Genomic DNA, 56,672 nt, shown 5'->3' with positions numbered 1-56,672 from the left:
CGGCCACCGTCCACCGCCGGGGCCCCAGTGCCTGCGCCTTGGCCGCCGTGTCGACCACGAGGTCGGTCAGGCTGGTCCGGCAGGGCGCGAGGAAGTCGGGGCGCTCGGCCCGCGCCAGGAGCAGCAGGTCGTCCACGATCCGCCGCATCCGGTCCAGTTCGTCGAAGAGCAGGGTGCGGGTCTGCTCGCGCGGGCTGTCGGGCGTCTCCTCCATCAGCTCCAGATGCCCCCTCAGAACGGTGATGGGGGTGCGCAGTTCGTGTGCCACCTCGTCCAGGAACCGGCGTTGCGCGGTGAAGGCGCCCGACAGCCGGTCGAGCATGTGGTTGAAGGTTTCCGCGAGGGCCGCCACGTCGTCGCTCCCCCGCACCGGCAGCCGCTGGCTGAGGTCCGTCTCGCTGATCCGCTCGGCCGTCTGCCGGACCAGCCGGATGGGCGCCAGGACCCGGCCCGCGACCAGCCAGCTCGCCAGCCCCGCCACCACCAGCGCGAAGCAGCCCGAGAGCAGCAGCAGCCGGGCCATGTGGCGCTCCTGGCGCAGCTCCTGGTCCCGGAAGGACAGCAGGACGAGCCGGGTGTCGGCGTGGTCACCCGCCATCTGCACCGGAACGACCCCGTAGCGGACCTTGCCGGCCGGGGAGTCCAGCCACCGGAGGCGGGTGTCGGAGGTACGCGCCATCAGGGCCACGACCTCCGGGTCCCGGTCCAGGCGGGCCGGGGCGGGGCCCGGGCTGCGCCGGTCCGCCCGCCCGTCGACGACGCTGAAGAAGGCGGCGTTGCGCTCGGGGCGGTGGACCGCCATGAACGTGGTCAGCAGCGCGGCGCCGGAGGTGAAGCGCTCACCGGTGTACGGGTCCCGGGAGTTGCGGGCGAACGCGCGCAGCTTGTCGGCCTCGGACAGGAGTTTCGCGTCGATCTGACGGTCCAGCTCCGCCTGCCAGACGATGGTGATGCCGAACGTGGGCACGGCCAGAGCCGCACCGAGCAGCAGGAGCATCCACCCGACGATGCGGGAGCGCGCGCTGGTGGTCCGCCCGGTCATCAGTCGTCCCACTCGTCACCCGCATCTCCCTCAAGACCACCTGATGACTCCGCCTCCCCGCCGTCCACCTCGCCCCGGGGCGCCCGCGACGCCTTCTCGTCGTCGCCGGCGACGTGTGACGTCCGCTCACCTTCACCGCTCCCCGGGCCGTCCGGGGAGCCGTGCGTCCCTCTCCGGGCGGCGGGCGGCGGCGAAGGGGGCACGGGCCGGCCTCCCGAGCAGGTGCGGGACGCGCCGGGCACGGCCGGCACCGCGACGGGGCGGCCGGAGCCGGAGGGAGAGGCGGCCGAAGGCGCGGGGCCGTGCAGAACGGGCACGACCACGACCGGGCCCATGGAAGGCGGCACGCGCTCTCCGGGCCATAACCAGACTCCCAGTAACACCACTGCGCCCGCGCCGCATCCCGCTAATACCGACCTCACCCCTTGCCACTCCATCGAACCATTCTCCCTTCGCGGGACCCGGCAAACGGACTTGAGGAGAGCATTCTCATCTTCGCGGCGCACGACCCCGCCCATCACGCCGTGACATCGCCGTCGGGCGCGCGGTCCGGGAGTCTCCGGACACCGCGGTCCACCCGCCCCATCAGGGGCTTCGTGGCTGACGCGGCGCCGCGGACCATGACGGCGGCAGCACGGGAGGGCACGGCACTGAATCGCGCCAGATCTGCCCCGCCGCGGCTGTTTACCGTCGTTCGACATTACCTTTCGTTGACAGTTACTAGACCTCGCTTTTACATTCGGCGAGCGGGTCGAGGGCGATTCCTTCGACCGTCGACCCCATGACCGGGAGCACCTTCCGCCATGTCATCGGAGGACCTCATGGAACAGCTCATCAAGAAGATGGCCGAGGACGGCGTCTGGCAGAACTGGATCGCCGCGAACTCGGCCCAGGAGGCCGCGAAGAACGGCTGTATCAGCGCAGCGCCCAAGAACGGCTGCATCAGTGCGGCGCCGAAGGCCGGCTGCATTTCCTGACCGGCCGCGGGGCGCCCCGGACCGGCTCCGCGGGAAGTCCTTCCCCACCGCGAAACGTTCCGCGGCGCCCCTGTCCCGGATCCCCCAGCCCCTCTTTCCTCAGCTGTGCGAGACATGAGAAGGAATGAATGAAGGGCCAGCCGACCGACGAGGTCATCGAGCATATTAGCGACATACCGATCTACCAGAAGTCCCTGGCGAACGGTCACTTCCCCGTGCTCGACAAGACGGAGATCGCCCGCGGGTTCCCCGACAACTGGATGACGCCCCGGCTGGCCGCGGCGCTGGAGAGCGGCGAGGCGGAGTTCGTCCTGTCCACCGGCACGAACCACGCCCGGATGCGGCTCATCCGGCCTCCGTACTTCCTGCTCCGCTCCTACTACGACCTGTGGCGCGACCACCCCGACATCGGCGGGACCTGGGCATCGGGCTGCCCCCGCGTCTCCCTGACCACGGTCCTCGCTACCGAGCACGTGGCGCGGGTCAACGCCGCCCGGCGCGGCGCAGAACCGGATCGGACTCCGGCCCCGGCCGACCGCCGGCTGGACGAACGCACCTGCTACCTCAACCTCAGACTGGACCCGGCGCGCTGGGATCGCGAGGACGTGCTGCGGATGCTCCGCGAGATCGATCAGGCCCGGTCCTCACACCCGCAGGGCCACTACCATCTCGACTGCTCCGGCTACCATTTGGCACATCTGGTGCGGAAGGCCGAGGCCTGGGGCCTGCGAGAGGCGTTGCCCGAGCCGGCCAGCATCATCCACGCCTACGAGTACACACCGGAGAACGTACGGCGCTTCCTCCGCCGGCACTTCGACTGCCCGGTCATCGACCTCTTCGGCAGTACGGAGTTGGGCTATCTCTACTACAGCGACCGGGAGGGAAAGTACTGGCCGCATCTCGACGGGATGAGTGTCGAACTCCTGCCGGTGGCCCCCGGAAGCACGATGCACCACCTTGTCGTCACCAGTGTGCGCAATCCCCACATGCCGCTCGTCCGCTACCGTTCGGGCGATTGCGTGCGCACCCTGGACGGCACGCCGGACCCCACGGGTATCGTCCAATTCTGCGGCAGGCTCGCGGAATTGCTCCCCGCACCCAGGGGTCCGGTCGCCCAGGGCGACCTCGACCGGCTTATCGCGGCCACTTCCCCCCGGATCTTCCTGCACCAACTCCGCCTCCACGGTGATACGGAGGCCACCCTGCTGTACACCACGTTCACCGGCGAACCGCTCGGGGAGTCCGAGACCCGGTCGCTGCGGCGGAGCACCGGCGAACTGACCGGACGCACCTGCCGGGTCGAGCACCGCACCCACATTCCGATCGGCCCCTCCGGCAAGTACACCTGGCTGACCGGTTCACGTACCTGACGCAGCGCCCCCTCCAGGAAGAACTGCCCCCGCAGGAAGAGGAGCCATGACCAGCGGACAGATGATCTCCGCCGACGACCTCACGCAACTGCTCGGCGAGGACCTCCATACCGAAGTGGTACGGCATTTCCGGGACAAGGCGCCACAGGCACCACCAGGATTCGTCGAACGACAGGTGACCGAATGCCTGCGGTACCTCTATCTCGTCTCCCGTCACCGAGACAGGCTGAGTGGCCTTTTCCTGCCGGTCGAACAGGACATCGACGAGATATGGCACTACCTCATCCTGCAGACCCGTGAATACCGTGCACTGTGCGAGGAGCGGCTCCCCGGGCGCTTCTTCATCGACCATCGCAGCATCGCCTACGAGAACTACCAGGAAGAGCCGGGGCGGGAAAAGGCGCTGGAGGAGGCGTTGCGCTGGATTCCGCTGTACTGCCGGGAATTCGGGCCGTTCGACGAGGGCGCACTGCCGCACTGGACCATGGTGAGATTCCTCCACGAGCACATGCTCTTCTCCCTCGCGGACATCGCGGCGCTCGAACCCGTCCCCGTGGCCTGAGCGCCCCGCCGCCCGGACGGCGACCGGAAGCGCCTCGGGCACTCCGCGACGCCACCCCGGGGCGGCCCGCCCAGGCCGACCGCCCTGCGGATGTCCCCGACGCGGCGCGGCGGCGATCAGGGCAAGCGCGGGGACGGGCGGGGTCCGCGCCGGGACGCCTGCACCCAGCGGGTGTCGCGATGGCGCTCGCCCGCCGGCCGCCGACGTCGGCGGCCGGCGGGAGGCCGGCGCCTCCGAGCCGCCGTCGGCATCGAGGCCCGTTCCCTCGCCCGGCAGACGGCCCCGTGCCGCCGGGCCGGTCGGCGCCGCCCCAGGGACAAACGCTATTCGCTTCCGTGCCGCGCGTGTCCGCGCCGTCGCCGATCAAGATCGGCAGCCCGCCTCCGAAGCCACCACCCAGCGGCGGAAAGACCCTTGCCGTTAACGAAATCTTTAACGCCGTTTCGGCAGCCCGGCCGCACAGAACCCGCGTAAAACGGATAACCCAAAGATTGGGGCTCCCCATCCGGCACATCGTGGGCTTAACTTAGGTGGCATGACGTCCCCCCGCTCCCCCTTCGGCGGCGGCTACTACGCCGCGTCGTTCCCCGACACTCCGATCTACGACTCCCTGGTCGCGGAGCGGGGAACCCCGCAGATCGCCCCCATCCGTGTGCCGGCCGCGTACGACACCGGTAACAGCTACCTGCCGGCCCTGCCGTCGGCCCTGCCGGCCCTGCCCGCGGCCCCGTCGCAGCAGACCGGCTCCTACGGCTACCCGCAGCAGCAGCCGGCGCCGCAGTACCAACCGGCTCCGGCACAGCAGGCGCCCCTGCAGCACGCCCAGCTCCAGCACGCACCGGCGCCCTACATCCCGCAGCAGCCCTCGGCGGTCCGCGGCTACCCCCAGCAGCCCCAGCCGCAGCGCCCCGCGCCCGCCACCGGGTACGAGTCGATGCGTCCGGCCTCGCCGCGCCCCGTACCGGCCCAGTCGCCGTACGAGGACCCGTACAACCGGCCGTACCAGAGCCGGGGGTACTGAAGACCGCGACTCCACCGTGCGGCCCGGTGCGCAGGGGGGCGCACGGGCAACCTCTGACGGCTGAGCGCGGTCCTACGGACGGAGGCCGGGCCCGGCGTCGCGATGATCCACCGCACCACGGGCCCGCCGAGGCCGGCCGCGGAGCATCGACCGACAGGGACAGGGGCACGGAGTGAGCGGGCAGTGGGCACTGCTGCGGGGGCTGTTGCGCGGGCGGGACAATCCGCTGCGCCGGGCCACCGACCGCCGTGAGGCCCAGGTGGCGCTCGGAGCGCTGCTGCTCCTCGTGTTCGGAGCCCCGGCCGCGGGCTGGGCCGGCGGTGCGGTCGCCGACGCCGCGCTTCAGCGGTCGGTACGGGCCCAGCATCAGGAGCGCCACCCCGTCGACGCGGTCGTGGTGGGCCGGGCTCCGGGACGGGAGCGGTACGCGGGAGATCCCGAGGGCGGCTTCGAACGCGCCGCGCGCATCCGGGTGGTGGCGTCCTGGCAGGCGCCGGACGGCAGCCCGCGCACCGGAGAGGTGGCCACCGTGTCGAGACCCGGCGCACCGGGGTCCCCCCTGCGGATCTGGACGGACGCGGCGGGCCTCCCGGTGCCTCCGCCGATGGACGAGGACACCGCCCGCAGCCACGCGGTGCTCGGCGGCATCGGTACGTTCCTGCTCGCCGCCGGATGTGTCGAGGCGGGCCGCAGGGCGGTCGTAGGACGCATGGTGCGGCAGCGGTACGCGCGTCTCGACCGGGAGTGGGCCGCGGCGGGCGCGGGCTGGGGCCGGGCCGGCGCGGGCGGCTGACCCCGCACTCCCCCGGCCGGACGCGTCCGGCGGCGACATCGCCCCGCGGGGCCGACTCGTCAACCCGGAGCCCTCACGCGCGCTACGGTGGTCCGACCCCGTCCGCCTCCCCGGCGACGGACGGGCCCGAGGCAGCGCACAGCACGAGGTGGGGGCACAGCAACGCCATGGCACAGGGCACGGTCCAGGTGACGCACACCGGCACATCGCGATGGCGGCGCCGCACCGGCGAGTACGCCTCCCTCTCCGCGGCTCTGGAGGCGGCGGCCGAGGGCGACGTCCTCACCGTCGCGCCCGGGACCTACCGGGAGAACCTCGTCGTACCGCGTGCGGTGACGCTGCGCGGACCGGAGGGGTCGGCCGGATCCGTGCGGATCGCGCCCCTGGACGGTGTGCCGCTGTCCGTCCGGGCGTCCGCCGTGGTCCAGGGGCTGCACATCGAGGGCCAGGACACGACGGCCCCGGCGCTGCTGGTCGAGGACGGCACGGCGGAGCTGACGGACCTGCGGATCGTGACCCGGTCGGCCGCGGGCATCGAGGTACGCGGCACGGCCCGGCCCACCGTGCGGCGCTGCACGGTCGACAATCCGGCCGGGGTCGGCATCGCCGTACTGGACGGCGCTGGCGGGGTGTTCGAGGAGTGCGAGATCGTCTCGGCGGGCCAGTCCGGGGTGTCGGTCCGCGACGGCGGGCGCCCGCGCCTGGACCGCTGCCGGATCCACCACGCGTCCGGGGCGGGCATCGGCGTCACCGGCGACGCCAGCGGTCTCGAGGCGTTCGGATGCGAGGTGTACGAGATCAAGGGCAGCGGTGTCCAGGTCACCGCCCGCGCCTCGGCCCACCTCACGGACTGCACCGTGCACCGTACGTCGGCGGACGGCGTCACGCTGGACACGGACGCGGTGCTGACGCTCGCCGACTGCGACATCCACGACGTCCCGGAGAACGCCGTCGACCTGCGGTCGCGTTCGGTGCTCACGCTGACCCGCTCCACGGTCCGCCGGTTCGGCCGCAACGGGCTCTCGGTCTGGGACCCGGGGACCCGGGTCGACGCCAACCAGTGCGAGATCCACGACAGTACGGGCGACTATCCGGCGGTGTGGGTCAGCGACGGCGCCGCGGTGGTTCTGGACGCCTGCCGGGTGCACGACGTGCCCGACGCGCTGTTCGTCCTCGACCGGGGGTCGCGCGCCGACGTGGTGGACAGCGACCTCTCCCAGATCCGCAACACCGCCGTGTCGGTGAGCGACGGGGCGACCGCGCAGCTGGACGACTGCCGGATCCGGGAGGCGTCCACGGGCGCCTGGTTCCGTGACCACGGCAGCGGCGGCACGCTCAACAACTGCACCATCGACGCGGCGCAGACCGGGGTCATCGTCACCAAGGGCGCGGACCCCACCATCGAGCGCTGCACGGTCACCTCGCCCGCCGAGGCCGGGTTCTACGTCTCGGCCGAGGGCCGGGGCACCTTCGACGGCTGCCGGGTGACGGGCAGCGAGGGATACGGCTTCCATGTCATGGAGGGCTGCCGCACGACCCTGACCCGGTGCCGTACGGAGCGGTGCGCGCGGGGCGGTTACGAGTTCCCGGAGGGGGACGGCGGGTCCGCGGCCGGACCGGTGACGCGGGACTGCACGAGTGACGAGAGCGGTCTGCGGACGGCTGCGCCGCCGCCCCCGGTCCTGACGGCCACGCAGTCGACGCCGGGGCTGCTGGGCGCGCTGCCCGGACAGCGCCCGGTCGAGCCCGCTCCGGAGCCGGCGGCCCCGGCCGTGCCGGCCCGGGACTCCTCGGCGGTCCTCGGTGAACTGGACGCGCTGGTGGGCCTGGACAGCGTCAAGCGGGAGGTGCGGGCGCTCACGGACATGATCGAGGTGGGCCGGCGCCGCGCGGAGGCCGGGCTGAAGGCGGCCTCCGTCCGCCGCCATCTCGTCTTCACCGGCTCCCCCGGTACCGGAAAGACCACCGTCGCCCGGCTGTACGGGGAGATCCTGGCGTCGCTCGGCGTACTGGAGCGCGGCCATCTGGTCGAGGTGTCCCGGGTCGACCTGGTCGGCGAGCACATCGGCTCGACGGCGATCCGGACCCAGGAGGCGTTCGACCGGGCGCGCGGCGGGGTGCTGTTCGTCGACGAGGCGTACGCCCTCTCCCCCGAGGACTCCGGCCGGGACTTCGGACGCGAGGCCATCGACACCCTGGTGAAGCTGATGGAGGACCACCGGGACGCGGTGGTCGTGATCGTCGCGGGCTACACCCACGAGATGGAGCGGTTCCTGACCGTCAACCCCGGGGTGGCCTCGCGGTTCTCCCGGACCATCACCTTCCAGGACTACGTCCCCGACGAGTTGCTGCGGATCGTCGAGCAGCAGGCCGAGGAGCACGAGTACAGCCTGGCGGCCGGCACCGGGGAGGCGCTCCTGAAGCACTTCACGGCGCTCCCCAAGGGCCCCGCCTTCGGCAACGGCCGCACCGCCCGCCAGACCTTCGAGTCGATGGTGGAACGGCACGCGGGCCGGGTCGCCCAGCTCGCCGAGGCGGACACGGACGACCTGACCCTGCTCTACCCGGAGGACCTCCCCGACGTGCCCTTCTGAGTCCGCGCCTCTGCCTGCCGGGGGACGCGCGGGCCGAGCTCCTCCAGGAGGTCGGCCCGCGCGTCGGCGAAGGCCGGGTCGGCCTGGTAGTCGGAGTGCCCGAGGATCGGTTCGGGGAGCGGGAGCCGCGGGGTCCGCCCGTAGGCCAGCGGGTCCTTGAGCGGGCCCCGGTCGACCCCCGGGTCGGGGTCCTCGGCGATGCGGACGGGACCGCCGATCGGGTCGGTCGCCCGCCACAGATTGCGCCAGCAGTGCACCGAGCGGTGCAGCCCGAGCAGCGGCCCGGGACCGAAGTAGGCCGGGAACCACCGCCCGTACAGCCGCTCCAGGGGGGAGCCGTAGGTGAGCAGGGCGACCCGCGGGCGGGTGGCGTCGGGCAGTTGCCAGACGGCGGAGGCGGCGAGCACGCTGCCCTGGGAGTGGCCGGAGATGACGAGCCGGCCCCGGGGTGTGGTCGACGTCCATGCGGACATCCGCGAGGCGAGGTCGGGGACGGCCCGCTCGGCGTAGCACGGGGGCGCGAAGGGGTGGGCGGCGCGCGGCCAGAAGGTGCCCACGTCCCAGAGGATGCCGATGGTCCGGCGGGCCGAGGCGTCCTTGTAGGCGCGGCGGCCCCCGGCGACGAAGAGTATGAAGCCGAAGCCGATCAGCCAGGAGCCGGTCGACTGGGCGGCGTCGGCGAGCGATTCGAGGAGCGGCCCCCTCCCGTCGGCGGCCCGGCCCGGCACCCGGTCGCTGTACCAGGAGCCGGCGATCGCACCCGCCCCGAGCAGCAGGGTGGCGGCGGAGACCACGCCGACGATCCAGGGCGCGGAGTCGGTGAGGGCGGCGGTCGCCCGGATCCGCGCGATCCGGCGGGTACGGCTCGCCTCGGGTGGTTCGGGGGCGTACTCCGCCTCGACGACCGGGCCCAGCCGGCGGGCGGTGCGCGCGGTGCGGACGACCAGGGCCAGGACGGGGAGGAGAAGGAGGATCAGGAGGAGGGGGATGACGGAGGCCTGCCAGCTGAGCAGGACCGGCGGACCGGCGATGTCGGCGCCGCGGCCCATGCCCGGGGTGCCGGGGCCGTCCAGCCAGTCGGCGACGCGCTGGGCCACACCGCCGGTCATCACCCCGCCGAGGGCGCAGGCGAGCATCGCGACCACGGGCCCGCCCAGTCCGTGCAGGACGGTGCGGGGTTCGGGGGTGCGCCGGTAGAGGCCGCGGGCGACCACGGCGAGGGCGATGACGAGGATCCCCTGGCCGACGGCGAGTAACCGGAAGGTGGCTTCGCCGGGCAGGGTTCCCGAGGACTGCCAGTCGGGGCGCGACCAGGACGCGTACAGCACGGCGAGGGCGAGCAGGGCCAGCGCGGAGCCGGGCAGCCAGCTGATCAGGGCGCCGTCCAGGCGGGTGTCGCGGGTCTGTTCGCTGCGGCCCCGGCGGCAGACGACGCCCACGACGACGAGCGCACCCAGCACGATGCCGCCCTCGACGGCCGCGCCGATGAACCGGGGCACCGGCCCTTCGGCGCCCCGGTCGTACCGTGCGGCGGCTCCCGCGACGGCTGCGGCGACGGTCAGGAACCCGGCCGCCGTGTGGGCGGCGCGGAGCCGGGCGACGAGCCGCCGGCCGTACCAGAAGCCGGGCCTGCCGAGCGCGGGGCTGACCGAACCGGCCTCGGACGCGCCGCCGGTGTCCGGGCGGGATGCGTTCGGGTCGGGTACGTCCGGGTCGGGTGCGTCCGGGTCGGGCGCGTTGGGGACGTGGCCGGCTGCCGCTCCGAAGGCGTCGTCCGCTTCGGCGTCCTGTCCGTCCAGCGGGCGTTGGGACTCGTACGCGCTCCAGGTCCGGTTGGACAGGTACCACAGGAGTCCCACCAGGGCGGCCGGCACGATGGCGGCCAGGGCGAGGCGGCGGCCGGGCTGGGACCACCAGCCGCCCTGACGCTCCGCCAGGAAGCCGAGCCAGGAGCGTCGTTCGGCGCAGGCGTCGGCGCCCGCGCACTGCCAGGCCAGCAGGTCGAGGGCGACTTCGCAGGCGGCCGCCGTGAGCAGCACGGTGAGGCTGAGCGCGACGAGCCGGACCAGGACGCCGTACAGCCGGACCGCGCGGGAGCGGCCGGTGGCGGTGGGACGCATCCAGTGGGCGAGGTTGACGACCATGAACGGCAGGAGCAGCAGCCACAGCGCACGCGAGCCGTTGCCGGAGGTGAGGCCGGACCAGCAGTACGCCTCGGCGACGGGCTCGTCCCGGTAGCGCTCGGGACGCTGCTCGCCGTCTGCGTCCTCGGTGCGCCGGTACACCGCGGCGACCTCGTCCCCGGTGACCCGGACGATGCGCGGGTCGCCCAGCATCTCCTGCGGGGTGGCGCCGCCGACGCCGTGGACGAGCAGCTCCAGCGATGTCCCGGTGTGCTGCGGGGGCTCGGGGGCGGACGGGGGCGGCGTGGCAGGAGCCAAGGGGGACTCTTTCTCGGGCGGGCGGCACACCCGGTACGGGTGCGCGGGCAGGGCGGCGGGCGGGCCGGGAAGCGGGGAGCGGCGAGGCCGCCCGGAGCCACGATTCCCGGTCCGGAGCGGCCGCGTGAGCGGTCTCACGGAATCTCCCCAGGTGATACGCCGGACATGCCTGCGTGGCAGGATGAGCGTGGCCCGCAGACCGCTGCGGACGGTACGGCAGAGGGAAGGACCGGACCCGGCGTTGAGCGAGAATCAGAACCTGCTCGCGGAGCAGCGCCGTGCGCTGATCCTCGACGAGGTGCGCAGGCGTGGCGGGGTCCGGGTCAACGAACTGACCCGCAAGCTGAACGTCTCCGACATGACGATCCGCCGGGATCTGGACGCGCTGGCCCGCCAGGGGGTCATCGAGAAGGTCCACGGCGGTGCGGTCCCGGTCGTCGAGGCGAGCACGCACGAGCCCGGGTTCGAGGCGAAGTCGGCACTGGAGCTGAGCGCCAAGGAGGACATCGCCCGGGCGGCGGCGGCGCTGGCGGTGCCCGGCAGCGCCATCGCGCTCTCGGGCGGGACGACGACCTTCGCGCTGGCCCGGCGGCTGCTGGACGTGCCGGATCTGACGGTGGTGACCAACTCGGTACGGGTGGCCGACGTGTTCCACGACGCGCAGCGTCCGGCCGGGGGGCACGGCGCGCGGCCTGGCGCGGCGACGGTGGTGCTGACGGGCGGGGTGCGCACCCCCTCGGACTCACTGGTCGGGCCGGTCGCGGACCGGGCCATCGGCTCCCTCCACTTCGATGTGCTGTTCCTCGGCGTGCACGGGATCTCGGCGGAGGCGGGGCTCTCGACGCCCAATCTCGCGGAGGCGGAGACCAACCGCCGTCTGGTGCGGGCGGCGCGCCGGATCGTGGTGGTGGCCGACCACACCAAGTGGGGCACCGTGGGCCTGAGTTCCTTCGCCGCGCTGGAGGAGGTCGACACGCTGGTCACGGACGCGGGCCTGGCTCCGGCGCTGCGGGCGGAGATCGAGGAGCATCTGCCGGGCCTGCTGGTGGCGGGCGACGGTCCCGCGGGGACCACCGACGCATAGACCACCGGCCCCTGCGACAGGTCCCGGCGGGTCCGGTTCGGCTCGGCGGGGCCGGTGCACCCCCTAGGATCGCGGTGTGGCTGTCTTCCGCATCGAGCGCTTCTCCCCTCTCCCCGCAGCCGAGGCCTGGCGCCGGGTGACCGACTGGGAACGGCACGCCGCGCAGGTGCCGCTCACCGTGATCTCGGTGCCGACCGGGCTTCCTTACCGGCTCGGCACGGTCTTCGTGGCGCGTACGGGGCTGGGCCCGCTGTCGTTCGACGATCCGATGGAAGTGGTGCGGTGGACGCCGCCCGCGGAGGGCCGGGCCGGGGTGTGCCACCTGGAGAAGCGGGGTGCCGTCGTGCTGGGCCGGGCCTCGATCGATGTACTGCCCACGGATTCCGGTTCGCATGTGGTGTGGGTGGAGGAGCTGCGGGTGCGGCTGGTGCCCCGGTGGGGTGACCCGCTGCTCGCCGCCGCCGGACGGCGGATGTTCGGCAGGGTTCTGGACACCCTCCTCGCCGCCCCCGGCGACACGCGGGGGTGAGGCGGCGGGCGGGCTTACGCGAGCGGGCCCGCTCGGGTGGGGAGCACACGCGCCGCGTACGGGTGATGTGACCGTCACTCGATTGACTCGTTTGTCGGTGTGACACCCCGCCACGGCCCCGGAAGGCACCGATTCCATGCCGATCCATCAACCGCAGCAGCGGACCGACGTACAAAGCGACCGCACGGGCGTGCAGCAGGCCGAGGCCGCGCTCGTGGAGCACTACCCGCGCCTGGTGCGGCTCGCCTACGTCGTCCTGCCACCGGCGCTCGGCCGGCACCGCCGGGTGCTGACCGCCCACGCGGTCGTCCAGCGGGCGCTGCCCGTGACCGGGAGCGGGACGTCGGGCCCGCGCGTTCCGGCCCAGTCCCGCCGGACCGGGGCCCCGGCGGGCGCCCGGCCCGCACCGCAGGGCGCCTCGGCTGACCGGGGCCCCTCGGGTGCGGCGTACGGGTGGGTGCGGCTGCGGGTGCTGCGGGCGGCGCTGGCCCATGAGCGGCGGCCCCGCTGGTGGCCCGGGCCGGCCTCGCTGCGTCCGGCCCTGCCGGTGGTGTGGGGCTGCGGCTCTTCCCCCGGGCGGGCGGCGTCGACGAACTGGCCCTGGACCGGGCGCTGTCCGCGGTGGACGGTCCGGTCCGGGCGGCGTTCGCGCTGCAGCTGCTGGAAGGACTGGACGAGTCCGGGGTCCGGGAGCTGCTGGCCGGGGCCGCGGTGGCTGATCCGGCGGGCGCGGTGCGCCGGGCGGCCCGGCTGGGGCGGCCGGACCGGGCCGGGGCGCAGGCGATGCTCAGGTCCGGCGAGTTCGACCCGTGCACGGTCCAGACCCGCCCGAGCGACCTGCTCCGGCGCAGGCACCGGGTGCGGGCGGCGGCGGTGGCAGCGGCGCTGTGCGTGGTCGCCGGGGGCCTGGCGGTCGCCGTCGGGGAGGGTACGCCGAGCGGGGGCGGGGGTGGAGGCGGGGACCGCACGGCGGCGGGTGCGTCCCCCTCGGTACTCGATCCGGTGGAGCTGCTGCGGACGGCGGCGGAGCGGTGGGCGGACACCTCGCGGGTCGACTTCACCGCCTGGCCGGCCAGGGGCGGGCGCGCGGACGACGACGCCCTGCTGGGCCGGGCGCTGCGGACCTGGGCCGCCCCGCCGGAGTCGGTCCGGGTGTCCACGACGCCGGGCACGGTGACGGCGCCGCCCGCACAGCCTCCACGGCTGCTGTTCGCCGGTGAGGTGGACGGGGCCGCGGTGGTGCTGCTCCATGACGGCGGGGTCCGGGTGGTGCGGTACGCGGAACCGCTGTCCGGCTCCGGCAGGACGGCGCTGGACTTCGCCCGGGCCGACGGGGCCGATGTGACGACCGGTGCGGCGGTCGTCGTCAGCCGCACGGGCGACGGCGCGCGGTTCCTCCTCGCTCCCTGGATCGACGAGTCGGCCACCCGGGACCTGCTCGCCCCGGACGCGCCCGGACGGCCGCTGGAGGTGGGCCCGGACGGGGTCACCGCCGCGGTCCCCCGGCCCGCCGCGGGCGGCGCGTGCGGGACGTGGCCGGTGCTCCGGCTGCGGTCCTCCGAGCGGATCGTGGAGAAGCACGCGTTCCTCCTGACGGACCTGGGCGATCCGGCGCCCGCGCATCTGACGTACACCCCGAAGCCCGGGCGGGGCGCACCGGCCCGGCAGCCGCGCGAGGCGACGAGCACCGAGGCGCTGCTCGCCTGGGCGCGTACGGCGTGTTCCCTGCGGACCCTGGCGGGCTCGGGTGTGCGGTCGGTCAACAACTGGGCCTTCGCCGAACAGAAACTGCCCGAGGGCGGGGCCTCGGCCGACTGGCTCTGCACGCGGGCCGACACCTGGCGGGGGCCCGGCCGGGTCCTGGTGCAGTTCCTCGGGCCCGCCTCATCGGCCACGGAACCGGCCGTGGTGGTCGCCGACCGCGACGACACGGCACTGTGCAGCAGGTTCGGGCAGCACGTCCTCGCGGGCACGCGCTGGAAGGCGCCCTCCGGCCGGTGGTACGTCCTGGCCGCGGGAAGCCGGGCGGTGACCCGTATCGAGGTGAGCGGAGCGGTGCGGGGCTCGGCGGACCGGCCGACGATCGCGGTGCGGGCGTCCCGTGACGCCGACGTGGAGCTGACGGCGTCGCTGCGCGACGGCGGGACGCTCACGGCGGTGCGCTGAGCCGTCCCGGAGCCGGGCGCGGTCACCGTGGCGACGGCGCGCGGGCCCGTACGGAGTCCTCGACCGGTCCCGGGAGCCGTCCGGTGTCACACTGGGACAGGTGACGGATCTTGAGGACGACCCCGGCAAGAGCACGGAACTGCCCGACGGAACGGCCCCGCGCTGTCTGGTGACGGGGGCCAGCGGATACATCGGCGGCCGGCTGGTGCCCGCCCTGCTGGACTCCGGACACCGGGTACGGGCCCTGGCGAGAACACCGCAGAAGCTGCGCGACTACCCCTGGGCGGACCGGGTCGAGGTGGTGCGCGGTGACGTCACCGACGCCGGCTCCCTGGCCGAGGCGATGCGCGGCGTCGATGTGGCGTACTACCTGGTGCACGCGCTCGGCACCGGATCGTCCTTCGAGGAGACCGACCGCAGGGCGGCCCGGATCTTCGGCGAACAGGCGCGCGCGGCGGGGGTGCGCCGGATCGTGTACCTGGGCGGGCTGACTCCGGCCGGGGTGCCGGAGGAGGACCTGTCACCGCACTTGCGTTCACGGGCCGAGGTGGGACACCTCCTGCTGCGGTCCGGGGTGCCGACGGCGGTGCTGCGCGCGGCGATCGTCATCGGCTCGGGTTCCGCCTCGTTCGAGATGCTGCGGTATCTCACGGAGCGGCTGCCGGTGATGGTCACCCCGAGCTGGGTCCGGACCCGGATCCAGCCGGTGGCCGTCCGGGACGTGATCCGCTACCTGGTGGGGTGCGCGGAGCTGCCTGCGGAGGTGAACCGGTCCTTCGACATCGGGGGCCCGGACGTCATGACGTACCGGGACATGATGCAGCGCTATGCGGCGGTGGCCGGGCTGCGGCCGCGCGTCATCCTGCCGGTGCCGGTGCTCACCCCGACGCTCTCCAGCCGCTGGGTCGGGCTGGTCACTCCGGTGCCCAGCTCCATCGCCCGGCCGCTCACGGAGTCGCTGCGCCACGAGGTGGTCTGCGCGGAGCAGGACATCAAGGAGTACGTCCCCGATCCGCCGGAGGGGACCATCGGCTTCGACCGGGCGCTGCGGCTGGCCCTGCAACGGATTCAGGAGGCGCGGGTCGACACCCGTTGGTCCAACGCCGCGGTGCCGGGCGCGCCGAGCGATCCGCTGCCCACCGACCCGGACTGGGCGGGCGGCAGCCTCTACCGCGACGAGCGGGAGATGGCCGTGTCCGTCGGGCCCGAGGCGCTGTGGCGGGTGATCGAGGGCATCGGCGGGGAGAACGGCTGGTACTCCTTCCCGCTGGCCTGGGCGGTACGGGGCTGGCTCGACCGGCTCGTCGGCGGGGTGGGGCTGCGGCGCGGCCGACGGGACGCCCAGCATCTGCGGGTGGGCGACTCGCTGGACTTCTGGCGGGTGGAGGAGATCGTGCCGGGCGAACTGCTGCGGCTGCGGGCCGAGATGCGGGTGCCGGGCCTGGCCTGGCTGGAGCTGTCGGTGCGCCGCGACGAGCGGGGCCGGACGATGTACGGGCAACGCGCGCTGTTCCATCCGCGCGGGCTGTTCGGCCACGCGTACTGGTGGAGCGTGTGGCCTTTCCACTCGGTGGTGTTCGGCGGCATGGCGCGCAACATCGCCGAGGCGGCCGCGGCCGAGGAGGCGCGGGCGGGTGCCGGACACCGGTCGTGACGCGGTGACCGGCACTGGTACAGACAACTGCCGGTCCGGCCGCTAGGGTGCGCTCACAGGCCCTACACCGCAGACCGCGGACCGCCGGGAGGTGCACAGGATGGCACGCCGACTCCGTACCGTGGGCAGGGAGTTCACCGACTCCGCGCCGATGCGGCTGGTGTTCGCCGCCGAGGTGTCCGCGCCGCCGGACGTGGTGTACCGGGCACTCGCCGACGACGTCGCGTCCTGGCCGTCCTGGTTCACCGCCGTCACCCGGGCCGCGCCCACCGAGGCGGGCGCGGGCCGAGAGGTGCGGCTTCGGGGCGGTGTCCGTTTCCGCGAGACGATCGTGGTCACCGAACCGGGCAGCTGCTACGCCTACCGGGTCGACGAGACCAACGCACCCGGCCTGCGGGCCCTGCTGGAGGAGTGGCGGCTCACTCCGGAGGGGCCGGGCACCCGGGTGCAGTGGACCTTCGCCGCCGACGGGACGGGGCTCTTCCGCCTGGTGCTGAGCCTGGGCCGGGCCGGGGTGGGCCGGTCCTTCCGGAACGCCGTGCGCCGCCTGGACGCGCGGCTGGCGGCGACGACGCCCTGAGCGGCCGGACGCGAGCTCCCGGCAGGGCCGGGTCCGGACGCGGGCCCTCAGCAGGGCCAGGTGCCGGTGGCGAGGAAGTCGTCGATGGCGGCGGCGTACGGGGAGATGTCCAGGCCCTGTTCCTCCAGCCAGGAGTCGGAGTAGTACTTGTCCAGGTAGCGGTCGCCCGGGTCGCACAGCAGCGTGACGACGCTGCCCTGCTCGCCGCGCGCCACCATCTCGGCGATCAGCTTGAACGCGCTCCACAGTCCGGTGCCGGTGGAGCCGCCCGCCTTGCGGCCGATGGCGCGCTCCAGGGCGCGGACGGCGGCCACACTGGCGGCGTCGGGCACCTTCATCATCCGGTCGATGGCACCGGGCACGAAGCTGGGCTCCATGCGCGGGCGGCCGATGCCCTCGATGCGCGAGCCGCGGTCGCTCGTGGCGTGCGGGTCGTGGTCGGTCCAGCCGTCGAAGAAGCAGGAGTTCTCCGGATCGGGCACGCAGATACGGGTGTCGTGCTGGAGGTAGTGGACGTAGCGGGCGATGGTCGCCGAGGTGCCGCCGGTCCCGGCGGTGGCGACGATCCAGGCGGGTTCCGGGTAGCGCTCCAGGCGCAGCTGCTGGTAGATCGACTCCGCGATGTTGTTGTTGCCGCGCCAGTCGGTGGCGCGCTCCGCGTAGGTGAACTGGTCCATGTAGTGTCCGCCGGTCTCGGCGGCGAGCGCCGCGGACTGCTCGTACATGGTGCGCGAGTCGTCCACGAAGTGGCACTGCCCGCCGTGGAATTCGATGAGGCGGCACTTCTCGGGGCTGGTGGTGCGCGGCATCACGGCGATGAACGGGACGCCGATCAGCTTGGCGAAGTACGCCTCCGACACCGCGGTCGAGCCGCTCGACGCCTCGATGACCGGCTTGCCCGGCCGGATCCAGCCGTTGCAGAGCCCGTACAGGAAGAGCGAACGGGCCAGGCGGTGCTTGAGGCTGCCGGTGGGGTGGGTGGACTCGTCCTTGAGGTAGAGGTCGATGCCCCACGCCTCGGGCAACGGGAAGCGCAGCAGGTGGGTGTCGGCGGAGCGGTTCGCGTCGGCCTGGACCTTGCGGACGGCCTCCTTCAGCCAGGACCGGTACTCAGGGTCGCTGCGGTCGACGTCCACGGTCGCCCTGGCTCCGCTCCGGGCCGCGTGTTCACTGGTCTCCATGGGCCTGCTCCTGTTGGTCGTCGATCCGGTGCTCCCATCTCCCACGATAGGCGCCCCACCTGCGCAAACGTTCACTTTGATGGCCCATAGCGCTGCCTTTGGGCATCGTCTGCGGGGCGGCTGTGACGGGCGGTGCGGGCGGCCGTGCGGCGGGCTTCCGGGCCCTCTGGCGGTCCGGCCCGCGTCCGGGCACACTGCAACAGCAGGAGTAGCGGCGAAGGGGGGGCGAATCCGCGATGGCGGACGTCGAGTTCAGTGCGTCGGGAGTCAGGATCGAACGGTTCACCAGATCGCTGACCAGGGCAGGTCAGGTGGTGGTGAAGGACGGCCGGCTGTCGCTCCTGACGAGCACCGGGCGGGAGATCGACAGCGCCCCCGTGGGCACGGTGAGTGCCCGCACGTGGTGGTTCATCGCGGCGGATTCCGTCATCGCCCGGGTGAACGGGGTGCGCTACCGGTTGACGATGGGGCAGCGCAACCGCAGGCGCGACGGGGCGGCTCCGCTGCGGCGCTTCCTGGAGACGCTGACCAACGCGCGTGGGCGCCGGGACTGACCTGCGGCTACGGCTGCCGGGCTCCGCCGCGAGTTGCGGAGCCGTAGCCCCTGGGCCACGCTGGTTCCACGTCACTGAAGGTGCAGTACCGGTGACAGAGCGACCCGCTCCACGGACCGGGTCGCGCGACACGAGCAGACACGACAAGAGCAGAGCGGATTCGGCAGTCAGTCGTCCGCCGGGCCCGTTCGCGTCTCTTCTCTTCTTCCGGACCTATTTCGGGGAGTCGCAGCCGTGATCAGCGAGCCAAGCAGGCACTGCACGGTGGAGCTCCAGGCCCTGCCGTCGCGGATCGGTCAAGTCCGCAGGATCATCTCGGCGCAACTGCGCTACTGGCATCTCGATCCTCTGATCGACCAGGCGGCCCTGGGCGTCACCGAGCTTCTCACCAACGTTCACCGGCACGCACAGCCGGACAAGTCGTGCACCGTCGACATCGAGCTGCTGCTCGACCGTCTGACGGTCTCCGTCCACGACCACGATCCGCGCCTGCCCACGGTGAACGAGGCGGACTCGTTCGCCACGTCGGGCCGGGGTCTGGCGCTGATCGCCGCTGTCAGCGAGAGCTGGGGCGTCCGGCCGGTCGGAACGGCCGGGAAGGCCGTCTGGTTCACGCTGCCGGCGGCCACCGGAGCCTCGACCCTGCCGCCGCTCGCGGTCTACGGGTCGATGACCGACGGGCCGTTCGGAGCCGTGACCATCACCCCCGAGGACATCGTGTCCCTGCCCGCCCGGTCGGCCGTCGTCGGCTGAGCGGTCCGCGCCCCTCACGCTCCGGGCGGTGGCACCCCTTCCCTTGCCGCGGTGGCACCGCTTCTCTCCCCGCGGTGGACGGAGCGGGGGCTCAGGCCAGCGCGGCGAGCGGGTCGTCGAGGACCGGCTGCCAGGCCAGTTCGGCGGCGCCGACCAGGCTGTTGTGGGCGAGGGTGCACGGCAGGATCGGCACACTGCCGCTGCGCCCCCACAGACTCCGGTCGGCGACGACGGCGCGCAGCCGCTCCGGGTCCGCCTCCAGCAGGTCGCGGTGGAGACCGCCGAGGATGACGCGGTCGGGGTTGAGGATGTTCACCAGCCCGGCGAGTCCCAGGCCCAGGCGGTCGATCAGCGCCTCGGCGGCCTGCCGTACCGCCGGGTCGTCGTACTCCGTGCGGAGCAGGTTCCCGGCCTGCTTCAGGAGGGACTCCTCGGGCCCGGGTTCGCGGCGTGCGGTGGTGAGGAAGGCCAGCGGGTCGGTCTCCACGTCGAGGCAGCCGCGCCCGCCGCAGTGGCAGGGCCGCCCCTCGGGGTTCACGGTGAGATGGCCCACCTCCAGGGCGAGGCCCGAACTCCCGCTGTGCAGGCGGCCGTCGAGGACGAGGGCCCCGCCGACTCCCCGGTGGCCGGTCGCCACGCACAGCAGGTGCTGGGCGCCCCGGCCGGCGCCGTGCCGGTGCTCGGCCAGCGCGGTGAGGTTGACGTCGTTGCCGGTGAACGCGGGTCCGGTGATGCCCGCCCGGCGTACGCAGGCGGCGAAGATGTCCCGGACCGGGGAGCCGGCGGGCCAGGCGATGTGCAGCGGGTTGAGGGCGGTCCCCTCCGGTTCGGCGACCGCCGAGGGCACGGCGAGCCCGGCGCCGACGCAGCGCAGCCCGCTCGCGCGCAGCAGTTCCGCTCCCGCTTCCACGACCTCGCCGAGCACCTGTGCGGGGTCGGCCATCACCGCGACGCAGCCCGGTGAGGTGGCGACGATGCGGCCGCCGAGCCCGACGAGCGCGGCCCGGAAGCCGTCGGCGTGCACCTGAGCGGCAAGGACGACGGGGCCGGTCTCCCGAACGGACAGCCGGTGCGAGGGCCGGCCCTGGGACCCGGCGGCCGCACCGGGGCTGGAGTCGACCCGGATCAGCCCGAGCGCCTCCAGTTCCGCGGCGACCGCCCCGGCCGTGGCGCGGGTGACGCCCAGTTCGGAGGTGAGGACGGCCCGGGTGGGGGCGCGTCCGGTGTGGACCAGTTCCAGCGCGGGCCCCAGCGCACTGCGGCCCCTCTCCAGCTTGGTCCGGGTGGTGGTCGCCTTGCCGTTCATGGGGGCGAGTCTCCCATGATCCGGGGGCCTTCCGGACGTCCAGGGCCGGTCCGGGGATGCCGTTCCGGCCACGGCCGCACCCCGGGACCGGGCGGCGTGCGGCGCAAGTCGCGCCGCACGCCGGAGCGCACGGGCCGCCGCCGCACCGCCGGTATCGCAGCGGCGAGCCGCGCTCCCCGTGTCCTGCGCTCGTCGTCGCTCCCGGGGGCGGGGCGGCGACGAGCGCGCCCGCGCCGTCCGGTGCGTCGGCCTGAACCCGCTTCGGGGGGCGACGTGTTCAGCTGGGGGCGGCCCGATCCTGACGGGGTGAGGGGACCGCCGCCGCACGCCGGCCGGACCTCCGCCCCTGGCACAATCGCCGCCATGCAGATCACCGAACTCATCGCGTCGCTGTCCGACGAGGGGCGGCTGCTCGCAGCGGCCGCCGAGCAGGCCGGTCCCGGCGCATCCGTCCCGACCTGCCCCGGCTGGCAGATACGCCATCTGCTGCGGCACACCGGGATGGTGCACCGGTGGGCGGCGGCGTTCGTCACCGAGGGACACACCTCCTACCACCCCGACGGCGGCGAGCCCGATCTCGACGGAGCCGAACTGCTGGCCTGGTTCCGCGAAGGCCACCACCATCTGGTCCGGTCCCTGGAGGAAGCGCCGGCCGACCTGGAGTGCTGGACCTTCCTGCCGGCCCCCTCGCCGCTGGCCTTCTGGTCGCGCCGTCAGCTGAACGAGACGACCGTGCACCGGGTTGACGCGGAATCGGCGCTCGGCGGTCCGCTGACCCCGGTGTCCGCGGACCGGGCCGCCGACGGCATCGACGAACTCCTCACCGGCTTCCACGCCCGGCCCAGCAGCCAGGTGCGCTCCGATGAACCGCGCACGCTCCGGGTGCGGGCCGTGGACACGGAGGCGACCTGGACGGTGCGGATCTCCCAGGAGCCGCCGCGTGCCGTTCGCACGGCGGGCCCGGACGGCGACGGCACGGGGAAGTCCGACGCCACCGGTGAGTCCGACGGCGCGGAGCGGGTGGACTGCGAACTGAGCGGAACGGCCGAGGGACTCTTCCTCACCCTCTGGAACCGGCTGCCGCTCACGGCGGTCACGCTGCGCGGGGACCGCGCGGTGGCCCGGCTCTGGACGGACAATTCGGCCGTCGGCTGAGGTTCCCGGACCGACGGGGGCAGGTGGGGGCGGGCGCCGCCAGGACGGCACCCGGCCCCGTCAGCCCGTACCCGCGTCGCGCAGGCCCACCGAGCGGGCCAGCCCACCGGCGGCCTGTCTGAACAGCGCCTCGCGTTCCTCGACGACCCGGTTGAACTGGCCGAACAGCTCGAAGGAGATCAGGCCGAACAGCTGCGCCCAGGCGGCGACCAGGGCGGCCACCGACTCGGGCGGGACCCCCTCCGCGAAATCGGCGGCCATCCGCTCCGCGTCGGCGCGCAGTTCGTCCGCGAGCGGCGGCAGGGTGAGGTCGCCGGACCGGAACGCGCCACGGACGATGTCGATGAGGACCAGGCCCACGCGCGCCGCGGGTCCCACGGTGTCCATCGGGGCGATGTAGCCGGGGACGGGCGATCCGTAGATCAGGGCGTATTCATGGGGGTGGGCGAGCGCCCATTCCCGTACGGCACATGCGACGGCGACCCAGCGCTCGGCGGGCGGCGCCTCAGCAGCCCGCACACCCGACTGCCGCTCCCCCTCCGCGTGTTCTGCGACTGCTTGTTCCGCAACGGTTCGATCGGCCACCGCTTGTTCCGCGACCGCTCCGATCGCGTCGAACGCGTCGACGATCAAGGCGGTGAGCAGGTCGTCACGGCTGGGGAAGTAGCGGTAGAGCGCGGAGGAGACCATGCCCAGCTCCCGGGCGACGGCCCGCAGCGAGAGCTTCGGCGCGCCCTGTTCGGCGAGTTGCTTCCTGGCCTCGTCCTTGATGGCCGCGGTCACTTCGATACGGGCGCGTTCCCTGGCCCCTCGGATGGTGCTCATGCGATCAGTCTGCCATGCGAACGGATCACCGACCATGAACGAGAGCACTGCTCTTGCTTTGGAGCACCCACCAGGTGCACACTGATCTCAAGCGAGAGCACCGCTCTCCCCAGCCTGGGAGTCATCATGTCGCAGCAGCCCTACTACCTCCGGGCGAGCGCCGCCGCCAACCGCTTCAACAAGGTCGTCGGCTGGCTGGCCCGGCACGGCCTGAGCCTCATGGGCTCGGCGGAGCTGTCGGTGCGCGGGCGCAAGAGCGGCCAGATGCAGCGCATCCCGGTCAACACCCACACCTTCGAGGGCGACCGGTACCTGGTCTCGGCGCGCGGCCACTCGCAGTGGGTGCGCAACATGCGCGTGGCGGGCGGGGGAGAGCTCCGGCTGGGGCGCAGGGTCAGCCGGTTCACCGCCGTGGAGATCGCCGACGACACGCAGAAGGCCCGGATCATCCGGGCTTATCTGGAGCGGTGGGGCTGGGAAGTCCATCAGTACTTCCAGGGGATCACGGCGAAGTCCACGGACGCCGAGCTGCTGGCCGCCTCCCCGGATCATCCGGTCTTCCGCATCACCGTCGAGGCATGACCACGCCTCGTCTCCGGGGCGGCCACGGGGCGCTTTGCCTTCTGCCGGACGGCCTCGGGGGCGTGGTCGCGAGGCCAGGGGCCGCCGGGGTCCTTCGGCACACTGCCGCCTGCCGCACGACGCCCGGCACGCACGCTCGCGGCGTCGCCGCAATGCCCTGGCAGCTCCGCTGCGAGAGCAGCCCGGCCTTGCGGTCGCACGCACCGGACGCCGCGCGGCCGCCCTCCGGGCGACGACGGCCGTTCGACGACCGGCCCTACCGGTCCATCGCGTGCAGGGCCCGCTGTGCCAGCGGGTGCGTGCGGACCAGCTCGGCGAGCGACGTCGTCCCCCGGGTGATTCCGGCGAACGACTTCCAGGCCGGGCGGAAACCGGTCAGCACCGCGTGCAGCAGACCCGGCCGCCGCTCGAACAGCTTGAGCATGCGGCGGCCGACGCCCATCTCCACGCCGAGGCCGGCCTTGATGGCGAAGGCGTAGTTGAGGGCCTGGCGGCGGGCGTCCACCGCGTCGTGCGCCTCGGCGATCCGGACCGCCCACTCCCCCGCGAGCCTGCCCGAGCGCAGCGCGAAGGAGATGCCCTCGCGGGTCCACGGCTCCAGCAGCCCGGCCGCGTCACCGCAGACCACGACCCGGCCGCGGGAGAGCGGGGAGTCGTCGCTGCGGCAGCGGGTCAGATGGCCCGAGGAGATGGACGGCTCGAACCCGGCGAGGCCGAGACGGGCGATGAAGTCCTCCAGGTACCGCTTGGTGCCCGCGCCGTCGCCGCGCGCCGAGATGACGCCCACCGTGAGGGTGTCGCCCTTGGGGAAGACCCAGCCGTAGCTGCCCGGCAGCGGACCCCAGTCGATGAGGACCCGGCCCGCCCAGTCCTCCGCGACGGTGGCGGGGACGGGGATCTCCGCCTCCAGACCGAGGTCGACCTGATCGAGCTTCACCCCGACGTGGGCTCCTATCCGGCCCGCGCTGCCGTCCGCCCCGACGACCGCCCGCGCGAGGACGGTCTCGCCACCGGCCAGCACCACGGCGACCGTTCGCCGGTCGGGCACGGCAGGACCGTGCTGCTCGACCCGCGCCACCGAGGCGCCGGTGCGCAGTTCGGCCCCGGCCTTCTGCGCCTCCTCGACCAGCCCGGCGTCGAACTCGGGGCGGTTGATGAGCCCGAAGAGCATGCGCCGGGAGCGGCGGGTGCGGGCAAGCTTGCCGTTGAGCGAGAAGGTCACCGCGTGGATGCGGTCCTTCAGGGGCAGTTCGAACCCGGGCGGCAGGGCGTCCCGGGAGAAGCCGATGATGCCCCCGCCGCAGGTCTTGTAGCGCGGCAGTTCCGACTTCTCCAGCAGCAGGACCCTCCGGCCCGCCACGGCTGCCGCGTACGCCGCCGATGCCCCGGCCGGTCCGGCGCCGACCACGACGACATCCCACACCAACGACTCGTCCGGCTCGCGTCCTGCGTCTGCGTTCTCGCTGCTCACGATGTGCTTCTGCTCCTGATCCGACCAGTGGCCCCAAGCTGCTCACGGCATCCTACGGCGCGCCGCGGGCCGGCCCTCCTGTGGGAGGATCGGCCATGATTTCGTCGTACATGCGGCGTCGCACACACGGCGTCGCACACGGTCGCGTACACACCGCGCCCTACCCCTAACGTCGCACCCACGAGGAGCGTGCCCATGACCGCCCGTCCGATTCCCGAGACCGTCGCGTCGCTGATGCCCCGTGCCCGTCAGGAGCTGGCCGAGCTGGTGGCGTTCCAGTCGGTGGCGGACCCGGCGGTGTTCCCCAGGAGCGAGTGCGAAGGCGCCGCGAACTGGGTCGCCGACGCGCTGCGCGCCGAGGGGTTCACGGACGTCGCCCTCCTGGACACCCCGGACGGCACGCAGTCCGTCTACGGCCACCTGCCGGGACCCGCCGACGCGCCGACCGTACTGCTCTACGCCCACTACGACGTGCAGCCGCCGCTGGACGAGTCGGCGTGGATCTCCCCGCCGTTCGAGCTGACCGAGCGCGACGGACGCTGGTACGGACGGGGCGCGGCCGACTGCAAGGGCGGCTTCATCATGCACCTGCTCGCGCTGCGCGCCCTCAAGGCGGACGGGGGCGTCCCGGTCTCGGTGAAGGTGATCGCCGAGGGTTCCGAGGAGCAGGGCACCGGTGGCCTGGAGCGGTACGCGGAGGCGCACCCGGAGCTGCTCCGCGCGGACACGGTCGTCATCGGCGACACCGGCAACTTCCGCGTCGGGCTGCCGACTGTGACGGCGACGCTGCGCGGGATGACCATGCTGCGCGTGCAGTTGGACACCCTTGAGGGGAACCTGCACTCGGGGCAGTTCGGCGGCGCGGCCCCGGACGCGCTGGCGGCGATGATCCAGCTGCTGGCCTCGCTGCGCGCCGAGGACGGGACGACCACGGTCGACGGTCTGGCCGGTGACGCCGACTGGGACGGCATCCAGTACCCGGAGGCGGAGTTCCGGCAGGACGCCAAGGTGCTGGACGGGGTGGAGCTGATCGGTACGGGCACGGTCGCGGACCGCATCTGGGCCCGTCCCGCCGTCACCGTCATCGGCATCGACTGCCCGCCGGTGGTCGGCGCGACCCCGTCCGTGCAGGCGAGCGCACGGGCCCAGATCAGCCTGCGGGTACCGCCGGGCCACGACGCGGCCGAGGCGACGAAGCTGCTCACCGCCCACCTGGAGTCCCGTGCCCCCTGGGGTGCGCGGGTGAGGGTGGAACAGGTGGGCCAGGGCCAGCCGTTCCGGGCCGACATGAGCAGCCCGGCGTACCAGGCGATGGCGGACGCGATGCGGGACGCCTACCCGGGCCAGGAGATGCAGTCCTCCGGCATGGGCGGCTCCATCCCGCTGTGCAACACCCTGGCGGGGCTCTATCCGGAGGCGGAGATCCTGCTGATCGGGCTGAGCGAGCCGGAGGCGCAGATCCACGCGGTGAACGAGAGCGTGTCGCCCGAGGAGCTGGAGCGGATGTCGGTCGCCGAGGCGCTGTTCCTGCGCAACTACGCGGAGTCGAAGAAGGCCTGATCCCGCTGGGTGCCCCGGTGTCCGCGCGCCGGGGCACGGGGTGACCGGGAGAGGCCCGGCGGTGGACTCCGGAGCGCTTCGCCCCCGGCGAAGTCGCCCGGAGCGTAGATCCGGGCGGCGCCCGTCCGCCGCTGCGTACCTTCCCCGCATGGATCTCGTCGAGGTACTCCCCCCGTTGCACATGTTCCGCTTCCGGATCGGTCAGGCCTATCTCTGGAACGACGGAACGGACCTGACCCTGGTCGACGCGGGCGACAGCGCGTCGGCCGCCGCGATCGGGCACGCGGTGCGGACGCTCGGTCACGACCCGGCCCGCATCCGCCGCATCGTCATCACCCACGGCCACCGCGACCACTACGGGGCCGCCCGGGAGCTGGCCGACCGGTACGGCGCCGAGATCCTCGCCCACGTGCTGGACGCCCCGGTGATCCGGGGCGAGCGCCCGGTACCGGAGCCGGATCTGCTGGACTGGGAACGGCCGCTCTACGCACACGGGTTGACCTGCCCCGAGGCCCCGCCCACCCGGGTCGACCGCGAGCTGACGGGCGGCGAGGTGCTGCCGTTCGGGGGCGGTGCCCGGGTGGTGCACGCCCCCGGTCACACGCCGGGCTCCATCGCGCTCCATCTGCCGCGCCACGGCGTGCTGTTCACCGGGGACACCGTCGCCTCCGCGCAACGGGTGATGCTCGGCGTGTTCAACGTGGACCGCGCGGAGGCGGCGGCCACGTTCCGGCGACTGGCCGCGCTCGGGCCCCGTACCGTCTGCTTCGGCCACGGCGACCCGCTCACGGAGGACGCCGCCGCGCTGATGGAGGCCGCGGCACACGGCGGCTGAGGCGGGAGGGGAGCCCGGGGCCGGTCGTCGAACGGCCGTCGTCGCCCGGAGGGCGGCCGCGCGGCGTCCGGTGCGTGCGACCGCAGGGCGCCGGGCTGCTCTTGCAGCGAAGCTGCAAGAGCAGCCCGGCAACGCCGCGAGCGTGCGCGCCAGGCGTCACACGGCAGGCGGCAGGCGGCAGGCGGCAGGCGGCAGGCGGCAGGCGACAGTGTGACGACGGGCCCGAGAGAGCGCGCCGTACTTCCACGGCGGCGCCGGGGGCGTGGACACCCGCCGCCGGCTTCCGCCACGCGCCCCTGCGCGTGCTCCGCCCCCGGCGCACCCCGGCTCCCGGACAGGAGCAGCTCAGCCGACCGGCACTCCCGCCTCCAGGTTGAGCACCATCTTCTGCTCACGCGCCCGCAGAGCCCAGCGCAGCCGCTCGTACCGCGTGGGCGGCAGCATCCCCGCGGCCTCCTCCTCGGTGACGAAGCGCCAGCCGCGCAGCTCGGAACCCGGCAGCAGCAGCCGGCCCGCGTCCTCGGCCCGGAGCAGACCCCCGTCGAAGAGGAACCGCAGTCCGCCGTAGCCGGGCGGGCGGGGTGACTCCCAGTCGACGAGCAGCAGGGCGGGCACCCGGTCGAGCACGAGGCCGATCTCCTCGGCGACCTCACGGATCCCGGCCTGCGCGGGGGCCTCGCCCGCCTCCACGACCCCGCCGGGGAACTCCCACCCCGGCTTGTACGTGGGGTCGACGAGCAGCACCCGGTCCTGCTCGTCGAAGAGCAGGACCCCGGCGGCCACCGTCTCGCCGGTCGGCTCGGGACTCTGCACGATGGGGCACGGCGGCGCGCTCCCGGTGCGCACGGCGTCCGCGATGCGCTCGGCGGTCTCCCGGGGGCTGAGGGCGCTGTTGTCGATGACGTGCGCGTCCTCGGCGATCCAGCCGAGGGCGTCGCGGTACGGACCGATGTGCTCGTACGCCCACCGACGTACCCGGTCGTTCTGCTCGTCGTCGCCGGGAATCTCCTCGCGGCCCGCGATCCGGCTCCGCAGGATCGTTTCCTCAGGTGAGAGCGCCACATGCCGGACCGGGATGCGCCGGGAGGCGAGCCCGCCGAAGATCTCGTCGCGGTACTCCTGGCGCAGCAGTGTCATCGGCACCACCAGCACCCCGGGCACCTCGGCGAGCAGCGCCGACGCCGTGTCCACCACGAGCCGCCGCCAGATCGGCAGGTCCTGGAAGTCGGTGACCTCGGCGAGCCGCTTCTGCGGCAGCAGGGCACGCAGCCCCGCGCCGGTGACCTCCGGGTCGTACAGCGTGCTGTTCGGAATCAGATCGATCAGTTCGCCGGCGGCGCTGGTCTTTCCCGCGCCGAACGCACCGTTGAGCCAGACGATCACGGTTCCCCCTCTTCCGTAGCCCCCTGTGGCTTGCCCGCAACACCCTGCCGCGAAAACCCCGCGGGGGCGACGGCGTTGGCCGGATGCGGTCGTCCGGGACGTGCGGCCGGCGTGGCCTCGGACCGCGGTCGCACCCGCCGTCCCAGAACGGACCACCCGGCCGTCACCACGTCAGCGCGGTGACGGCCCCTGCCCCCGGGTGGCGCCCGGCCTGACGAACCGGGCGCCTCCCGGCAGCCCTTGCGTCCGCCCACTCCTCGGCCGCGTCACCGGCCTCCAGGTCGAACCCCTAGGGCGTTTCTTTCGGATCATCGGATCGTTGGTCAGGCGTGCCCCTGAGTGACGCCCATTGGGCGCGGATTGAGCCGCTGTTACCGGACCGGACGCCGAAGCGCGGCGGCCGGTGGCGTGATCACCGGCAGGTGATCGATGCGATTGCGTGGAAGTTCCAGACCGGCTCCCACTGGGTGCACCTGCCTGAGCAGTACGGCTCGTAGAAGGGTGCGTACACCAGGCTCCGGAACTGGGCAATCCACGGCACCTGGGAGCGCGTCTTCACCGGTCTGCTCGCCGAGGCCGACGGAGAGGAAGACCTGGATTGGGTCGTCGCGGTGGACTCCACCATCGTACGTGCTCACCAGCACGCTGCGGGCGCCCGAAAAGGGGGGCCTCAGCCGGCGAACCGGACGATCATGCACTTGGGCGGTCGCGCGGCGGTCTAACTACGAAGGTGCACCTGGCCGCCGATGGCCGATGCCGCCCCTTGGCCTTTGTCCTCACACCTGGCCAGGCTGGGGATGCTCCGGCCTTCGAATCTGTCATGGCCGCCCTGCGGGTGCCCCGCCGCCGCGGACGGCCCCGCACGCGGCCGGTGCTGGTACTCGCAGACAAGGCGTACTCGTCCCGCGCCATCCGCACCCACCTCAGACGACGTGGGATCCGTGCCGTGATTCCGATCCCGGCCGACCAACAGGCCCACCGCGCGCGACGCGGCAGCCTCGGTGGCAGGCCACCCGCATATAACCGAGAGGCCTACAAGCAGCGGAACACCGTCGAGCGGTGCGTCAACCGCCTCAAGCAGTGGCGGGGCATTGCCACCCGCTACGAGAAGACTGCCACTGTCTACCTCGCCGGGCTCCATCTGGCAGGCATCTTCATTTGGTCTGCGCGCTGACAAGCAACCAGGACCAGTCATAGACGGCCATGCTCCGGAACGAGCGTCTCGCACCGATCACACAGCACGAGGTGGACCCGTCGGCTCTCACGCAGTGAGCCATCAGCAGCACAGCGCTCACAGATGCTCTCACTGCGGTCAGCGAACGCATCAGTGACAGTGTGGAGGCGCGAGTGCTCCACATCTGTCCAGTTACCGCCAGGTTTCCACGGCCGCGGGAACGCCTGGAAGGCCAGAGCCCCCCACTTCTGCTTCACGGCCAGGAGCTCGTACTCCGGGAACTCCGCGACAACCGCCTGATGGCACTCAAGCACCAACTGCCGCCAGCCAGGACCCACGTCGACGTCATAGGACGGGTTTCGCAGGTGCTGCCTGATCGGCTTCAGCACGTCGCCTGAAGCCGATGAAGTCTCCACCATCCAGTCCCCTCACGCAGCAACGAACCCCGATCCTATGGTGCATGGCTTGCCCCACGTGATCCAAAAGAGAAGCCCTGGGCCTGTCGTCACACTGCCGCCCTCCGGGCGACGGCGGCAGTGTGACGACAGGCCCTAGCCCAGGGCGATGGCCGCCGCCGCGGCCCCGACCAGCCCCGCGTCGTTGCCCATCACGGCGGGCGCCACGGTCAGCCGGCGCAGGTAGGAGAGCGTGGCGTAGTCGCGCAGGCTGCGGCGCAGCGGTACGAAGAGGACGTCGCCGGCCCCGGCCACTCCCCCGCCCACCACCGCGATGTCGAGGTCCGCCAAGGTCGCGGTGGCGGCGATGCCGGCGGCCAGCGCCTGGGCGGCGCGCTCGTAGGAGGCGAGGGCGACCGGGTCCCCACCGCGGGCGGCGACGGCCACGGCGGCGGCCGTCGCATCGCCGTCCGGTCCGGGCCGCCAGCCGTTCTCCAGGGCGCGGCGGGCGATGTTGGGCCCACTGGCGATGCCCTCGACGCAGCCACGCGCACCGCAGGGGCACGGGTCGCCGTCCAGGTCGACGCTGATGTGGCCGATATGGCCGGCGTTGCCCGAGGGGCCGGGGCGCAGCGCGCCCCCGAGAACGAGGCCGCCGCCGACACCCGTCGACACGACGAGGCAGAGTGCGTTGCCGTAGCCCCGCGCCGCACCGAGCCAGTGCTCGGCGGCCGTCATCGCGACGCCGTCGCCGACCAGCGCGACCGACAGCCCGCCCGCCGTCTTGCGGACCCGCTCCACCAGCGGGAAGTCCCGCCAGCCGGGGACGTTGACCGGGCTGACCGTGCCGGCGGCGGCGTCCACCGGACCGGCACTGCCGATACCGACGGACCCGGCCCTGCCCCACAGCGGGGAGGCCATCAGCTCGCCCAGCACCTCGTCCACCGCCCCCATGACCGCCTCGGCGCCCTCCCGGGCGGGCGTCGGCCGCTGCGCCCTTACGAGAAGGGAGCCGTCGCCGCCCACCAGCGCTCCGGCGATCTTGGTGCCGCCGATGTCGAGCGCGGCGACGAGGTCGGTATGCATCGGTGTGGGCTCTCCGGATCGGTGAAGGGGCGGGACCTGCGGGTTCGGTCCATAGTCTGCACGGTCTTCATGCTGTTGACAACGTTGTCCAGGGCCTATGCTCGACGCCACAGCCTCCGGTCACCTGCGCGGCGCCCCGTCTCGGCCCCGCCCGGCCCCGCCCGGAGCACCGCACGCCCCGCCCGTAGCCGACGACAGGACAGCGCACGTGGACCGGACCGCCCGTCATTCCGAGACCCGCTACGGCAACCGGCCGACCATGAAGGACGTGGCGGCCCGGGCAGGAGTCGGCCTGAAGACGGTCTCCCGGGTGGTGAACAGCGAGCCCGGCGTCACGCCCGACACCGAGCGCCGCGTGCAGGAGGCGATCGAGGCGCTGGGCTTCCGCCGCAACGACAGCGCCCGGGTGCTGCGCAAGGGGCGTACGGCGTCCATCGGGCTGGTCCTGGAGGATCTGGCGGACCCGTTCTACGGTCCGCTGAGCCGCGCGGTGGAGGAGGTCGCCCGCGCGCACGGCGCGTTGCTGATCAACGGCTCCAGCGCCGAGGACCCCGAGCGGGAACAGGAGCTGGTGCTGGCACTGTGCGCCCGCCGTGTCGACGGTCTGATCGTGATCCCGGCGGGCGACGACCACCGCTATCTGGAGCCGGAGATCAAGGCGGGCATCGCCACGGTCTTCGTGGACCGCCCGGCGGGCCATGTGGACGTCGACATGGTGCTCTCCGACAGCTTCGGCGGGGCCAGGGAGGGCGTGGCGCATCTCATCGCGCACGGTCACCGCAGGATCGGTTTCATCGGCGACCAGCCGCGGATCCACACGGCCACCGAGCGTCTGCGCGGCTATCACGCCGCCATGCGGGACGCGGGTATCGCCGTCGAGGACGGGTGGGTCTCCCTCGGCTCCACCGAGCCGGAGCGGGTGCGGGCCGCCGCCGAGGAGATGATGGACGGCCCCGAACCGGTCACCGCCCTGTTCGCGGGCAACAACCGGGTGACGGTGACGGCGGTACGGGTGATCGCGGAGCGCGAGCGGCCGGTGGCGCTGGTCGGGTTCGACGACATCGAGCTGGCCGACCTGCTCGGGATCACCGTGATCTCGCAGGACGCGGCGGCGGTCGGCAGGACCGCGGCCGAGCACCTCTTCCGCCGCCTCGACGGGGCGGACCACGCCCCGGCGCGGGTGGAACTCCCGACGACGCTCATCCCGCGCGGTTCCGGCGAACTGCCGCCCGCCTGAGGGGACGGGACCGACGTCCCGGGCCCGGGGAGCCCCCCGCCCGGCGGAAGACGCGGGCCGGGCCCCGGGGGCCCCGCCCGGCGGAAGACCCGGAGCCCGGGATGCCCGCCCGAGGCGCCCCTGCGGCCCCGGGACGCCCGCCGTCAGGCGGCGGCGGGCACCGGCCGGAACTCCCGGGTGAGCAGGGCCAGGAGGCGCGCGGGCGCGTCCTCGGGGGTCGCGTGGCCCGCCCCGTCCAGCCAGTGCAGCTCGGAGTGCGGGATCAGCGCGTGCAACTGCTCGGCGAAGGGCGGCGGCAGGAAGCCGTCCTCGCGCCCCCAGACGATCCGGGTCGGCACCCGAACGGACCCCAGCAGATGCCGGAACTCATCCGTGGCCGCCTGCTCCAGCTGTCCGTACTGGCGGTAGTACGCCGCCCTGCCCTCCTCGCCGCGCCACGGGTCCAGATGGGCGGCCAGGACGTCCGGCCGGTAGCCGCAGTGGCTGGCGAAGCGCAGGTGGCTCTCGGCCAGCGCTTCGTGAGCGTAGACGGGCAGCTGCTCGAAGAGATGCGCGTTCTCCCGCACGAGCCGGAACAGACCGGTCCCCCAGTCGCCGCAGCCCACCGCGTCGACGAGGGTCAGATCGGCGTACCGGGCGCCTTCCAGCAGCAGCGCCCGCAGGGCCACGGCCCCGCCGATGTCGTGGGCGATCACCCTCGGACTCTCCAGCCCCCAGTGGTCCAGCAGCCCGGTGAACACCCGCGTGTGCGCGGCCAGCCCGAGATCCTGGCCCGCACGCTGTTCCGACTGCCCGAAGCCGAGCAGGTCGAACAGGTGGACCTGGTGGTCCTGGGCGAGCGCCGGTGCGATCTCGCGCCAGATGCGCGACGAGAACGGGGTGCCGTGGAGCAGAACGACCGGGCCGCCCTCCCCCATCACGTCCCAGCGGACCGTCCCGTCCGGGGTCTCGAACGCCCTCGTCAACACGCCGTCCATGACACGCCTCCTGATGTCGGGGTGCAGAACCGTTCCGGAAACCGGGTGCAGCGCCGTTCCGGACTTTTGACGTTACCAGAGCAATGCCTTTGTCGGTAACGCTGATAAGGTGACCTCCATGCGACGGAACCCGGCACCCGCGGAACTCGAACCGGTCGAGGCGTTCTGCAACACGGCGACGCTTCTGCGCGGAGCGGACGAGTTCGCCCGGCCGGAGACCGCGGGCGCCTGGCTGCGGGCGCACGGGTATCCGGAGGCGGTCACCCCGGCCGAGTTGGCGGCGCTCACGAAGGCCCGGGAGACCGTACGGGCCTTCCTGGCGGACCGGACCTCGCCCGAGGCGCTCGACGCCCTGAACCGCCAGATCTGCTCGGTGGCCGGCGCCCCGGCCGTACGGCCGGACGGCGCCCTCACCCTGCGCCCGGCCGACGGCGGGCCTGCGGCGGAGATCGTACGAACGGTGCTCGAAGCCCTGCTGCGGGACGGCCTGACCGGGCGTCACGCGACGCGCCTCAAGGTCTGCGCGGCACCGGAATGCCGCTGGGTCTTCTACGACCGGGCGCCGTCGTCGAACGGCCTGTGGTGCGACATGGACGTGTGCGGCGCCCGGCACAAGATGCGCGCCTATCGCGCCCGCGGCGGCACGACCGCACAGCGGGAGGACTGAGGGCGGCCGGCACTCCCGGCAGGAGCACCGGGGTGGCGGGCCCGCCCACCGGGACATGACACCGGCAGTGGCGCGGGAGAGGGGCTGACCCCTGCCGCCGGAAGCCCGCACCCGCCCGCCGCACGGCGCGCTCAGCGGACCGTGCGGCGGACCCGGGCGCCGGTCGCGAGCCTGCGCAGCCCCGGCGGGACCGACCACCCCTCGGGGCCCGGAGCCGGGGCCCGGAGCGGGGGCGCGAAGGCCGGGGCGGGAAGGCTACGGGCGTTTCCCCTCAGGGCTTCACGGAGCGGTCACCGTCAAATCACCCCGGCGCGGGGAGGCGAAGGCGTCCAGGTCCGCGCGGGTCAGGCCGGTCAGCCGGGCGACCTCGGCGGTGTCCAGTGCGCCGCAGTCGATGCCGCGCAGCAGGTAGCCGCTGAGGGCCTTGGCGGTGGCGGGTTCGTCCATGACGTCACCGCCGGCCTTGGCCACGTAGGCGGCGAGGCGGGCGGCGGCGGGCTCCAGGCCTTCGCGGTAGAAGGCGTAGACGGCCGCGTAGCGCGTCGGCAGGTGGCCGGGGTGCATGTCCCAGCCCTGGTAGTACGCACGGGCCAGAGCGCGGCGGGTGAGGCCGTAGTGGAGCCGCCAGGCCTCGTGGACCTGGTCGGCCGGGCCGACGGGCAGGACGTTGGTGGACCCGTCGGAGACGCGTACGCCGGTACCCGCGGCCGCGACCTGCATGACGGCCTTGGCGTGGTCGGCGGCGGGGTGGTCGCTGGCCTGGTAGGCGGCGCTGACCCCGACGCAGGCGCTGTAGTCGAAGGTTCCGTAGTGGAGCCCGGTGGCCCGGCCGCGCGCCGCGTCGATCATGCGGGCGACGGCGGCGGTCCCGTCGGCGGCGAGGATGGACTGGCTGGTCTCGATCTGGATCTCGAAGCCGATACGCCCGGCGTCGAGGCCGTGGGCCTTCTCGAAGGCTTCCAGGAGCTGGACGAAGGCGGTGACCTGCTCGGGGTACGTGACCTTCGGGAGGGTCAGCACGAGTCCCTCGGGGAGCCCGCCCGCCTCCATCAGGCCGGTGAGGAAGACGTCGGTGGTGCGGATGCCCCGGTCGCGGACACCGGCCTCCATGCACTTCATGCGGATGCCCATGTACGGGGCGGCCGTGCCGTTCGCGTACGCCTCGGAGACCAGGCGCGCGGCGCGGGCGGCGGCCTCGTCCTCCTCGGCGTCCGGGCGGGGGCCGTAGCCGTCCTCGAAGTCGATGCGCAGGTCCTCGACGGGCTCGCGCTCCAGCTTGGCGCGTACGCGGTCGTGGACCGGGCCCGCCAGCGCCTCGGGGATGCCGAGGACGGCGGCGAACGCGGCGGCGTCGGGGGCGTGTTCGTCGAGGGCGGCCAGCGCCTGGTCGCCCCAGGAGCGCAGGGTGCCGGGCTCGAAGACGTCACCGGGTACGTAGACGGTGTGCACGGGCTGGCGGGTACCGGGATCGCCCGGGTAGCGGCGGGCGAGTTCCGCGTCGACCGCCGTGAGGGAGGCGCTGATCTCCTCGCTCACCGCACCGGCGAGGCTCGTTGCCACCTTCTCCTGCTGACCCATGACCATGCCCTCCACGCTCTCGCTGTTTCCGCTTCCCGGAATCAACAATCCGTATAGTGAAGTTATAAGCCCACTCGACCTGCGTCAATGGTCGCCCGGAACGGCACCGGGCCGCGCGGTGGGGTTCACCGTGCGGCCCGGGCGGGGTAGTGCTGGGTGGTGCGGGAGGGATCAGCCCTTGCGGGTGTTGATCTCGTCGGTGAGCTGGGGTACGACCGTGAAGAGGTCGCCGATGACGCCGTAGTCGACGAGCTCGAAGATGGGGGCTTCGGCGTCCTTGTTGATCGCGACGATGGTCTTCGAGGTCTGCATGCCTGCCCGGTGCTGGATCGCGCCGGAGATGCCGGAGGCGATGTAGAGCTGGGGGGAGACGGACTTGCCGGTCTGGCCGACCTGGGAGGTGTGCGGGTACCAGCCGGCGTCGACGGCGGCACGCGAGGCGCCGACCGCGGCGCCCAGGGAGTCGGCCAGGGCCTCGATCAGGGGGAAGTTCTCCGCGCCGTTGACGCCACGGCCGCCGGAGACGACGATCGCGGCCTCGGTCAGCTCGGGGCGGCCGGTCGACTCACGGGGGGTCCGGGAGGTGACCTGCGTACCGGTCGCGTTCTTCCCGAACGCCACCGTCAGTGCTTCCACGGCGCCGGCCGCCGGGGCCGCCTCGACCGCGGCCGAGTTCGGCTTGACCGTGATGACCGGAACACCCCGGGAGACCCGGGACCTGGTGGTGTAGGAGGCGGCGAAGACCGCCTGCGTGGCGACGGGGCCCTGGTCGCCGGCTTCCAGGTCGGTGGCGTCGGTGATGATGCCCGACCCGGTCCGCAGCGCGAGACGGGCGGCGATCTCCTTGCCCTCGGCGGAGGACACCACCAGCACCGCGGCGGGGGAGACGGCCTCGAACGCGGCCTGCAGCGCGTCCACCTTCGGCACCACGAGGTAGTCCGCGAACTCCGGGGCATCACAGGTCAGGACCTTCACCGCACCGTGCTCACCCAGCACACCCGCAGTGGCCCCGGCGCCGGCGCCCAGGGCGACGGCGACCGGGTCACCGATCCGACGCGCCAGCGTCAGCAGCTCCAGGGTGGGCTTGCGGACCGCACCATCCACATGGTCGACCAGAACCAGAACTTCAGCCATGACAACGCACTCCAGACGAGAGGAAGAGAAGGGAGGGAAGAGAGAGGAAGGACCGTGCGTGCGGGATCAGATGAACTTCTGGCCCGCGAGGAACCCGGCGAGCTGCTTGCCGCCCTCGCCCTCGTCCTTCACGATCGTGCCCGCCGTGCGCGCCGGACGCTCGGTCGCGGAGTCGACCGCCGTCCAGGCGCCCGCCAGGCCGACCTCGTCCGCGTCCAGCTCCAGATCCTCCAGATCCAGCGACTGGACCGGCTTCTTCTTCGCCGCCATGATCCCTTGAACGAGGGGTAACGCGCCTCACCGGACTGGTCGGTCACCGAGACCACCGCCGGCAGCGACGCCCGGAGCTGCTCGGTGGCGGTGTCACCGTCCCGGCGCCCGGTCACCACACCGTCGTTCACCGACACCTCCGACAGCAGCGTCACCTGCGGCACCTCCAGACGCTCCGCCAGCAGCGCCGGCAGCACACCCATCACACCGTCCGTCGACGCCATACCGCACACCACCAGATCGAAGCCGGTCTTCTCGACCGCCTTCGCCAGCACCAGCGACGTGCCCATCACGTCCGTGCCGTGCAGATCGTCGTCCTCGACGTGAACCGCCTTGTCCGCACCCATCGACAACGCCTTGCGCAACGCGTCCTTGGCGTCCTCCGGACCCACCGTCACCACGGTGACCTCCGCATCGTCCGCCCCGTCCGCGATCTGCAACGCCTGCTCGACCGCGTACTCGTCCAGCTCCGACAGCAGACCGTCCACATCCTCACGGTCCAGCGTCAGGTCATCGGCGAAACGCCGGTCACCGGTCGCGTCGGGCACGTACTTCACACAGACAACGATCCTCAAGCTCACGCCGGCTCTCCTACTGCATCGTCATTTCCGGGCTGCCTTGTTGCACGCAGCATAGGCGCCTTGTCGGGCCGGATCCGGTCGGGACGACCGAGGCTCCGAAGCCGATATTACTCGCCAGTACACCCAGACTGTTACCCCTGGGCAAGCGCACCGCACTGTGACCTTGCCAACGCGGCGGACCCGTGCGTGCGCGGGCTCAGTCTCGCAGAGCCGTGAAGCGTCCCTGGTGATAGACCAGCGGGCGACCCGCCCCGGAGGGCGAGCCTGCCACGGCTTCGGCGATGACGATGCGGTGGTCCCCGGCCGGGACGCGGGACACGACCCGGCACACCAGCCAGGCGGAGACGTCCGCCAGCAGCGGAACCCCCTCGGGGCCGCTGCTCCAGTCGGTCGACCGGCCGAAGCGGTCGGCTCCGCTGCGGGCGAAGGTCGCGGCCAGTTCCTGCTGGTGCTCACCGAGGATGTGGACGCCGACGTAGGCGGCCCCGGACAGCACGGGCCAGCTGGAGGACGACGTACCGACACCGAAGGAGATCAGCGGCGGTTCGGCGGCGACCGAGGTCAGCGAGGTGGCGGTGAAGCCGACCGGGCGCTCCCCCGCGGCGGTGATCACGGCGACGCCCGCGGCGTGGCGGCGGAAGACCGAGCGGAAGAGTTCGGGCGTGGCGGCCGTCGGGGCGAGCGTGGGCGTTGCCGTCATGGAGGTGTCCTTCTGCGGGTGTGGCGTGCGGGTCCGCGGGTGCTCAGACACCCGGACAGCGCGCACTCGCGTAGCGTGCGAGGTCCACGTGGACCCGGCCGTGAAGAAGGAGTTCTGGCGGCATAACGTCAGACTGACGATGGGTGCTGGGCACAGTCAAGAGAGTTCCGGAATGTGGGAGATGCGTCACGGTCCGTCATATGGCCTGCCCCAGTGCCGCGACGACGTCGGCCGTGCGGGGCTGGCCGGATGCCCGGCGGACCACCTCGCCCTCGGCGTCGAGCACCAGGACGGTCGGCGTTCTCGTGATGCCCAGCTCGCGCACCAGCGCGAGGCGGGCCTCGGCGTCGATCTCGATGTGGGCGACCCCGTCGACCATCCCGGCCACGTCGCTGAGCGTGCGGCGGGTGGCGCGGCACGGCTGGCAGAAGGCGCTGGAGAACTGGACGAGCGTCGCGCGTTCCCCCAGCCGTGCTCCGAGCCGGTCTGCGTCGAGTCGCTGTCCACGGGTCCGGCGGTCCACCTGGTGCCTCCTGATCAGAGCTCTTCGTCAGGGGTCAGCACCGGCCGCCGCTCCGGCATTCCCGCAGCGCACGGGAGACCCGCACGTGACGAGAATCTCCCGGCCCACGTCCGCCGGGACTGGCCAGCGGCCCGCGCATGGGGCACCATCGCCACCATGCCGCATACCTACGGCTGCGTAACTTCCGCCGGGAGAACCCTCCCCAGGCACTGAAGAAGGGTCTTCCCCAGATGGCAGAACTCGTCTATCGACCGGTCATCGGCGCCGCTCGCACCATGTTCAAGGCGCTCGACCTGAAGATCGACACTCAGGGTTCGGAGCACATCCCGAAGACCGGTGGTGCGGTGCTGGTCAGCAACCACATCAGCTATCTCGACTTCATCTTCACCGGCCTCGGCGCTCTGCCGCAGAAGCGGCTCGTCCGGTTCATGGCGAAGGAGTCGGTCTTCCGGCACAAGATCTCCGGTCCGCTGATGCGGGGAATGAAGCACATCCCGGTCGACCGCAACCAGGGCGAGGACGCCTACGCGCACGCGCTGCGGTCGTTGCGTTCCGGTGAGATCGTCGGCGTGTTCCCCGAGGCCACCATCTCCCCGTCCTTCACGCTGAAGAGCTTCAAGTCGGGTGCCGCGCGCCTGGCCCAGGAAGCCGGGGTTCCGCTGATCCCGATGGCGCTCTGGGGTACGCAGCGGCTCTGGACGAAGGGCCGGCCGCGCAACTTCTCCCGCAGCCACATCCCGATCACGATCCGGGTCGGCGAGCCCGTGGAGGCGCCCGCCGACCAGTACGCGGGGGCCATCACCCGGCGGCTGCGGGAGCGGGTCCAAGAATTGCTGGAGGCGGCGCAGCGGGCCTACCCGGTGCGTCCGAAGGACGCGGGCGACACCTGGTGGGTGCCGGCCCATCTCGGCGGTACGGCCCCGACCGCCGCCGAGGCGCGCGAGCTCGGCTGACCGGCCTCCCGCGCACCTTCTCCGCCCGAGCCCCCGGTGAGCCCGTACGCCGGGGGCTCACCGGTGCGTTCAGAGCCGCGTGGGGAGCGTCCGCCGGAGTTCCGTGCGGTCCCGGGCGGCCCTGAGCGTACGGAGGATCTCCGGGGGCGGTGCGGCGTACACGGTCGGGTAGTCCACTTCCCCGAGGTGCGCACGTGCCGTCCACGCGAGCCGCTCCTCCCCCAGCGAGAACCGCGCGTCGATACCCGGCTTGTTGCCCCGGGGGTCCACCCGTGCCCAGCGCCCGCGCCCGGGCAGGCGGAGCGCGACCAGGCCGTGGACCACGGGGTTCGTCCCGTCGTCGTCGGTGAGCCGCTGGTAGCAGAGCCCGGCGGGAAGGGCGTGGGCCCGGAGCAGTGCGGTGAGGGCGATGGACTTGGCGTAGCAGATGCCGTTGCGGGTGGCGAGGACGTCGGAGGCGCGCCAGGTGACGCGCGGATCGCCGGAGTCCACGGAGTGCGGGACGGCGTCGCGGACGTACAGGAAGGCGGCTCGGGCGTATGTGTATGCGTCGCCGGCCTCGCGGGCCAGGTCGGCCACCACCTCCCGCACCCGGGGGTGTTCATGGTCGATGGCTGCGTCGGCGGCCAGATAGGGCGCGATGTCCGGGGATTGCTGGATCAGCTGCATGGTCCCGGAGCGTACGAAGCGGCCGACCGGAGATCAATGGATTTCCGGTCGGCCGCATAGCCATGCACGGTGCGGTCCTACCGCGCCATCTCCTCCTTGAGCGCCTGGAGGAAGGCGTCGACGTCGTCCTCGCGGGTGTCGAAGGCGCACATCCAGCGGACGTCGCCGGCCGCCTCGTCCCAGAAGTAGAAGCGGAAGCGCTCCTGGAGCCGCTCGGTGACCGCGTGGGGCAGCCGGGCGAACACGGCGTTGGCCTGGACCGGGTGCAGGATCTCCACCCCGTCGATCGCCCGGACGCCCTCGGCGAGGCGCTGGGCCATGGCGTTGGCGTGCCGGGCGTTGCGCAGCCACAGGTCCTTGGCGAGCAGGGCCTCCAGCTGGACGGAGACGAAGCGCATCTTGGAGGCGAGCTGCATGGACAGCTTGCGCAGGTGCTTCATCGCGCGGACCGCGTCCGGGTTCAGCACGACGACGGCCTCACCGAACAGGGCCCCGTTCTTCGTGCCGCCGAAGGACAGCACGTCGACGCCGACCGTGTTGGTGAACGTCCGCATCGGCACGTCAAGGGACGCGGCCGCGTTGGCTATCCGGGCCCCGTCGAGGTGCACCTTCATGCCGCGCTCGTGGGCGTGGTCGCAGATGGCGCGGATCTCGTCAGGGGTGTAGACGGTTCCCAGCTCGGTGTTCTGGGTGATCGAGACGACCTGCGGCATGGCCCGGTGCTCGTCGTCCCAGCCGTAGGCCTGCCGATCGATGAGCTCGGGGGTGAGCTTGCCGTCCGGGGTGGGCACGGTGAGCAGCTTCAGCCCGCCCATCCGCTCGGGCGCGCCGCCCTCGTCCACGTTGATGTGCGCGGACTCGGCGCAGATGACCGCTCCCCAGCGGTCGGTGAGCGCCTGGAGGGCGACCACGTTGGCTCCGGTGCCGTTGAAGACCGGGAAGGCCTCGGCGGTGGGGCCGAAGTGGCTGTGCATGACCCGCTGGAGGTGGCCGGTGTAGTCGTCCTCGCCGTAGGCGACCTGGTGGCCGCCGTTGGCCAGGGCGATGGCTGCGAGGACCTCCGGGTGGGCGCCGGCGTAGTTGTCGCTCGCGAACCCGCGCACCTGGGGGTCGTGGTGGCGGCGCGCGTCGGTCCTCACGGTTGCGGGGTCAGCCACAGGCGCTTTCCGTTCACTTCGGGGGCGGGCTCGTCCCAGACGCCGGCGATGGCCTCGGCCAGCTCCGTGACGTCGGTGAAGCCCGCGAACTTCGCATTCGGGCGCTCGGCGCGCATGGCGTCGTGCACCAGTGCCTTGACCACCAGGATCGCAGCAGCGGTGCGCGGCCCGTCCTCGCCCCCCGCCTTGCGGAAGGCGTCGCCGAGCGCGAGGGTCCACGCCTCGGCGGCGGCCTTGGCGGCGGAGTAGGCGGCGTTGCCCGCGGTGGGCTTGCTGGCTCCGGCCGCGCTGATCAGGAGGTAGCGGCCCCTGTCGCTGCGCTCCAGGGCCTCCTGGAAGGCCAGTGTGGTCGACTGGACGGTGCGGACGAGCAGCTTCTCCAGGGCGTCCCAGTCGGACAGGACGGTCTCCTGGAACGACTTGCTGCCGCGCCAGCCGCCGACGAGGTGGACCAGGCCGTCGATGCGGCCGAACTCCGCCTCGGTGCGCTTGGCCCAGTCCCGGGTGGCGTCGAGGTCGAGCAGATCGACGGTCTCACCGGTGACGGTCGCGCCGCCGTGGGCGTACCGGGCTGCGTCCACCGCCTCCGCGAGACGTTCGGGGTTGGCGTCGCAGCCGACGACCGTGGCACCCGCCTCGGCGAGTCGCAGCAGCGTCGCGCGACCCGCGGGCCCCGCCGCTCCGGCGACCGCGACCACGGCTCCTTCGAGCGCACCCGCCCCATCGCCCGTGCCGTTTCCGTTCATGGCCACCGCCTCCTCGGGAGAATGGTTCACGCGGCTGCCCGCTCGTCGTTCGCCGCGGTGATTCCCTTGGTGGAGGCAATCACGTGCTTCAGCTTCTTGGCGAGCGCCTCATAGAACATGCTCAGGGGAAACTCGTCCGGAAGCACGTCGTCGACGAGCTTGCGAGGAGGAAGTGTGAGGTCGAGGGCGTCGGGGCCCTTGGCCCAGCGCGATCCCGGGTGCGGGGCGAGGTAGGTGGAGACGAGGTCGTAGGCGGCGAACCAGTGGACCAGCTTGGGGCGGTCGATGCCGTCGCGGTAGAGCTGCTCGATCTCGCCGCAGAGCTGATTGGTGACCTGCGGGGCACGGTCCCAGTCGATCTTCAGGGTGTTGTCGGTCCAGCGGACGACGTCGTGCTTGTGGAGGTAGGCGAAGAGGAGCTGGCCGCCGAGACCGTCGTAGTTGCGGACGCGCTCGCCGGAGACGGGGAAGCGGAACATCCGGTCGAAGAGCACCGCGTACTGGACGTCGCGGCCGTGGGCGTTGCCCTCGGACTCCAGCTTCACTGCCTCCTTGAAGGCGGTGAGGTCGCAGCGCAGCTCCTCCAGGCCGTACATCCAGAACGGCTGGCGCTGCTTGATCATGAACGGGTCGAAGGGCAGGTCGCCGTGGCTGTGGGTGCGGTCGTGGACCATGTCCCACAGGACGAACGCCTGCTCGCAGCGGCGCTGGTCGCTGATCATCTCGCGGATGTCCTCGGGCAGCTCCAGGCCGAGCAGCTCGACGGACGCCTCGGTGACGCGGCGGAAGCGGGCGGCCTCGCGGTCGCAGAAGATGCCGCCCCAGCTGAACCGCTCGGGGGCCTCGCGCACGGCGATGGTCTCCGGGAAGAGCACCGCGGAGTTGGTGTCGTAGCCGGAGGTGAAGTCCTCGAAGGTGATGCCGCAGAAGAGCGGGTTGTCGTAGCGGTTCGCCTCCAGGTCGGCGAGCCACTCGGGCCAGACCATCTTGAGGACGACCGCTTCGAGGTTGCGGTCGGGGTTGCCGTTCTGCGTGTACATCGCGAAGACGACCAGGTGCTGAAGGCCGTCGGCACGGTTCTTCGCGGGCTGGAAGGCGAGCAGCGAGTCCAGGAAGTCCGGGACGCGGAAGCCGTCGGCGGCCCAGCGGCGCAGGTCGGCGACGAGCGCGCGGTGGTAGGCGGCGTCGTGCGGGAGCAGCGGGGACAGCTCCTCGACCGCACCGATCACCCGGTCGAGGACCCGCTCGACGTCGGCCGGGGACGGAGCGCCCTCGGCCTCGAAGTCGATGGATCCGTCCTGGGACTGCCAGGGGCGGATCTCCTCGACGGCATCCCTGAGCACGGGCCAGGCCGGGTGCTCGACGACCCGGTGGGCCGTAGCTATCGCGCCGTCGGTGGCGTCGTGCACAAGAATTTCCGTCATAACACTTCCTCCACGGGAGAACCTCGCGTCCCATCACCGTAGCCGGAGGGAGCTCCCCCCGGCAAGAGAAGGCCCGCAAATTATCCTGCGCACCCCCGGTGTTGACCGCTGTTTTTCCTGCGGGATACCGGGTAGAAGCGCATTTCCCGCCGTGCCGTTCGGATCCGGGTGATCGGACCCGCACGCCGTGGGACATCCCGCGCCCGGCCCGTTACCCTCCCCAGTGCCGTATTGCCGTACCTCAGCGCGGGCAGGAGCAGTCGGCGGGAAGCCGTCGACGGAAACGAGGTCGCCTTGTCATTTCTCACCCTGGGTCACCGTGGAGTGATGGGCGTCGAGCCCGAGAACACCCTGCGCTCCTTCGTCCGCGCCGAGGCGTCCGGCATGGACGCCATCGAGCTGGACCTCCACCTGAGCAAGGACGGCGCGCTCGCCGTGATGCACGACGCGGACGTGGACCGCACGACGGACGGCACCGGGCCGATCGCGGCCAAGACCCTGGCGGAGCTGCGCGAGCTCGACGCCGGGCAGGGTGAGCGGATTCCCGTCTTCGAAGAGGTGCTGGAGGCCGTCTCCTCCCCGCTGCAGGCGGAGATCAAGGATGTGGCCGCGGCCCGCGCGCTGGCCGACGTGATGGTGGAGCGCGACCTCGTCGGCCGGGTGGAAGTGTCCTCGTTCCACGACGAGGCCGTCGCCGAGATCGCCCGGCTGGTGCCCGGTGTCCGCACGGTCCTCATCGCCAGCCGCTGGGGCGCGGATGTGGTGGACCGGGCGAGGACGGCGGGCGCGGCGACACTCGCGCTGAACATCCGCCGCCTCACCCTGGAGGTGGTGGAGCAGGCGCACGCCGAGAGCCTGAAGGTGATCGGCTGGGTGGTGAACACCCAGGACCACCTGCGCCTGGCCCGGGCCCTCGGTCTGGACGGCGCGACGACCGACTTCCCCGAGATCCGCCGCACCGGGCGCTTCACCGCGTAGGAGCGCGCGCCGGGCCCGGCCGGCTCCGGTGCCGCTCCCGGCCGGTGTCAGATGCTCTTGACGAGCAGCTCGAAGGCCAGGTCGTCGCGCTGCGGAATGCCGAAGCGCTCGTCGCCGTACGGGAACGGAGTGAGCGATCCCGTACGGCGGTAGCCGCGGCGCTCGTACCAGGCGATCAGGTCCTCACGCACCGAGATGACCGTCATGTGCATCTCGCGGACGCCCCAGCTCTCTTTCGCCGTGCGCTCCGCCTCGGCGATGATCAGTTTGCCGAGTCCGCCGCCCTGGAGCCCCGGCCGTACCGCGAACATGCCGAAGTAGGCCGCGTCGCCCCGGTGTTCGAGCTGGCAGCAGGCGACGAGTTCGCCGCCGCGCTCGACCGCGAGGAGCCTGCTCGCCGGAGCGGCGACGACGTCGCGCACGCCCTGCTCGTCGGTCCGCTGCCCCTGAAGGATGTCGGCCTCGGTGGTCCAGCCGGTGCGGCTGGAGTCACCGCGGTAGGCGGACTCGATCAGGGCCACCAGCGCCGGGACGTCGGCCTCGTTCGCGTCACGGAAGGTCAGGCGGGCCGAGTCGGGCGTGGCGGTGTCCATGGGTGGGGCTCTCCGTTTCTCTGCTGCCGTACGTCCGGTCGAGAGTAGCGCGACCCGGAGCGCCCCCGGCGGGCCCCGGCGTGCTCCCTTCACTCCCCCGTGCGCCGGGTTCGGCGGCGCCGACACGGGCAGCGATGGGGCGAGCCGCAACAGAGCCGTACGTCCGACCGGGGGGAGGCGCGCCGTGCACGGAGGGGCTGGGACCGGCTGGCTGCTGATGGTGTTGTGCGCGGTGAGCGGCGCCTACTGCCTTCTGCGCACCCGCACCGGTACGCCTCACGAGCGCCGCGACGCGCGCTCGGAGGCGCTCATGGGTTTCGGCATGGCGGCGATGGCCGTTCCGGCGGCGGTGCTGTCGCCCCCGGGCTGGGCCTGGGCGGTGTACGCGGTGCTGTTCGGCACGGCCGCGCTGCGGGCGCTGCGCCCCGCCCTGCGCGGCGGCCACCATCTGCACCATCTCGTCGGCTCGCTGGCCATGGTCTACATGGCGGTGGCGATGGCTCCGGCGGTGACGGGGAGCGGCGGGGGCGGGCACGCCGGACACGGGACGGCGGCGGGAGCGGGCGGCGTCCCCCTGCTGACCGGGGTGCTGCTCGCCTACTACGCGTTCTACGTCCTGGGCTCGGCCGGCCGGCTGCTGCCCGGATCTGCCGTGACCCCGGCCGACAGCACGGGCGCCGGCGGGCGGGGGCCGGGCGGCTTCGGCGGCGGGACGGACGGGCGGCCCGAGCTCGCGACGGCCTGCCGGCTGACGATGGGCATCGGCATGTTCGCCATGCTTCTCACGTTGTGAGACGGGGAGCGGGACAGAACTCCCGTCAAACAGTGGCCTGCGTCACTTGGCCGTCGGGGTCGTACCCTCGTCCGGCCCGCCCCTCATAAGCTGAGGCCATGCTGGTCTCCCTCGCGCTGCTGCTGCTCGGTGCACTGACCGCCCTGGTGACCCCGCGCGTGATGGCGCGGGCCCGGTGGCCGGAGCGCGAGCCGGTCGTGGCGCTGTGGGTCTGGCAGTGCGTGGTGGCCGCGGTCCTCCTGTCGTTCGCCCTGTCCATGACGCTGAGCGCGGCCGCCGCCTGGCAGGCGGTACGCGGCCATGTCTTCGCCCCCGCCCCGCACGCCGTCGTCGAGGCGTACGCACTGGCCGCCTACGGGCCGTGGTCGGCGGTCATCGCGGTGCTGCTGGCGCTGGGCGGGGTGTGGTCCGGGGCGATGCTCCTGCGGGAGATCCGGCGGGCGCGGCGCCGCCGCAAGCAGCGTCGGGCGGAACTGCTCGTGCGCGCCCCGCTGATGCCGGGCGAGGAGCCCGGGGCCGACCGCCTCGTGGTGCTGGAGGGCGAGCGCCCCGACGCCTGGTGGCTGCCCGGAACCGCGCCCCGGCTCGTCATCACCACGGCCGCGCTGGGACGCCTGAAGGGCCGTCAGCTCGATGCCGTGCTCGCCCATGAGCAGGGGCACGCCCAGGCCCGGCACGACTGGTTGCTGCACTGTTCCTCCGCGCTGGCGATCGGCTTTCCGCAGATCCCGGTGTTCGCCGCGTTCCGCGACGAGATGCACCGGCTGGTCGAGCTGGCGGCCGACGACGTGGCGTCGCGCCGCTTCGGCAGGCTCACGACCGCGCTCGCCCTGGTCGGACTCAACGAGGACCGCGGGGTGTTCGGCCCCTGTCCGACCCCGCAGGCCGAAGTGCCCCACCGGGTCAACCGGTTGCTGTCCCCGGTCGAACGGCTGACGGCGGGCCGCAGGCTCCGGCTGACGGCCGCCGCCGCGCTGGTGCCGGTCATCCCGCTGCTCGTGGCCTTCGTGCCGGGGCTCCGCGCCCTCGGTTAGGGCCTGTCGAACGGATGTCGGGCGGTTCGGAGCGGACCGGACGACGCGGTCCGGTGCGTGCGGTCGCGGGTCGGCCCGGTTCCGTCCTCGGGTTGGCCTTCCGGCGGTGCACTCCGCGAGGATCACCTCATGTCCTCCCCCCACTTCCGCTTCCGTTCACCGAACCGTTCCCCCCGCACCGCGCCCGCCCTGCGGACCGGAGCCCTAGCCGGCGCGGCGTCCGTGGTGCTGCTCGCGCTGGTGGCGGTGCGCTGGTCGCCGCTGACGGCCCTGGACCGGTCGGTGGCCGAGGCGCTGCACCGGCACGCCGTGGCCGACCCCGGCCTGGTCCGGGTGAACCGGGTGCTGACCGACTGGGTGTGGGACCCGTGGACCATGCGCGCCCTGATCGCGGTGGCCGTGGTCGTCCTGTGGTGGCGGGGGGCGCGTCGGCTCGCCCTGTGGGTGGCCGCGACGAGTCTGCTCGCCTCCCTTTTCCAGCAGGCGCTGAAGGCCGTGGTGGGCCGGGAGCGCCCGCGGTGGCCCGATCCGGTGGACTCGGCCCAGTTCGCGGCCTTCCCCTCCGGTCACGCGATGACGGCCGTGGTGACCTGCGGGCTGCTCCTGTGGCTGCTGCGGCTGTACGGGGCGGGCCCCGGACTGTGGGCTGCGGCACTGACCGTGGCGGTGGTCTCGGCGGTCGGCGTCGCGGTGACCCGGGTATACCTCGGTGTGCACTGGCTGACCGACGTCGTGGGCGGTGCGCTGCTGGGGGTGGCGGTGGTGGCCTTGAGCGCCGCCGGCTACGCCCGGTACGCGGCACCCCGGGAGGGATCGCACCGATGGTGATCAAAGGCGTGCTGTTCGACTTCTCCGGAACACTGTTCCGGATCGAGCCGGTCCGGGACTGGCTCGCCGCCGTGCTGCGGGCGGAGGGCATCGACGTACCGGAGGAGGATTTCGAGCGGTACGTGACCGGGCTCACGGAGGCCGGAGCCCTCCCGGGCGGTCCGCCTCCGCTCCGGGTCCCGGAGCGGCTGGCCGACGCGATGGCGGTCCGGGACCTGACTGCCGCGCTGCACCGCGAGGCGTACACCGGGCTGGCCAGGACCGTGGCGCTGCCCCATCCGGGGCTGTACGACGCCCTGTACGCCCGCCACATGCGGCCGGAGGCCTGGCGGGCCTATCCGGACGCGGTGGAGGTCCTGGAGGGGCTGCGGAGGGCGGGGATCGCGGTCGGCGTGGTCAGCAACATCGGCTGGGACCTGCGTCCGGTCTTCCGTGCGCACGGGCTCGACGACCTGGTCGACGCCTATGCGCTCTCCTTCGAGCACGGGCTCCAGAAGCCCGCGGCGGAACTGTTCCGCATCGCCTGCACGATGATCGGCCGGGATCCGGCGGATGTGGTCATGGTCGGTGACGACCGGATCGCGGACGGGGGTGCGGCCGTCCTGGGCTGCGAGGTCCGGTTCGTGGACCATCTGCCCGTGCCGGAGCGGCCCGACGGCCTGCGTTCTCTGGGTCTGGTCCCGGGCTGAGGCCGCCACGGCCGGAGGGCGGGGCCCACCGACGGAACGGGAAAGATCGGGGCGGGTGTGAGGCATATCCCGCCGCAGAAGGGGTATACGGATCCGCCCGTGGTCGTAGCCTGGTAGGCATGTCCCCGATGTCGTCGTCCGTGTCCACCCGTTCCGCAGCCGAGGTCAACGCGGAGATCCGCGACCTGTGGCAGCGTTCGGGCGGCTCCCTGACGCCGCAGGACGAGGCCGCATACCAGCGTCTGCTGGTGGAGTGGGCCGCCGCTGCCGGCGGGAGCGTCCGCACCGCCGCCTGACCGTCGCGCCCGCCCCGGCCGCGACCGGAAGCCTGTGGAAGTCCGCGCCCGATCCGGCGATCCCCCGCGTCGCCGGATCGGAGCACACTCCCGCCGTGTCCCGCGGGACACGGCCGTGATCCGCGCCGGGGACCGGAGTTGCGGGGTCCGCCGTCGCAGAGATCCAGCATGTCCCCACCTCGCTCATCGGTCAATGAATTTCCGCTCGGCACGCACCGGGGCCGGTGCCTCGCGGGCGGTGACCGCCCGGGTGGCACCGGCCCCGGAATGACGGACGAACCCGCCGCGTGACGCGCCGACGGATCAGCGGTCGAAGTAGTCGGGCTGCGTCTGCACGTTGAGCTCGTCCATCCTGACCCGCTTCGCCGGGTCGGTACGCCGGTCGTCCAGCTTCAGCACGTCGAAGCCCTTGGCGATGTCGCTGGAGTAGATGTGGCCGTTGTAGTAGTACGCCGACCAGGGGCCGGCCGTCGTGACCCGGTCGAGGGTGACCGGGCCGCGCTCGAAGAAGGCGATCTCCTCTGGCCTGGCCGAGTCGGTGAAGTCCCAGACGGAGACGCCCCCCTGGTACCAGGCCTGGACCATCAGGTCGCGGCCCTTGACCGGGATGATCGAACCGTTGTGGGCGACGCAGACCTCGGCGTCGGCCTGGTGGCGGTCGATCTTGAAGTAGCTGCGGAAGACCAGCTTGCGCTGGTCGCCCTTGCCGACGATGTCGTAGATCCCGTCGGCGCCGCGCTTGGGGCCGATGGCCGCGTTGCAGGTGGCCGCGCCACCGCCGCCGAGCTCGTCGGTGAAGACGACCTTGTCCGCGTCCTGGTTGAAGGTGGCCGAGTGCCAGAACGCGAAGTTCACGTTGTCCTGGACCCGGTCGATGATCTTCGGGTGCTCCGGGTCCTCGATCGAGAACAGCAGGCCGTCGCCCATGCAGGCGCCCGCCGCGAGGTCCTTCGACGGGAGCACCGTGATGTCGTGGCAGCCGGTCGTCCGGGAGACACCGGGATTTTCGGGCGCTCCCGGGTTGCCCCCGTCCGGGAAGAGCACCGGGAAGTCGATGACCCGGGCCTTCTGGGGCGCCTTGAGCGGCACCTTGATGATGGAGATCCCGTCGTGCGGCGGCCGGCAGTCCGGGAAGGTCTCGTCGGGCGAGTACGAGGAGACGTACACGTACAGGTTCTTCCCGCCGTCCGGCACCAGCGTGTGCGTGTGGGAGCCGCAGGCGGTCTCCACGGCGGCGATGTACTCGGGGTGCCGCTTGTCGCTGATGTCGAAGATCTTCATGCCCTCCCAGGAGGACTTCTCCGTGGCGGGCTGGGAGGTACTGGAGCAGGAGTCGTCGCTGCGCGAGGAGTCCGTCGACAGGAAGAGCAGGTTCCCGGAGACCGAGATGTCGTTCTGCGAACCGGGGCAGAGGACCTGGGCGACCGTCCTGGGCTTCTTGGGCTTGCTGATGTCGTAGATGACGAAGCCGTCGTAGTTCCCGACGTACGCGTGCTTCCCCTGGAACGCGAGGTCCGTGTTGGTCCCCTTCAGGGCGCCCTTCGGCACGTTCGTCAGGTGCTTGATGTTGGGGCTGTGGACGATCTCGTCCACGCCGGGTATGTCGCCCCCGGCTATCGCGGCCCTGGCCTCGGCCTGATCGCTCTTGGAGACCGAACCGCGCTCGGCCGGGGCGTCGCCCGGGTCGGGGGTGGCGGCCGCTGTGGTGGCCGTCAGCAGCGTGGCGAGGAGTCCGGCCGCGGCTGCCACCGCGCCCAGACGTCTGCGCCGCACGCGGGTGGTGTGCAACGAGATCACTGCGTCCTCCCTTGTATCCGTTCGGGGTCGAACGGTTGTGGAACCCCCGGCAGTATCGTCCCTCTCATGTACACATCAAAAGATGGCAACGCCCGCGTCATGAAAGTTTTCGATCTTCGGCCGGTGGAAGCCTGTCAGGACGGTCCGCAACGAACCCCGTGGCACAGGAGGTCACCGTGCTGATCCATCACCGGACCGCAGCTCTGCGCTCAACCGCTCTCGTGGCGGCGGCGGTTGCCGCCGTGCTCGCCCTGGGAGCCTGTGACGCGGACAGCGGTGACGGAACGCCGGACCGCGCCAAGGGCGGGTCCCCCGGCGTGGTCGCGCCTGGCAGACCGGGCGAGCCCGCCCGGACGCTCTCCGCCGAGGAAGCCGCCGAGGAGACCGGTCGGGACACCGCCAACTCCGCGGACTTCCGCTATGCGCAGATGATGATCGAACACCACGCACAGGCGCTCGTGATGACCGAACTCGCCCCGGAACAGGCCTCCCGGAGCAGCGTCAAACGGCTCGCGGAACGCATAGCGGCGGGCCAGAAGCCCGAGATCGGCGCGATGGAAGGATGGCTGGAAAGAAACGGCGGTGAGCGGCGCGAGCAGCACCACGACCACTCCGGGATGCCCGGCATGGCGACCGAGGCCCAGCTGGAGCAGTTGCGCGACGCGGAGGGCGAGGCCTTCGACGAGCTCTTCCTGGAGCTGATGATCACCCACCACCAGGGGGCGATCACCATGGCGACGGATGCGCTCACCGAGGGGAACGACATCTTCGTCGAGGAGATGGCCAACGATGTGGTCGCCCAGCAGACCGTGGAGATCGACCGGATGCGCGGAATGATGGACTGACCCCCGTGGGACCGGGCCACCCGGCCAGGACCGCCCCGGGGGAATTCGCGCGGCCGCTCTGCCCCGGGCGCCCGGCGGTGCCATCCTGGAGGGAGCCTCCGGGAAAGAGGTACGCCGTGCTCTCCGTCGCCGTCGTCGGTTCCGGTCCCAGCGGGGTCTACAGCGCCCAGTCCCTCCTCCAGCAGTCGCTGGTGCCCGATGTGCGCGTGCACGTCCTGGACCGGCTGCCCACCCCGTACGGGCTCGTGCGGTACGGGGTGGCACCCGACCACGAGAAGATCAAGTCGCTGCAGAACAGTCTGCGCGCGGTGCTGGAGGACGAGCGGGTCACCTTCGTGGGCAACGTCGGCGTCGGGGGGCCGGACGGGGTCTCCCCCGCCCGGCTCGCGGAGCTGTACCACGCGGTCGTCTACTGCGTCGGGGCGTCGGCGGACCGGGCGCTGGCAATCCCCGGCGAGGGCCTGCCGGGCAGCTACTCGGCCACCCGCTTCGTCTCCTGGTACAGCGCCCACCCGGACCTCGGCGCCGACCCGTTCGCCCGGGACGCTCTGGCCGCCCGCTCGGCCGTCGTGATCGGCGTGGGCAACGTGGCGGTCGACGTGGCCCGGATCCTGGCGCGCGGCGCCGGCGAACTGCGCCGCACCGATGTGCCCCGCGCCGCGTTGCGCGCACTGGAGGAGAGCCGGGTGCGCGAGGTGCACATCGTGGGCCGCCGGGGCCCGTCCCAGGCCCGGTTCACCACCAAGGAGCTGCGGGAACTGGGGGCGCTGCCCGGGGCGCGGGTCGTGGTCGACCCGACGGAGCTGGCGCTCGACCCGGCGTACGCCGCTCCGGACGGCCTGCCCGGAGCCCTGCCGCTGCCCGCGGTGGTGCGGCGGAACCTGGAGGTGTTGCGCGGCTGGTCGGTCGGCGGCGGGACGGGGGCCGCCGGGGACGTGCCGGGCTCGGCGGGTGCCGGGCGCCGTATCCGGCTGCGGTTCTTCCTGCGGCCGGTCGAACTGCTGGAGCGCGGCGGGCGGGTGGCCGGGGTGCGGTTCGCCCGCACGGCCCCGGACGGGGCCGGAGGAGTCCGCGACACCGGCCGTTACGAGGACGCCGAGGCGCAGCTCGTCCTGCGAGCGGTCGGCTATCGCGGGGTGGAGCTGCCGGGGCTGCCGTTCGACCCGGTGCGCGGCACGGTGCCGCACGCGGCGGGCCGGGTGCTGCGGGGTGGAGTGCCGTCGCCGGGTGAGTACGTCGCGGGCTGGATCAAGCGGGGGCCGACCGGAGTGATCGGCTCGAACCGCTCCTGCGCCAAGGAGACGGTGGCCTCGCTCCTGGCGGACGCGGCGGCGCTGACGCGGCGGACGGCGGCGGACGACCCGCTGGCCGCGCTGCGGGAAGCGGGGCTGCGGCCGGTGGAGTGGGCCGGCTGGCTGTCGATCGAGCGCGCGGAGGCGGAGCTGGGCCGTTCGCTGGGGCGCGGCCCGGTGAAGATCCCCGACTGGGCGGGGCTGCTGGCGGCGGCCCGGGGCGAGACCGGCTGAGCGGCCCCGCTCGGTCACTCCCGGGTCGCCACCACCAGCCGGGCGCGGGGACTGCCGTCGGGGCGGCGGCCCAGTCCGGTGAGCGGCATCAGCCGGACGGCGAACCCGGCCCGCGTCAGGTCCTCCAGCACATCGCCGAGCCGGAACGTGCGGTAGTACATGACGAACCGCGGGCGCCACAGCGCGTTGCGGACCCGCATCGCCGCGTCGAAGCCGAGCAGCGACCAGTAGGCGCGCGATCCCACCGGGGGCGGTGCGCCGATCGGGAAGGCGAAGAGTCCGCCCGGGCGGAGCGATGCGTGGACCTCGGCGAAGAGGCCGGGGCGTTCGGCGGGGAGGAAGTGGCCGAACGCCCCGAAGCTCAGGGCGAGGTCGAAGGCGGGCCCGAAGGGGAGCGAGCGGGCGTCGGCCCGTACCCAGTCCACCGCCGGGGCCTCCACGGCCGGAACTGCCACGCCCCGCCCCTCCACAGCCAGGTCCGCCGCAGCCTGCCCCTCCACGGGCGGGGCCTCCACGGCCTGGCCCTCCGCCGACGCGCCCCTGCCCCCGTCCCCGGGCGGGAAGGCCGCTCGGGCCTCGGCGAGCATGCCCGCGCTGAAGTCGACTCCGACCACCCGCTCACGGCACACCTGCCGGAGCACGCCCACTCCCGCGCCCGTGCCGCAGCAGACGTCGAGTCCGGTGCCGAAGGGTCCGAGCCGGCGCACCTCGGCGGTGACGGCGTCGAGCACGCGGTCCGGGGTCCGGTAGGGCGTCCGGTCGAACTTCGGGGCGAGGAGGTCGTAGCCGTGCTCGGTCGAGGAGAGCGCCTGAACGGCCAGCTCGCGCACGGTGGGGCCCTGTTCGGTAGACATCACGGGCCACCCTACCGACGCGCCCGCCCCGGTGCGGCCGCACTGCCGCGCCGCCCGGCCGGGAGAGCCACGGCGTCAACGGCTCCCGGGAAGGCGCCGCTTGAGGGTGATGGGGGCATCGGCCGCGTAGGCCTGGGTCCAGCTGCGGCCCGCCCCTGACTTCCAGGTGACGTGGACCGTGGAGCCGTCGGTCCGGGCGCTCTCCACGGTCATGGCCCGGTCCCCGTCGCGCACGTCGCCGCGGCGCAGCTCGCCCGCCTCGACCGTGACGGGGCGCCCCGTCGCCGCGTTCTCGGCCTCCTCGGCCGCCCGGACGAGTGCGGCCGCCAGCTCGCGGGCCGCCTCGGGGCTGCAGGACCAGACGAGCTCGCCCGTCGGAGGCGTGAGGCGGATACCGATACGGGGAGCGGGGGCGGAGCCGTCGCCCGCAGCAGGTTTGACGCCCGTAGCAGGGCCGCCGTCCGGGGCGGAGCCGTCCGCGCCGGCCGTGGCCGGTCGGTGCTCGCCCACGGTGACCGTGATCGGCACCCGGTGTCCGTCGGTGTCCGTGATCACGGTGCCGCTGCCCATCGTCGTCTCCTCGGTGTATCCGGCCCTGTCCGGCCCCGGCGCTTCCTGTCTCGCCACCCGGCCGTCCTCCGCGCCCTCGGCCCGGCCGGTCCGTGCCGCCCGGCCGCCGCCCGGCCACCCCCAGGATGTCAGCACCCGGCCGCCGGCCGTACAAGCGGGCCCGGAACGGGTCGGCCCGGCCCGGCGGGGTGGGCGCGGGGCGGCCCGGTCTGCCGATCGGACCACAAACGCTTTCTACGGAGCTCGGGCACCTGGACCGCCGCCGGACGCGGCCCTGGGCACCGCGCACGGGGAAACGCCGCGGACCGCAACCGCCGCGGCACCCCGAGGCGCCGGGCGTGTGCGCGAGCCACTGTCAGTGGCCGGGTGCAGACTGGCACTGTTCCGGCACAACGGCGTTTCGGGAGGTCCAGGACCATGACGGACGTATTGCTCACCGCAGGCACCCGCAAGGGTCTCTTCATCGGCCGCAGACGCGGCGGGACCTGGGAGATCACAGGCCCGCACTTCACGGCGCAGGCGATCTACTCGGTGGCCGTGGACACCAGGGGCGCCACCCCGAGAATCCTGGTCGGCGGGGACAGCGCGCACTGGGGTCCGTCCGTCTTCCACTCGGACGATCTGGGCGAGACCTGGGTCGAGCCGCGGCGGCCGGCGGTGAAGTTCCCCCCGTTCACCGGGGCTTCGCTGGAGCGCGTCTGGCAGCTGCATCCGGCCGGCCCCGAAGCGCCGGACGTGGTCTACGCGGGCACGGAGCCCGCCGCGCTGTTCCGTTCCGAGGACCGGGGCGAGTCGTTCGAGCTGGTCCGTCCGCTCTGGGAGCACCCGACCCGCTCGCGGTGGGTGCCCGGCGGCGGCGGTGAGGGGCTGCACACCGTCCTGACCGACTCCCGGGACGCCAAGGCCGTGACGGTCGCCGTGTCGACGGCGGGGGTGTTCCGGACGAAGGACGGCGGGGCGAGCTGGGAGCCGTCGAACAAGGGCGTCTCCGCGGTCTTCCTCCCGGACCCGGACCCGGAGTTCGGGCAGTGCGTCCACAAGGTCGCCCGGGACGCGGCCGACCCGGACCGGCTCTATCTGCAGAACCACTGGGGTGTGTTCCGCAGCGACGACGCCGGTGAGCACTGGAGCGACATCGGCGCGGGGCTGCCCTCCGACTTCGGGTTCGCCGCCGCGGCCCACCCGCACCGCGGCGACACGGTGTACATCTTCCCGATCAACGCCGACGCCGACCGGGTCCCGGCGGAGCACCGCTGCCGGGTGTTCCGCACGACCGACGCGGGGCGCACCTGGGAGCCGCTCTCGGAGGGCCTGCCGGACGGAGCGCACTACGGCACGGTGCTGCGGGACGCGCTGTGCACCGACGACGCGGACCCCGCCGGGGTCTACTTCGGCAACCGCAACGGCGAGTTGTACGCCAGTGCGGACGACGGGGACAGCTGGCAGCAGCTCGCCTCCCATCTGCCGGACGTCCTGTGCGTACGGGCGGTGGCACTCGGCTGACCGGGGGACGGCCGGAGCACCGGCGGTAGTTGATCGGAGTGGTCGTATCAGCAGTAGAGTGCGGGCCGTGGCAGCACGACCGTTGAAAGACATCATCGAACCGGGGTGGGCCGACGCCCTCGAACCCGTCGCCGAACGCATCGCCGCTATGGGCGATTTCCTCCGCGCGGAGATCGCCGCGGGACGTACGTACCTGCCTTCCGGGGCTCATGTACTGCGGGCGTTCCAACAGCCCTTCGAGGAGGTGAGAGTGCTGGTCGTCGGCCAGGATCCGTATCCCACCCCGGGACACGCGATCGGGCTGAGCTTCGCGGTGGCCCCCGATGTACAGCCGCTGCCGGGCAGCCTGGAGAACATCTTCCGGGAGCTGCACGGGGATCTGGGACTGCCCAGGCCGTCCAACGGCGATCTCACCCCCTGGACCAAGCAGGGGGTGCTGCTGCTCAACCGGGCGCTCACCACCGCGCCGCGGCGGCCCGCCGCCCACCGGGGCAAGGGCTGGGAAGAGGTCACCGAGCAGGCCATCAAGGCGCTGGTGGCCCGGGGCACCCCGCTGGTGTCGGTCCTGTGGGGGCGCGACGCCCGCAATCTGCGCCCGCTGCTGGGGGATTTCCCGGCGATCGAGTCCTCGCACCCCTCCCCCATGTCCGCGGACCGGGGTTTCTTCGGCTCGCGGC

The 56,672-nt window shown here is 72.9% G+C and carries 51 protein-coding genes and 3 pseudogenes (2 of these 54 cut by a window edge); 31 read left to right on the top strand and 23 right to left on the bottom strand.

Annotated features, from left to right (window positions below; genetic code table 11):
• On the bottom strand, nt 1-1,042 hold the 5' portion of the coding sequence (locus KME66_RS31765) for a cell wall metabolism sensor histidine kinase WalK (protein WP_216328423.1). 458 nt of this gene lie to the left of the window's left edge; the window shows 1,042 of its 1,500 coding nt (coding positions 1-1,042); its start codon is at nt 1,040-1,042; its stop codon lies off the left edge, out of view.
• An 821-nt stretch (nt 1,043-1,863) separates the two neighbouring features.
• Between KME66_RS31765 and KME66_RS31760 the strand changes: the two genes are divergently transcribed.
• The 6 genes from KME66_RS31760 to KME66_RS31735 all read left to right on the top strand — a co-directional run bounded on the left by KME66_RS31760 (nt 1,864) and on the right by KME66_RS31735 (nt 8,359).
• Entirely contained in the window at nt 1,864-2,019 is a 156-nt protein-coding gene (locus KME66_RS31760; RefSeq protein WP_178379065.1) for a hypothetical protein, read from the top strand.
• 128 nt (nt 2,020-2,147) lie between these two features.
• Nucleotides 2,148-3,389 (top strand): hypothetical protein, encoded by a 1,242-nt coding sequence (locus KME66_RS31755; RefSeq protein WP_216328421.1) that lies wholly within the window; start codon nt 2,148-2,150, stop codon nt 3,387-3,389.
• Between the two features lie 46 nt (nt 3,390-3,435).
• The gene (locus KME66_RS31750; protein WP_216328419.1) at nt 3,436-3,951 is read left to right on the top strand and encodes a hypothetical protein; all 516 of its coding nucleotides are present in this window, start codon (nt 3,436-3,438) and stop codon (nt 3,949-3,951) included.
• A gap of 535 nt (nt 3,952-4,486) precedes the next feature.
• Nucleotides 4,487-4,972, top strand: coding sequence for a DUF6643 family protein (locus tag KME66_RS31745; RefSeq protein ID WP_216328417.1), 486 nt, complete (start codon nt 4,487-4,489; stop codon nt 4,970-4,972).
• A 172-nt stretch (nt 4,973-5,144) separates the two neighbouring features.
• Nucleotides 5,145-5,765 (top strand): hypothetical protein, encoded by a 621-nt coding sequence (locus tag KME66_RS31740; protein WP_216328415.1) that lies wholly within the window; start codon nt 5,145-5,147, stop codon nt 5,763-5,765.
• A 167-nt stretch (nt 5,766-5,932) separates the two neighbouring features.
• A complete protein-coding gene (locus KME66_RS31735) occupies nt 5,933-8,359 on the top strand; it encodes a right-handed parallel beta-helix repeat-containing protein (RefSeq protein ID WP_073224141.1) in 2,427 nt (808 codons plus the stop codon).
• Here KME66_RS31735 and KME66_RS31730 read toward each other — a convergent pair.
• Nucleotides 8,326-10,800: a hypothetical protein gene (locus tag KME66_RS31730; RefSeq protein ID WP_216328413.1), complete on the bottom strand. Its 2,475-nt coding sequence runs from the start codon at nt 10,798-10,800 to the stop codon at nt 8,326-8,328. The two genes, KME66_RS31735 and KME66_RS31730, sit on opposite strands and share 34 nt — an antisense overlap.
• Before the next feature lie 241 nt (nt 10,801-11,041).
• Here KME66_RS31730 and KME66_RS31725 point away from each other — a divergent pair, with 241 nt between their 5' ends.
• The 5 genes and pseudogenes from KME66_RS31725 (at nt 11,042) to KME66_RS31705 (ending at nt 16,813) form a co-directional block, all read left to right on the top strand.
• Nucleotides 11,042-11,884, top strand: coding sequence for a DeoR/GlpR family DNA-binding transcription regulator (locus tag KME66_RS31725; protein WP_216328411.1), 843 nt, complete (start codon nt 11,042-11,044; stop codon nt 11,882-11,884).
• Nucleotides 11,885-11,960: 76 nt separating this feature from the next.
• A complete protein-coding gene (locus KME66_RS31720) occupies nt 11,961-12,413 on the top strand; it encodes an SRPBCC family protein (RefSeq protein ID WP_216328409.1) in 453 nt (150 codons plus the stop codon).
• A gap of 136 nt (nt 12,414-12,549) precedes the next feature.
• Nucleotides 12,550-14,579, top strand: a pseudogene (locus KME66_RS31715) (hypothetical protein).
• A gap of 100 nt (nt 14,580-14,679) precedes the next feature.
• On the top strand, nt 14,680-16,233 hold the full coding sequence (locus KME66_RS31710) for an SDR family oxidoreductase (RefSeq protein ID WP_216328408.1): 1,554 nt from the start codon (nt 14,680-14,682) through the stop codon (nt 16,231-16,233).
• Nucleotides 16,234-16,333: 100 nt separating this feature from the next.
• Nucleotides 16,334-16,813 (top strand): SRPBCC family protein, encoded by a 480-nt coding sequence (locus KME66_RS31705; RefSeq protein WP_216328406.1) that lies wholly within the window; start codon nt 16,334-16,336, stop codon nt 16,811-16,813.
• Between the two features lie 47 nt (nt 16,814-16,860).
• On the opposite strand, the gene KME66_RS31700 is transcribed toward KME66_RS31705, so the two are convergent.
• Nucleotides 16,861-17,994, bottom strand: a complete 1,134-nt coding sequence (locus tag KME66_RS31700) for a PLP-dependent cysteine synthase family protein (RefSeq protein ID WP_073224148.1) — start codon at nt 17,992-17,994, stop codon at nt 16,861-16,863.
• 236 nt (nt 17,995-18,230) lie between these two features.
• On the opposite strand from KME66_RS31700, the gene KME66_RS31695 reads away from it, so the two are divergent.
• Nucleotides 18,231-18,548: a hypothetical protein gene (locus KME66_RS31695; RefSeq protein ID WP_073224149.1), complete on the top strand. Its 318-nt coding sequence runs from the start codon at nt 18,231-18,233 to the stop codon at nt 18,546-18,548.
• Nucleotides 18,549-18,782: 234 nt separating this feature from the next.
• Nucleotides 18,783-19,301, top strand: a complete 519-nt coding sequence (locus tag KME66_RS31690; RefSeq protein WP_079185658.1) for an ATP-binding protein — start codon at nt 18,783-18,785, stop codon at nt 19,299-19,301.
• 91 nt (nt 19,302-19,392) lie between these two features.
• On the opposite strand, the gene KME66_RS31685 is transcribed toward KME66_RS31690, so the two are convergent.
• Nucleotides 19,393-20,607: an ROK family protein gene (locus tag KME66_RS31685; RefSeq protein ID WP_073224151.1), complete on the bottom strand. Its 1,215-nt coding sequence runs from the start codon at nt 20,605-20,607 to the stop codon at nt 19,393-19,395.
• A 363-nt stretch (nt 20,608-20,970) separates the two neighbouring features.
• Here KME66_RS31685 and KME66_RS31680 point away from each other — a divergent pair, with 363 nt between their 5' ends.
• Nucleotides 20,971-21,762, top strand: a complete 792-nt coding sequence (locus KME66_RS31680) for a maleylpyruvate isomerase family mycothiol-dependent enzyme (protein ID WP_216328404.1) — start codon at nt 20,971-20,973, stop codon at nt 21,760-21,762.
• Between the two features lie 60 nt (nt 21,763-21,822).
• On the opposite strand, the gene KME66_RS31675 is transcribed toward KME66_RS31680, so the two are convergent.
• On the bottom strand, nt 21,823-22,587 hold the full coding sequence (locus KME66_RS31675) for a TetR/AcrR family transcriptional regulator (protein ID WP_216328402.1): 765 nt from the start codon (nt 22,585-22,587) through the stop codon (nt 21,823-21,825).
• A 126-nt stretch (nt 22,588-22,713) separates the two neighbouring features.
• On the opposite strand from KME66_RS31675, the gene KME66_RS31670 reads away from it, so the two are divergent.
• Entirely contained in the window at nt 22,714-23,169 is a 456-nt protein-coding gene (locus KME66_RS31670; RefSeq protein ID WP_073224154.1) for a nitroreductase/quinone reductase family protein, read from the top strand.
• Between the two features lie 256 nt (nt 23,170-23,425).
• Here the strand turns inward: KME66_RS31670 and KME66_RS31665 are convergent, their stop codons facing one another.
• Nucleotides 23,426-24,640: a geranylgeranyl reductase family protein gene (locus tag KME66_RS31665; RefSeq protein ID WP_216328401.1), complete on the bottom strand. Its 1,215-nt coding sequence runs from the start codon at nt 24,638-24,640 to the stop codon at nt 23,426-23,428.
• A gap of 195 nt (nt 24,641-24,835) precedes the next feature.
• On the opposite strand from KME66_RS31665, the gene KME66_RS31660 reads away from it, so the two are divergent.
• Both KME66_RS31660 and KME66_RS31655 read left to right on the top strand, forming a co-directional pair.
• A complete protein-coding gene (locus KME66_RS31660) occupies nt 24,836-26,200 on the top strand; it encodes a dipeptidase (protein WP_073224157.1) in 1,365 nt (454 codons plus the stop codon).
• A gap of 148 nt (nt 26,201-26,348) precedes the next feature.
• Nucleotides 26,349-27,035 (top strand): MBL fold metallo-hydrolase, encoded by a 687-nt coding sequence (locus KME66_RS31655; RefSeq protein ID WP_073224158.1) that lies wholly within the window; start codon nt 26,349-26,351, stop codon nt 27,033-27,035.
• A 345-nt stretch (nt 27,036-27,380) separates the two neighbouring features.
• On the opposite strand, the gene KME66_RS31650 is transcribed toward KME66_RS31655, so the two are convergent.
• Nucleotides 27,381-28,418, bottom strand: a complete 1,038-nt coding sequence (locus KME66_RS31650) for an NUDIX hydrolase (protein ID WP_216328399.1) — start codon at nt 28,416-28,418, stop codon at nt 27,381-27,383.
• Nucleotides 28,419-28,747: 329 nt separating this feature from the next.
• Here KME66_RS31650 and KME66_RS31645 point away from each other — a divergent pair.
• A pseudogene (locus KME66_RS31645) lies at nt 28,748-29,592 on the top strand (IS5 family transposase).
• 551 nt (nt 29,593-30,143) lie between these two features.
• On the opposite strand, the gene KME66_RS31640 reads toward KME66_RS31645, so the two are convergent.
• Entirely contained in the window at nt 30,144-31,073 is a 930-nt protein-coding gene (locus tag KME66_RS31640; protein ID WP_073224160.1) for an ROK family protein, read from the bottom strand.
• A 208-nt stretch (nt 31,074-31,281) separates the two neighbouring features.
• Between KME66_RS31640 and KME66_RS31635 the strand changes: the two genes are divergently transcribed.
• Complete coding sequence (locus tag KME66_RS31635) at nt 31,282-32,310, top strand: LacI family DNA-binding transcriptional regulator (RefSeq protein ID WP_216328397.1); 1,029 nt, start codon at nt 31,282-31,284, stop codon at nt 32,308-32,310.
• A gap of 143 nt (nt 32,311-32,453) precedes the next feature.
• On the opposite strand, the gene KME66_RS31630 is transcribed toward KME66_RS31635, so the two are convergent.
• The gene (locus KME66_RS31630) at nt 32,454-33,287 is read right to left on the bottom strand and encodes an alpha/beta hydrolase (protein ID WP_216328395.1); all 834 of its coding nucleotides are present in this window, start codon (nt 33,285-33,287) and stop codon (nt 32,454-32,456) included.
• A 118-nt stretch (nt 33,288-33,405) separates the two neighbouring features.
• Between KME66_RS31630 and KME66_RS31625 the strand changes: the two genes are divergently transcribed.
• A complete protein-coding gene (locus tag KME66_RS31625; RefSeq protein WP_216328393.1) occupies nt 33,406-33,954 on the top strand; it encodes a CGNR zinc finger domain-containing protein in 549 nt (182 codons plus the stop codon).
• Between the two features lie 279 nt (nt 33,955-34,233).
• On the opposite strand, the gene KME66_RS31620 is transcribed toward KME66_RS31625, so the two are convergent.
• From KME66_RS31620 to KME66_RS31600, 6 genes and pseudogenes are all read right to left on the bottom strand, one after another.
• Nucleotides 34,234-35,532: an aldolase/citrate lyase family protein gene (locus KME66_RS31620; RefSeq protein ID WP_216328391.1), complete on the bottom strand. Its 1,299-nt coding sequence runs from the start codon at nt 35,530-35,532 to the stop codon at nt 34,234-34,236.
• A 171-nt stretch (nt 35,533-35,703) separates the two neighbouring features.
• A complete protein-coding gene (locus tag KME66_RS31615) occupies nt 35,704-36,666 on the bottom strand; it encodes an electron transfer flavoprotein subunit alpha/FixB family protein (protein ID WP_216319048.1) in 963 nt (320 codons plus the stop codon).
• A gap of 66 nt (nt 36,667-36,732) precedes the next feature.
• A pseudogene (locus KME66_RS31610) lies at nt 36,733-37,517 on the bottom strand (electron transfer flavoprotein subunit beta).
• Nucleotides 37,518-37,713: 196 nt separating this feature from the next.
• Nucleotides 37,714-38,217 (bottom strand): flavin reductase family protein, encoded by a 504-nt coding sequence (locus KME66_RS31605; RefSeq protein ID WP_216328389.1) that lies wholly within the window; start codon nt 38,215-38,217, stop codon nt 37,714-37,716.
• Between the two features lie 43 nt (nt 38,218-38,260).
• Complete coding sequence (locus KME66_RS34630; RefSeq protein WP_351449023.1) at nt 38,261-38,341, bottom strand: putative leader peptide; 81 nt, start codon at nt 38,339-38,341, stop codon at nt 38,261-38,263.
• Nucleotides 38,342-38,413: 72 nt separating this feature from the next.
• Nucleotides 38,414-38,740, bottom strand: coding sequence for a thioredoxin family protein (locus tag KME66_RS31600; RefSeq protein WP_073225070.1), 327 nt, complete (start codon nt 38,738-38,740; stop codon nt 38,414-38,416).
• Between the two features lie 230 nt (nt 38,741-38,970).
• On the opposite strand from KME66_RS31600, the gene KME66_RS31595 reads away from it, so the two are divergent.
• Nucleotides 38,971-39,693 carry a 1-acyl-sn-glycerol-3-phosphate acyltransferase gene (locus KME66_RS31595; RefSeq protein ID WP_073225067.1) on the top strand — a complete coding sequence of 241 codons (723 nt, stop codon included), beginning with the start codon at nt 38,971-38,973 and terminating at the stop codon, nt 39,691-39,693.
• Nucleotides 39,694-39,762: 69 nt separating this feature from the next.
• Here the strand turns inward: KME66_RS31595 and KME66_RS31590 are convergent, their stop codons facing one another.
• The 4 genes from KME66_RS31590 to KME66_RS31575 form a co-directional block, all read right to left on the bottom strand.
• The gene (locus KME66_RS31590; protein WP_216328387.1) at nt 39,763-40,362 is read right to left on the bottom strand and encodes a transglutaminase family protein; all 600 of its coding nucleotides are present in this window, start codon (nt 40,360-40,362) and stop codon (nt 39,763-39,765) included.
• Nucleotides 40,363-40,439: 77 nt separating this feature from the next.
• Nucleotides 40,440-41,501, bottom strand: coding sequence for a low specificity L-threonine aldolase (locus KME66_RS31585; RefSeq protein WP_216329740.1), 1,062 nt, complete (start codon nt 41,499-41,501; stop codon nt 40,440-40,442).
• On the bottom strand, nt 41,498-42,265 hold the full coding sequence (locus tag KME66_RS31580; RefSeq protein WP_216328385.1) for an SDR family NAD(P)-dependent oxidoreductase: 768 nt from the start codon (nt 42,263-42,265) through the stop codon (nt 41,498-41,500). Before KME66_RS31580 ends, KME66_RS31585 begins: the two co-directional genes overlap by 4 nt.
• A gap of 26 nt (nt 42,266-42,291) precedes the next feature.
• Nucleotides 42,292-43,689: a DUF6421 family protein gene (locus KME66_RS31575; RefSeq protein WP_073225056.1), complete on the bottom strand. Its 1,398-nt coding sequence runs from the start codon at nt 43,687-43,689 to the stop codon at nt 42,292-42,294.
• A 294-nt stretch (nt 43,690-43,983) separates the two neighbouring features.
• On the opposite strand from KME66_RS31575, the gene KME66_RS31570 reads away from it, so the two are divergent.
• Complete coding sequence (locus KME66_RS31570) at nt 43,984-44,667, top strand: glycerophosphodiester phosphodiesterase family protein (RefSeq protein ID WP_216329738.1); 684 nt, start codon at nt 43,984-43,986, stop codon at nt 44,665-44,667.
• A 47-nt stretch (nt 44,668-44,714) separates the two neighbouring features.
• Here the strand turns inward: KME66_RS31570 and KME66_RS31565 are convergent, their stop codons facing one another.
• Nucleotides 44,715-45,260, bottom strand: a complete 546-nt coding sequence (locus tag KME66_RS31565) for a GNAT family N-acetyltransferase (protein WP_216328382.1) — start codon at nt 45,258-45,260, stop codon at nt 44,715-44,717.
• A 184-nt stretch (nt 45,261-45,444) separates the two neighbouring features.
• Here KME66_RS31565 and KME66_RS31560 point away from each other — a divergent pair, with 184 nt between their 5' ends.
• The 5 genes from KME66_RS31560 to KME66_RS31540 all read left to right on the top strand — a co-directional run bounded on the left by KME66_RS31560 (nt 45,445) and on the right by KME66_RS31540 (nt 48,900).
• Complete coding sequence (locus tag KME66_RS31560) at nt 45,445-46,053, top strand: DUF5134 domain-containing protein (RefSeq protein ID WP_216328381.1); 609 nt, start codon at nt 45,445-45,447, stop codon at nt 46,051-46,053.
• Nucleotides 46,054-46,151: 98 nt separating this feature from the next.
• Nucleotides 46,152-47,087: a M56 family metallopeptidase gene (locus KME66_RS31555; RefSeq protein ID WP_216328379.1), complete on the top strand. Its 936-nt coding sequence runs from the start codon at nt 46,152-46,154 to the stop codon at nt 47,085-47,087.
• A 129-nt stretch (nt 47,088-47,216) separates the two neighbouring features.
• Complete coding sequence (locus KME66_RS31550) at nt 47,217-47,915, top strand: phosphatase PAP2 family protein (protein ID WP_216328377.1); 699 nt, start codon at nt 47,217-47,219, stop codon at nt 47,913-47,915.
• Nucleotides 47,909-48,604 carry an HAD family hydrolase gene (locus KME66_RS31545; RefSeq protein WP_216328375.1) on the top strand — a complete coding sequence of 232 codons (696 nt, stop codon included), beginning with the start codon at nt 47,909-47,911 and terminating at the stop codon, nt 48,602-48,604. The genes KME66_RS31550 and KME66_RS31545 overlap by 7 nt, the downstream gene beginning before the upstream one ends.
• A gap of 119 nt (nt 48,605-48,723) precedes the next feature.
• A complete protein-coding gene (locus tag KME66_RS31540; protein WP_178379096.1) occupies nt 48,724-48,900 on the top strand; it encodes a hypothetical protein in 177 nt (58 codons plus the stop codon).
• Between the two features lie 303 nt (nt 48,901-49,203).
• Here the strand turns inward: KME66_RS31540 and KME66_RS31535 are convergent, their stop codons facing one another.
• The gene (locus tag KME66_RS31535; protein WP_073225031.1) at nt 49,204-50,697 is read right to left on the bottom strand and encodes an LVIVD repeat-containing protein; all 1,494 of its coding nucleotides are present in this window, start codon (nt 50,695-50,697) and stop codon (nt 49,204-49,206) included.
• 158 nt (nt 50,698-50,855) lie between these two features.
• On the opposite strand from KME66_RS31535, the gene KME66_RS31530 reads away from it, so the two are divergent.
• A complete protein-coding gene (locus KME66_RS31530; RefSeq protein ID WP_216328373.1) occupies nt 50,856-51,542 on the top strand; it encodes a DUF305 domain-containing protein in 687 nt (228 codons plus the stop codon).
• 116 nt (nt 51,543-51,658) lie between these two features.
• On the top strand, nt 51,659-53,068 hold the full coding sequence (locus KME66_RS31525; protein WP_216328371.1) for an FAD-dependent oxidoreductase: 1,410 nt from the start codon (nt 51,659-51,661) through the stop codon (nt 53,066-53,068).
• 14 nt (nt 53,069-53,082) lie between these two features.
• Here the strand turns inward: KME66_RS31525 and KME66_RS31520 are convergent, their stop codons facing one another.
• Nucleotides 53,083-53,922: a class I SAM-dependent methyltransferase gene (locus KME66_RS31520; protein ID WP_216328368.1), complete on the bottom strand. Its 840-nt coding sequence runs from the start codon at nt 53,920-53,922 to the stop codon at nt 53,083-53,085.
• Between the two features lie 75 nt (nt 53,923-53,997).
• Nucleotides 53,998-54,492, bottom strand: a complete 495-nt coding sequence (locus KME66_RS31515; RefSeq protein WP_216329736.1) for a hypothetical protein — start codon at nt 54,490-54,492, stop codon at nt 53,998-54,000.
• Between the two features lie 417 nt (nt 54,493-54,909).
• Between KME66_RS31515 and KME66_RS31510 the strand changes: the two genes are divergently transcribed.
• Nucleotides 54,910-55,995 carry a sialidase family protein gene (locus tag KME66_RS31510; RefSeq protein WP_216328367.1) on the top strand — a complete coding sequence of 362 codons (1,086 nt, stop codon included), beginning with the start codon at nt 54,910-54,912 and terminating at the stop codon, nt 55,993-55,995.
• A 67-nt stretch (nt 55,996-56,062) separates the two neighbouring features.
• Nucleotides 56,063-56,672, top strand: partial view of a uracil-DNA glycosylase gene (locus tag KME66_RS31505; protein WP_073225137.1) — the 5' portion only. Its footprint extends 68 nt past the window's final position; the window shows 610 of its 678 coding nt (coding positions 1-610); the start codon lies at nt 56,063-56,065; its stop codon lies off the right edge, out of view.

The sequence above is a fragment of the Streptomyces sp. YPW6 genome (assembly GCF_018866325.1).
Lineage (GTDB): Bacteria > Actinomycetota > Actinomycetes > Streptomycetales > Streptomycetaceae > Streptomyces.
This window is presented reverse-complemented; position numbering and strand designations above follow the sequence as displayed.

Bases quoted from the DNA above. Each gene is read 5' to 3' on its own strand.
- KME66_RS31760 (WP_178379065.1), top strand. From the start codon at position 1,864: ATGGAACAGCTCATCAAGAAGATGGCCGAGGACGGCGTCTGGCAGAAC.
- KME66_RS31755 (WP_216328421.1), top strand. From the start codon at position 2,148: ATGAAGGGCCAGCCGACCGACGAGGTCATCGAGCATATTAGCGACATA.
- KME66_RS31750 (WP_216328419.1), top strand. From the start codon at position 3,436: ATGACCAGCGGACAGATGATCTCCGCCGACGACCTCACGCAACTGCTC.
- KME66_RS31745 (WP_216328417.1), top strand. From the start codon at position 4,487: ATGACGTCCCCCCGCTCCCCCTTCGGCGGCGGCTACTACGCCGCGTCG.
- KME66_RS31735 (WP_073224141.1), top strand. From the start codon at position 5,933: ATGGCACAGGGCACGGTCCAGGTGACGCACACCGGCACATCGCGATGG.
- KME66_RS31705 (WP_216328406.1), top strand. From the start codon at position 16,334: ATGGCACGCCGACTCCGTACCGTGGGCAGGGAGTTCACCGACTCCGCG.
- KME66_RS31700 (WP_073224148.1), bottom strand. From the start codon at position 17,994: ATGGAGACCAGTGAACACGCGGCCCGGAGCGGAGCCAGGGCGACCGTG.
- KME66_RS31695 (WP_073224149.1), top strand. From the start codon at position 18,231: ATGGCGGACGTCGAGTTCAGTGCGTCGGGAGTCAGGATCGAACGGTTC.
- KME66_RS31685 (WP_073224151.1), bottom strand. From the start codon at position 20,607: ATGAACGGCAAGGCGACCACCACCCGGACCAAGCTGGAGAGGGGCCGC.
- KME66_RS31680 (WP_216328404.1), top strand. From the start codon at position 20,971: ATGCAGATCACCGAACTCATCGCGTCGCTGTCCGACGAGGGGCGGCTG.
- KME66_RS31675 (WP_216328402.1), bottom strand. From the start codon at position 22,587: ATGAGCACCATCCGAGGGGCCAGGGAACGCGCCCGTATCGAAGTGACC.
- KME66_RS31670 (WP_073224154.1), top strand. From the start codon at position 22,714: ATGTCGCAGCAGCCCTACTACCTCCGGGCGAGCGCCGCCGCCAACCGC.
- KME66_RS31660 (WP_073224157.1), top strand. From the start codon at position 24,836: ATGACCGCCCGTCCGATTCCCGAGACCGTCGCGTCGCTGATGCCCCGT.
- KME66_RS31655 (WP_073224158.1), top strand. From the start codon at position 26,349: ATGGATCTCGTCGAGGTACTCCCCCCGTTGCACATGTTCCGCTTCCGG.
- KME66_RS31640 (WP_073224160.1), bottom strand. From the start codon at position 31,073: ATGCATACCGACCTCGTCGCCGCGCTCGACATCGGCGGCACCAAGATC.
- KME66_RS31630 (WP_216328395.1), bottom strand. From the start codon at position 33,287: ATGGACGGCGTGTTGACGAGGGCGTTCGAGACCCCGGACGGGACGGTC.
- KME66_RS31625 (WP_216328393.1), top strand. From the start codon at position 33,406: ATGCGACGGAACCCGGCACCCGCGGAACTCGAACCGGTCGAGGCGTTC.
- KME66_RS31620 (WP_216328391.1), bottom strand. From the start codon at position 35,532: ATGGGTCAGCAGGAGAAGGTGGCAACGAGCCTCGCCGGTGCGGTGAGC.
- KME66_RS31615 (WP_216319048.1), bottom strand. From the start codon at position 36,666: ATGGCTGAAGTTCTGGTTCTGGTCGACCATGTGGATGGTGCGGTCCGC.
- KME66_RS31605 (WP_216328389.1), bottom strand. From the start codon at position 38,217: ATGACGGCAACGCCCACGCTCGCCCCGACGGCCGCCACGCCCGAACTC.
- KME66_RS34630 (WP_351449023.1), bottom strand. From the start codon at position 38,341: ATGCCGCCAGAACTCCTTCTTCACGGCCGGGTCCACGTGGACCTCGCA.
- KME66_RS31595 (WP_073225067.1), top strand. From the start codon at position 38,971: ATGGCAGAACTCGTCTATCGACCGGTCATCGGCGCCGCTCGCACCATG.
- KME66_RS31590 (WP_216328387.1), bottom strand. From the start codon at position 40,362: ATGCAGCTGATCCAGCAATCCCCGGACATCGCGCCCTATCTGGCCGCC.
- KME66_RS31580 (WP_216328385.1), bottom strand. From the start codon at position 42,265: ATGAACGGAAACGGCACGGGCGATGGGGCGGGTGCGCTCGAAGGAGCC.
- KME66_RS31575 (WP_073225056.1), bottom strand. From the start codon at position 43,689: ATGACGGAAATTCTTGTGCACGACGCCACCGACGGCGCGATAGCTACG.
- KME66_RS31565 (WP_216328382.1), bottom strand. From the start codon at position 45,260: ATGGACACCGCCACGCCCGACTCGGCCCGCCTGACCTTCCGTGACGCG.
- KME66_RS31555 (WP_216328379.1), top strand. From the start codon at position 46,152: ATGCTGGTCTCCCTCGCGCTGCTGCTGCTCGGTGCACTGACCGCCCTG.
- KME66_RS31550 (WP_216328377.1), top strand. From the start codon at position 47,217: ATGTCCTCCCCCCACTTCCGCTTCCGTTCACCGAACCGTTCCCCCCGC.
- KME66_RS31545 (WP_216328375.1), top strand. From the start codon at position 47,909: ATGGTGATCAAAGGCGTGCTGTTCGACTTCTCCGGAACACTGTTCCGG.
- KME66_RS31540 (WP_178379096.1), top strand. From the start codon at position 48,724: ATGTCCCCGATGTCGTCGTCCGTGTCCACCCGTTCCGCAGCCGAGGTC.
- KME66_RS31520 (WP_216328368.1), bottom strand. From the start codon at position 53,922: ATGTCTACCGAACAGGGCCCCACCGTGCGCGAGCTGGCCGTTCAGGCG.
- KME66_RS31515 (WP_216329736.1), bottom strand. From the start codon at position 54,492: ATGGGCAGCGGCACCGTGATCACGGACACCGACGGACACCGGGTGCCG.
- KME66_RS31510 (WP_216328367.1), top strand. From the start codon at position 54,910: ATGACGGACGTATTGCTCACCGCAGGCACCCGCAAGGGTCTCTTCATC.